Here is a 57,366-nt window from a genome sequence, read left to right as displayed (position 1 = left end):
TCGGCTTAAATGTGCCGTCAAGGTAGCCCTTCATTAATCCCGCCCGAACCACTGCGTTAATATAAGGATTGTACCAACCGGAGGCCACGTCGCCAAAGGCCGGTTTTTCGGTGTTGGAAACATCCATTTCTTTTAAGAGGGCGATGATTTTGGCACTTTCCGCCCTGGTGATGACGCCATCAGGTCTGATGCTGCCGTCAGGATAGCCGGCTAAATAGGCGGCAGAGGAGCCGTCAATTGCCGGTTTTTCTTCATCGGGCTTCTGCGGCTCTTTTGGCTCAGTGACTGTACCGGTTGAGCTGGACACCCCACCCCCATGCGGTTTACTTGGCTGGCCGGCCTCTTTCCAGATGGCTTTTACCGTCGTGTTGGCATTCACCTTGATGCTGTCGCCCACGTTCTTTTCAGTGCCGTTGACTTCCCAGGCTTTAAATTTCTTGCCATTAGGGGCGGTAAAGGCACATATGGGCAACTTATAGGCCTCGCCTTTATTGACGGTAACATTTGCCATGCTGCCGGTACCACCGTTTTTGTCGAAGGTGATTGTAACTGGTATGCCTATTGGTGGAGTTCCTACTGCTTTAAATTTTACTATGACTGTTTTATTCTCGTTCATAGTGATATCTAAAACATTGCTCATAACTCCTACTGCTGTGCCATTAACTGTAACTGTATCTATTTCATAGCCAGTATCTGGAGCAAATGTTAAAGTAACTCTTTCATCTTTATTTACTGTCTTTGATGTTGGACTTACGCTTCCGTGTCCGCCGTCTACACTTGCTGTTAATGTATAAGTTACTGGTGTTGGTGGTACGTTTTGAGTCCATTTTGCATATATTGTTGTATCTGCATTTATTGTTTCTGTTGCAAAGTCAAATGCTGTTGTCAGTCCTGCGTCTTTATACCAGCCTGCGAATGTGTAACCGGCTTTTGTCGGGTCTGCCGGTTTTGTTACATGTCCACCTGCTGTTATTGTTTGTGCACTTACCGCACTTCCGCTATTTGTATTAAATGTTACTGTGTATACATAGGTAATATTTAAAGTTACACTAATCTTTTCTCCGGTTAGACCCGTAGCATAATCATATGTCACTGTACTTGGTTTTGAGGCGTCAACTATAAAATTTGAATCAGCTCTTGCTATATTTGTTGCTTTCGTGATGTCAAAAGTATCCGGAAAATCTGCATAAGGGATTTTCATATCACTTGTTTTTACTTTAACATCATACGTTTGATTTTTACCGAAAAAATCATTTATTTCCGTGTTATTTACCAGGTTCAAACTTGTTAGGTGATTACTATAACAATGAAGTTCTTTAAGTGCCGAGTTTTTACTTACGTCCAGCTTTGTCAGTTTGTTATTTTGACACTCAAGATATTTAAGTGCCGGGCTGTTGCTTACGTCCAGACTTGTTAGTTGATTGTTATAACACTCAAGTTCTTTAAGTGCCGGCTTGTTGCTTACGTCCAGGTTTGTCAGTTGATTAGAACCACACTCAAGTTCTTTAAGTGCCGGCTTGTTGCTTACGTCCAGGTTTGTCAGTTGATTACTAAAACAAGAAAGATATTCAAGTGCCGGGTTGTTGCTTACGTCCAGACTTGTCAGTTGATTTTTCCAACAATAAAGCTTTTGAAGTGCCGGGTTGTTGCTTAGGTCCAGACTTGTTAGTTGATTGTTATTACAATCAAGATATTTAAGTGCCGGGTTTTTACTTACGTCCAGACTTGTTAATTGATTGTTATCACACTCAAGTTCATCAAGTGCCGGGTTCTTACTTACGTCCAGACTTGTTAGTTGATTTTTATCACAATCAAGATATTCAAGTGCCGGGTTTTTACTTATATCCAAACCTGTTAGTTGATTTTTATAACAAACAAGGTTCACAAGTGCTGAGTTTTTACTTACGTCCAGACTTGTCAGTTTGTTTTCTTGACACTCAAGATATTTAAGTGCCGGGTAGTTACTTGCGTCCAGACTTGTTAGTTGATTTTTCCGACAAAAAAGTGTTTCAAGTGCCGGGTTGTTAATTCCGTCCAGGTTTGTCAGTTGATTTTCCCAACAATAAAGACTTTTAAGTGCCGGGTTCTTACTTGTGTCCAAACTTGTTAGTTGATTTTCATAACAAAAAAGTGTTTCAAGTGCCGGGTTGTTACTTACGTCCAGGTTTGTCAGTTGATTATTTTCACAAGTAAGTACTTTAAGTGCCGGGTTGCTACTTACGTCCAGGTTTGTCAGTTGATTTCCATCACAAGAAAGGTTCACAAGTGCCGGGTTGTTACTTACGTCCAGCTTTGTCAGCTGATTCTTATCACAATCAAGATATTCAAGTGCCGGGCGGTTACTTACGTCCAGGCTTGTTAGTTGGTTATCATAACACTTAAGTGTTTTAAGTGCCGGGTTGTTACTTATATTCAGACTTTTTAGTTGGTTTTCATAACAAACAAGTGTGTGAAGTGCCGAGTTCTTACTTACGTCCAGACTTGTTAGTTGATTACGATCACAATCAAGTCTTCGAAGTGCTGTAAAATATTCGATTCCTGTTAAATCTTTAACGTTGCTTAAACTAACGTCTATCGCTGTTACGGCTGCAATTTCCGGATCACTTAATTTATCGTCACTATCAGCATCTGCTATTCTACTAACATAATATCTAAAATAGTCATCCGGAAAGTTGGTCTCATCAATAGCAACATTCCCCGCCCATGCAGGACTTGCGGGCAGGTTAATCAAGACAAAGATCAGGGCCACGAATAGGGTGATGCCGGTTCCCAGTCTCTTTTTCATAAGTTTTCCTCCTCAACCCGGGTCATTTTGAAAGCGGTCAGGCTTCCTGCCAATACCTATACTTATTTAGATTATAAGTCCTAAGAAAGAAGTTGACAACACCCAAACGGGTGATATTTGCCTTATTTTTCTTGAATTTATGGGAAAATTAATAAAAAAGGGACAAAAAAATCGCCGGCCGGGAAAAGGCCTGGCCGGCGATGAAATGTTAAGGGGCTGGGGCCCCGGTGAGGCGGCCCTTTAAGGGGCGCTTTTTTGCCGCCTGCCCCTGGCGGCGCCGCAAGTTTAAGAGCTTGGATCCGGAAGGTGGCCGGCCAAAAGGCGCAAGAAGGCGGCATAGTCTTCCAGGGCTTCTAAAACCACCGTATGCCCGGCTGCCGGGAAATTCACCAGGGGCGCCCGGAGGTCTCCTGCCAAGCACCGGGCCGCTGCCGGCGGGGCCAGCCGGTCATGGCTGCAAGTGGTCACCAGACTGGCGGTGGCGGCCAGGGGCTTGACCCGGGGCATGCCCTTGGCCATTTCCCGGGCGGACCGGGCGGCCACGGCGGCGTTGACGCCACAGACATCTCGGTAAAAGAGGTCATCAATGCAGTCCGGCCGGTAGACGGTGTAGGCGGCACAGCGGTTGACAACCGGCTTGGCCAGGGCCTCCGGCGCGGTCTGCGCCAGGCGCAGGCCCAGGCGCAGGAGCCGCCGCCTCCGGGCCAGCAGTTGCCCGAAGGTCAGGGCCGGGTAGGGCACATTGGAAAAGACCGCCCATGGCAGGGCCAGCGGATACCGGGTCAAGGCCCGGAGGAGAATTTGCCCGCCCATGGAAAAGCCGACGGCCACCGCCGGCGCTTCGGCGGCGATGGTCTTGGCCAAGTGACGGGCGTAAAGGTTCAGGTGGCCGCCGCCGGCACGGACATAGGCCTTATCGTCATAGCCGGGCAGGCTGGCCAGGGACACCCTGTAGCTATCGGCCAAGGCGTCGGCCAGGGGCCCATACCGGGCCCGGCTGTGGAGCCAGCCGTGGATCAAGAGGATTTTCGGTTTTTGCATCCTGTCTCCTTTCCGGCCGGTCCGACGGGACAGCCGGGTTCAGCATATAAAGACACGCCGTGCAAATGCGTCACACGGCGTGTCTTTTTAGCAGGTCAGCTGGCTTTTTCTTCCAATTTTTGAGCGGCTTTCAAGTATTCATCGGTAATGCCGAAGTTCATTTTCGTCAATTGCCCGTAATTGGAATCGGCAAAACGGTTGATCTGCAGGAAGAAGGTGGCCACATCGTCCAGGCTTTTTTGCAGGTCGCCATCGCTCATCAAGGCCAACTGCTCTTCTACGGTAAAGAGTTGGTGGGACTTGCGTTCGTCGGCAATGCGTTTTTCGTCTAAATCAGCCTTGGCGTAGTCTTTAAAGAAGGAAACCAGGTCTGCATCTTTGACCTCTTCAAAGGCGCCGGCTTCATGGCCAACGGTGGCCAGGAAGCGGGCAATGGCATCTTTATTGTTCTTGGCCCAGGCGCTGTCCACCACATAAACCATGTAGTTGGTCACGCCGAGGTCACTGCCCTTGGCCAGGGTTTTTGCGCCGCCGGCGATTTCTTCCGCTTCATAGGTGTTGGGTGCCCAGAGGGAGACGATGTCTGCTCTGCCGTCGCCCAAGGCGGCCAGGCAGTCGGCCTGGGAAGCGTACTGCAGGTTAACATCTGCTTCGGTCAGGTCCAGCTTTTTCAAATATGCGGCCACGAGCCGGTGGGCGCTGGAGGCCTGGGTGGTATAGATGGCTTTACCGCGGACGGCATCTGCCGAGCCCAGGACCCCGTTGCTTTCCTCTTTTAAGAGGGGGCTCTTGGCCTTGACCATCAGGGCGTTGGCGTCGCTTTCATCGGCTGCAATCCCCACAACGCTCAAGTGGCGGTTGAGCACCCCCAGAAGCGCCGGCACTGCGCCGACATCGCCAATCTGCCATTTTTCCAAGGCGGAATCTTCCACCAGCTGGAAGCCGGCCTTGTACAGCTTCATTTCATAAGAAATTCCGTACTTATCCGCAACATCATCTTTCATGGCAGCGTAGGCCGGCCAGGCGTCCAACTGGTTCAAGGTTGCCACCGTCAACCCGCCGGCGCTTTGACCGGCTCCGGATGAGCTGGCGTTGTCTGTGGCCCCACATGCCGATAAGCCTACCAACAAGGCAAGCGATAAGGTTGCTGCAAGGATCTTTCGCAACATAATAAAACTCCTTTCTGTAAAAAATGCGCACCCCGTCTTTTGAGGTGCGCAGCTACCGTTCCTTTTACGGCGCAACGGCCTCGCCTTTATCTCGTGTAACTATTTTTTATTTGGCATAGGTTTTAGCGGCTTCGAGGAAACTCTTGTCGATGTAGAAATGGGCAGCCTTGGCGGCGTCCACTTCATCGGCTTTCAGTTTTTCTTCAGCCAGCTGTTGGTCGGCAGCGGCCGTTAAGGCTTTCTCAACCGAGCCATTGTCAAAGAGCTCCAGCTGTTCGTCAATGTGGAAGATACGGTGGCGGGTCAATTCTTCTTTGACATCGGCTAAAGAAATGTCCATCCCGGCATAGCTCTTAAAGAAGGCGGCAATGCTTTTTTCCGTATCGGCGCCGCCGGCTTGATACTGGTCAACACGGCTGTCAACCATGGCCAGCATCCGGGCAACGGCTTCACTTTCATCAGCGGAAAGGTCCTTGGGCACCAGGTAGAACATGTAAGAGGGCAGGTTTAAATCGGCAGCGGTTTTCACCACTTTAAAGCCCTTGTCCAAGCCCCGGTACAAGGCCGGTGACCAGAGGACCAGGAAGTCGCCGTCGCCTGCTTCAAAGGCGGAAATGGCGGTCTGCTGTTCAACGGTGCGGACGGTAATGTCCGCTTCTTTCAAGCCCATTTCTTCAAGCCAGGCCCCTAAAAGCTGGTGGGCAGAAGAGACGGAGGTGACCAAAACGGTCGACCCGCGCACGGCATCTGCCGCATTTCCTTCATTGAAAACCGGTGAATCGGTCCGGGCTAAGATGGCATTGGCAGCGCTTTCTTCAGCGGCAATGCCCACAATCTTGGCCTGGTAACGGGTGGCCGCCATGACCGCCGGCAATTGGCCGACATCCGCCACGGTAATAGCCTTGGCCGGAATGCCCTCCACGGCTTCCATGCCCGAATCAAAGGTCAAAATATCTTTATCGCCAATGGAAAGCCCGTATTTCTCTGCCTTGCCTTCTTGAACGCTATCAATCAGCGGCCAGGCATCAATTTGTGCTAAGGTTGCCACTTTTAAGGGCAGGGTCTTAGCCGCTTCACTTGATAAAGCAGGCGCAGACGTATCTTGAGATACGCCACAAGCCGTTACCGTAAAGGTAACGGCTAAAATGAGCGCTAAAAGAGAAGATAATTTTTTCATACACGACTCCTTTAAATTCTGACAATCAGCCACCGTGCCGGCGTAAGAACCATTCCGCCAAAAGAAAGATCCCGCGTCTAAAAACGATAAAAGCGAGCACTAAGGCGAGGGCCGTTGCCAGTACCAACCAATTGCCGCCAGTTAAATCCGTCAAGTTATTCATATAATTTGATCCTAGCTCGTCCAGCAATATTACTACCATATCCATCTGCAACCAAATAAAATCTCATGACTTTTAAAGGTGGTAATCCAGGACGCGTTTCATATTCTGTACCATAATTTAAAACAGTTTGTCTTGTTATTTTAAATAACGCATGTGATCCCGGTTCAACCCATTTATTAAAAACTACTCTTCCTCGATCATTTAAAACCCTAGCTCCGAATCCATTATTTCCTGTATTAGCTATAAATACATTTTGATAATCACCTGGATTCGTTTTATTATATAAAGCCGTATAGGTTCTGCTTCTATAAAATTTCGTATTGGAAAATGTTTCGTCTAATTTCAGAACATCTCTCAATACGATTTCTTCATTCTCCAAGTATGAATTAATTTCAGTTATATCTCCTTCTTCAATAGCTTCTTCATTTGTCAATTCTAAATTCATGCTATTATCTTGGCTTTCTTCGATTTTTTGTACATCTACATATTCTGATGCTACAGCAGGGATTGAAATATACAGCCCTACCATAATAGCCATTGAAAAAAATAAGAATTTTTTCATTTTAAAAACCTCCTCATTATTTTATAAAACTAAACTCATGCTGTCGGAAATTTCTTTCCGCAGGCGTAAAAATTCTTGGCTCAAGAGGTCCCGCGGCCGCGGCAGGTCAATGGTAAAGGTGGCCGCCAGATGGCTGGGCAGTTTCCCGTCCAAAATGATAATCCGGTCCGCCAGGTAAATGGCTTCGTCAATGTTTGACGTTACGAAAAGGATGGTCCGTTTTTCCGCCTGCCAAACCCGCTCAATTTCCTGTTCCATTAGGATCCGGGTCTGGGCGTCCAATTGGCCGAAGGGCTCGTCTAAAAGGAGCAATTCCGGTTCGTTAACATAAGCCCGGGCAATGCCCACGCGCTGTTTCATCCCACCGGAAAGCTGGTGGGGGTAGCTCTTTTCAAAGCCGGTCAGGCCAACCAGGTCAATGTATTTTTGCGCCTTGGCCATCCGCTCTTCTTTTTTAATCCCGCGCAGCTTGGGTCCCATGGACACATTGCCCATAACCGTCTGCCAGGGGAAGAGCATGTAGCGCTGAAAGACATAACCCACCTGGGTCCCCGGGCCTCTAACTTCTTCACCACCCACGACGACCTTACCGGTCGTGGGGCCTTCAAAGCCGGCGATCAAACGGAAAAGCGTTGTTTTCCCTGCCTGCCCCGGCCCTAAAATGACCACAAACTCGTTTTTATAAACCTCAAAATCCATCGGTGACAGCACTTTTTTGCTGCCGTAGTCTTTTGAAATATCCGTACAGGTGATGACCTTTTCCGCATTTTCTACTCGTCGATGTTGCGTTTCCACGGGCACAACCACCTTTCAAGATAAGTTAAGAACAAGGAAGACAGGAAGCTGACCAGGCAGATGGTTAAAATCCCGCCGATGGTCATAGCTATATCATCTTGACGCATGCCAACATATGTTAAATATCCTATCCCTTCACGGGCGCCGACCAATTCTGCGGCGACCACGCAGGTCCAGCCGGAGGAGAGGGCCACTTGCAGGCCGGCAAAAATAGCCGGTAAAGAGGCCGGGAAGGTGACCTGGGTCTGTTCCTGCCAGTAATTGGCGCCTAAGTTGCGGACCGCATCGTACAATTCCGGATCCACCAAGCGAATTCCATTGTAAGAGTTTAAGATACAGGGGACCACGCAGCCGATGAAAATCAGGAAAATCTTAGACGGTTCGCCTAAGCCGAACCATAAGATGGACAAGGAAATCCAGGCGATCGGCGGCATGGGTTTAAAGAATTCAAAAATCGGGCGAATAATGGCATGGGCGAACTTGCTGAAGGCCATAATAACCCCGGTGGGGATCCCGATGGCAGCCGCCAGGAGGAAGGCGATGATGACCCGGCGGAAAGAAATCCACACGTGCATCGGCATTGTATAACCGGCGTAGGGTTCATGCATCAGTTCTATCCAACGGAAGAGTACTTCATGGGGTCTGGGCATAATGGCCAGGAGGCCACTGACAACGACCAAGTCCCAAATCAACAGAAAACCGATGATCGAGATGGCGTTTAAAACGCGCTTATTGCGCAAGGCTTTTAAGAGCGGATTGCTCTTGGCTGTATTCACTTGAGTTGACAAAGCAATCCCTCCTATCTATCTTCGCCGCGACGCATGCCCTTAACCAGCGCACGCTCCACAAAAGCGATAACAATCGTCACCACAACCCCGGTCAGTGCCACCATGACCATCCCTAAGATGATCATATCCGGCATGAGGAGACGGCGACCCATCTGAATCAGGAAGCCCAAACCTGCATCCGCACCAACCAATTCGGCTGCAACCAAGCAGGTCCAAGCAGAGGCCAGGGCCACCTGCAAGCCGCCGAACACCATGGGCAGGGCAGAGGGGACACAAATCTTGGTGAAAATTTCCCAGTTGCTGGCGCCGTAGGTCCGGGCCATCCGGATAAAGGTCGGGTTGGTCTGGGCCACCCCTGAGTAAGAGTTGATAACACAAGGCACCAGGGCGCCTACAAAAATAATAAAGACCTTACTGACCAAACCGGTCCCGAACCAGATGATAACCAGGGGAATCCAGGCCGGTGACGGTACCGGGCGAATCAATTCAAAAATCGGTCTGACCAGGCCGTCAAAGGTGTAAAACCAGCCCATGGCCAAGCCCAGGGGGATCCCAACCAGAAGGGCCAGGAAGTACCCGGTCAAGGCTTCTGTAAGGCTGACTTTAACGTGCGTCATCAGCAGGGCTCCGTCCGGCGCTTCATTGGTTAATTTTGATACAAAAAGCTCTATAACTTGGGTCGGCGACGCCAAGTAAAATTTGGACACAATACCGAACTGAACGATCCCTTCCCAAAAGCAGAAGAAGGCGATGATGGTAATCACCGAAATGGCTGTATAGAAGGTCTGTTTCCGTTGCGGTCGTGTGATGTTTTTTGTTGACATAGTTCCACTCCTAACCGACTTATTAATAATAAATCGTGGCCTGCAGCACACTGTTGCAGGCCACGGTCATCTTTATTTAGACGGGCTAACGTCTTTGGCTGCTTTCAGATATTCGTCGGTGATGTTGAAGTGTTTTTCTTTCAATTGAGCCAATTCATCTTCTGTGAATTTCCCTTGGCGAACAAAGAAGTCACCGATGTCAATCATCCATTTTTCTACATCGCCAGAAGAAATCAACTCAAGCTGTTGATCCACAGTGTACAATTCATGGCGTTCAATATCCAATTTGGTTTCTTCTTCACTAAATTTCATAGCGCCGAAATCTTGGAAGAATTTCTGTAAATCAGGAACCAGTTCTTCGCCTTTGCTATTGTATTCTTCAACCTTAGTAGAGGTCATGGCCAAGAAACGAGCGATGGTGTCTTTGTTGTCTTTTGCCCAATCTTTCGGTGCAAAGTAAAGCATCAGGGTATTGGCGTTAACGTCTTTACCGGTGGCTACGTCTTTCCAGCCCTTGCCGTAAGCTTGGTAAAGTTCCGGGCTCCAGAGGGCTAAGAAATCGCCTTCGCCGGATTCAAACGCTTTAATGGCCTGGGGTTGTTCCAGGTTTTTAATGGTAACATCTTTGTCTGTCAAATCCATGGATTTCAGCCATTGGTCAACAACAAAGTGAGCGGAAGAAACGGTTGCCACCAAAATGGTTTTACCCTTAACGCTGGCAGCATCGCCTTTAGCGTTTTCAAATTTCGGGTTGGTCACCTTTAAGGCCGGGTTGTCTTCACGGGCCACAATGGCGTTTGCCGGAGATTCATTGGAAGCAATCCCGACCACTTCAGCGTCATACCGTAAAGCGGCCATCAAAACCGGAACGGAACCGGCATCCCCGATTTGCCAAGCGCCTGAAATCATGGCTTCAACCATGGGCATCCCCGAATCAAACAACTGCATATTCTTTTGCGTGTCCAAACCGCTCAAACCGTATTTTTCAGCAGTACCGTCCTGGATGGCTGAATAAGCGGGCCAGGTGTCGATCTGGTTCAAAAACCCGAAGTTTAAATCGCCACCGCCGCCACCGCCTGCTGCAGCAGAACTGGTGTCACCGCCACCGCCGCCGCAACCTGCAAAAGTTGCTACTGAAAAAGCCGCTATAAGTGCCATTGCCAATAATTTGCGTTTCATAAGTTTTCCTCCTTAGGTCTCGCCGGTCTACCACCAGCGGATTGCTTCGGTAACATGTTCGCGCAGCGCCACAAAATCTTTATCCAGATAGTCGCGCGGTCGCGGTAGGTCAATGGGAATTTCTTCCTTGATCGTCGTCGGCTTGTTGGTCAATACTAAAACTCGTTCTGCAATGTAGACTGCTTCTTCAACATTGTGGGTAATAAAAATAACCGTATTCTTAAATTCCTGCCAAATTCGCACCAATTCATCTTCCAGGTAAAAACGCAATTTAACGTCCAACTGTCCATAGGGCTCATCCATTAAGAGCAAGTCCGGATTAACGGCAAAAGCCCGTGCGATGGCTACCCGCTGCTCCATGGAAGAAGAAATCTGATTCGGGTAGAGGTCTTGTGTCTGGGTCAACCCGACCAGCTCCATAACCTTTTGCAGCTGCTCTTCCATCTTGTCTTTTGGGAAATTTTTCGTTTCCATACCGAACGCAATATTTTCTTTCACCGTTCGCCAAGGCAGGCAAGACGGCTCTTGGAAAACAAAGCTGATGTTGTGCTTTTTCGGATCAGCCGGTTCCCCATCAATCAGAATACTCCCCTTTGTGGGCGTATACAGCGTTGATAGTAAGTTCAGAAACGTGGTCTTCCCGCAACCTGTCGGTCCAACGATAACGAGAAATTCTCCCTCCTTAACTGTAAAATTGATATCGTTGAGCACCAGCAAATCATCAAAAGATTTTGTTAAATTGCGCACGACCACTTTGTCGCGCCTTTGGTCGAGCATAGGCGTTCTCCTTTCGCGCCCCAAGGGCAGTTTACTCGTTTCTCCCAACGGTCACCCCAGGCCTGATGGCCTGATATGTCTCCGGCGTTTATCAACTGACGCTTGTAAAAGATCCAGTCTTATTCGCTTGTTAATTAATCGTGACATTAATAAATTTTATGACCGTTGTTTTCTCAATTCTAATTTGTCTCTGCCCTGATGTCAATTGTTTTTAACAAATCATTAAGCCTTTATAACAATTTTCTGAAATAATAAACGATTGCATACAATTGTCTGGCTTTTAAAGACCCTCTAAACCTAATACTTTAAAGACTACTAACTTTGCTGAAAAATTTTTTATTATATAATAGGCTTTATCCGCTACTATTTTGATTTTTTTAATCTTACCTATAACGTCACAATAACTTTTTCCGTAAATATCCTCTAGCGGAAACAATTATTCGTATGGATATATTTATTGGGAGAAAAACCTAGCATTTAAAGATATTTATTCTTATCAGTTCATTTTATTGCCATGAAGTGTTTCAATTTTTTAAAGAAAAATGCCGTATCTTGCAAAAAACACTTGCAACCTAGCCTGTTTTTTTTACCCAAGTCAATACTTTTTAAGACTTATTAACAGGCCTAAAGATCGGCTTTTTCCTGTGTCATTCTGTTATAAACAAAAAAAGAGCACCCCTGTGGGGTGCTCTTTTTTAAGGCAGCTGGTTGATTATACCCAGCCGCGTAATTTCATAACGTCAGCAACTCTCTTAACAGAGTTCATGTAAGCTGCTTCGCGAACGGTGACCTTGTGTTCTTCACGGATGGCCCAGATGTCATTGAAGGCAGAAACCATAGCTTCTTCTTGACGTGCTTCAGCTTCAGCTTCAGTCCAGTAGTAACCATAGAGGTTCTGAACCCATTCAAAGTAAGAAACGGTAACACCGCCGGCATTGGTCAGAACGTCAGGCGTTAAGACGATGCCTCTCTTATTGAGGACTTCATCAGCGGCCGGGGTGGTCGGACCATTGGCTGCTTCGCAAACCAATTTAGCATTGATTTTTTCAGCCACTTCTGCGGTGATGGCGTTTTCAAGAGCTGCCGGGACCAAAATGTCAACATCAAGAGCCCAGAATTCATCCATGGTTAAGGATTTGGAGCCCGGGAAGTTGAGCAGGTTGTGGTTTTTGTCTACGTAGTCAACCATTTCTTCGTAGTTCAAGCCGTTTTCATTGTAGATGACATAGGCGCCGTTTTTGGGTTCCCATTCAGAAACAGCCACAACTTTGGTTCCTTGACGGAACATGTTTTTGCAGGTGAAACGACCGACGTTACCGAAGCCTTGAACAGCAACGGATGCGTGGGCAATGTCAATGCCGATTTTCTTAGCTGCTTCACGGGCGATAACATAAATCCCGAAGCCGGTTGCTTCATTACGGCCTTGAGAACCGCCCCATGCGACGGATTTACCGGTGAAGACACCCAAGGTGGCTTGGTCGCCATTTAATTTGATGTATTCATCCATCATCCAGCTCATGATTTGACCGTTGGTTCCTACGTCAGGAGCCGGAACGTCGATTTTTTCGCCGAGGTATTTGTGCAGACCGCGCACAAAACCGCGGGAAATTTGTTCCAATTCATTATCGGAAAGGGTTAAGGGATCGCAAATGACGCCGCCCTTACCGCCGCCGTAAGGAATGCCCATGATGCCGCATTTGAAGGTCATCCAAATAGACAAGGCACGGACTTCATCATAGTTAACGCCCGGATGGAAGCGGATGCCGCCTTTGCCCGGCCCGATAGCACTGTTGTGCAGGGAGCGCCAGCCTTTAAACATTTTTAAAGAACCGTCGTCCATGTGTACGGGGATGTTAACTTCGATAACACGTTGCGGTTCAGAAAGAATCTGATAGACGTTGTCATCGAGGCCGAGTTGATCGCAAGCGTGTTTTACTTTTGCCTGCGCACTCTCAAAAGGATTTAAATTTTCAGTAGCCAATTTAGCAACCTCCTATAAAGATAGTGATGGAAACCACTTACTTTGTTCAGTATAGCACAAAGGAAAGATTTTGAAAAATGAAAATAGCCATTTTCCCCCTTTATTTGACAACTTTGTTGATAAAATTTTTTATGGTTCCCTGATTTTAATTTCAAAGGTAATAAAGGGCCTTTTTAACCCTTCTTTTGCCCATAAAAGAGGGGGTCGGTTTCAAAAATCGTTGAAAGCGATAAATGAAATAAACATTTTTCTTCTATAATATTTATTATAAAATGGCGGTAAGTCATCAAAAATAAACCGTATTTTTAAGAGAGCGTCGAGGGAGCTGAAAAGGCTGGCTTTAATGGGAATTTATTTTTTAATGTAGAATCTTTACAAGGGTTGTGGTATTATAATTTAAATAAAAGGATTTAATAGATGATATTATTTATTCTCGTAGGGATGACCTGTTAAGGGGGGATCCATATGTCCATCGGAACAAAATTAAAGTCACTGATAGACTATCGCGATACGAACGTAAACAAGTTGGCTAAGGAAACAAATATCAGCCCACAGACCATTTACGGCATTATTAAGCGTGACAATACCAAGGTGGATATTGGTATTCTACAGGCCTTGGCGGATAATTTAAATGTAACCCTGGATTTTTTTGCCACCGGCGATACCAATAAAAATTCCATTGAAGAGGAAGAAATTATTTCCCTTTATAAAAAACTCGATGCTTATGGCAAAGAAGCCGTCCGCCTGATTGCAAAGACCGAATTGGAACGGGTCAAGGCCCAGGCTCAGAGCGGGCAAGCGCCCTCAGCTGAGGCTGATAAGAAGCCGGTTGACCCATCTAAACTGTAAGGCCCAATAAAAAATGACTCCGTTTAACGAGAAAGGTTAAACGGAGTCATTTTTTATTAAATTTGGCTTTAGCCTTGCGGATAAATGACGATTTTCCGATGGGGATCTTCGCCGTAGCTTTCCGCCTTAACCTGCGGTTCATTTTCCAAGGCCAGGTGGACGATGCGCCGCTCTGCGGCGTTCATCGGGTCTAGGCTGACCCGGCGGCCGGTTTCGCGGGCTTTATCGGCCATTCGATGGGCCAGGGCCTGCAAGGTTTCTGCCCGCCGTTGCCGATAATTTTCACAGTCTAAAATGATGCGTTTGTGGCTGTTCAAACGGCGGTTCACTGCCAGTGACAGGAGAAATTGCAGGGCGTTCAAGGTATCGCCCCGGCGGCCGATTAAAATGCCGACTTCATCGCCGTACATGGAAAAGGTGATTTGCTCGTCATCTTCTTCAATCTGCACCCTGGGGGAGACGGACAAGGCGTCAAAAATAGGCGCCAAAAAAGCAATCCCGATGTCCTCAGCCGTTTCACCAGCTGATGGGCTGGCCTCACTTGCGGCAAGAGCCGCCTCATCAGGGCCAGCGGCTGCCGGTGGAGCCACCTGGGGACGGTCATCGGCTGGGGTTTCAGGGGAGGCAAGAGGGGCAGGCTCGGTTTCCGGAAGGATGACTTCAATGCGCGCATCTTTGGCGCCAAACCCTAAAAACCCTTTGCTGGCTTCTTCCAAAACTTGATAATCCAGGTCCGCTTCCGAAATATGAAGTTCTTGTGCGGCGACGGCAACAGCTGCGGCAACTGTTTTGCCGGTGAATTGTTGACGTTTCATAAGGGCCTCTTCCTTTCTCAACTAAGCTTAATGTTTCTTCTTTCCGGGCGGCCGGTAGACGGCTTTCGGATTGTTCGGGTCAAAACCTTTTGTGCCGCCGGATTTGGACGGCGCTTTATAGCCGGTCCCTTTTTTGGCTTTGTGCAGGGCCTTTAATTCTTTTTTTGACTTGCGCTTAGAGGGGTTCTGCCCCTTTAAGCGTTCTTCTTTGGCCCGTTGTTCCCGCTCAGCTTGGCGTTTGGCCCGCTCTTCAGCACGTTTTTCCAGTTCCTTTTTACGCTGTTTGTTCATGACGATTTGCTGGAAAATCATAAGGGCAGATGTGGTCACCCAGTAGACGCACAAACCGGAGGGAAACTGAAGGGCGAAAAAGCCCATCATGACCGGCATGACATAGAGCATGGCCTTCATGGACGGGTTATCGGCCATGGGGCTGCCCTTTGGCATGGCCAGGCGTTGTTGTAAAAACATGACAATGGCCAGGACGACCGGCAGTATAAAATAGGGGTCCTTATCGTTTAAGTGTTGGATCCAGAAAAAAGCATCATTTTCCGTAAACTTATAGGTCCGCAAGGCCCGAAACAAGGAATACAAAATGGGCATTTGAATGAGGATGGGCAGGCAGCCTGCCATGGGGTTGACGTCGTATTCCTGGTACAGACGCTGCATTTCTTCATTCATTTTTTCGCGGTTGCCACTGTATTTGGCTTGAATTTCTTTCAGTTCAGGTTGAATTTCACTCATGCCGAGCATGGATTTCATTTGTTTTAAGGATAGGGGGAAGAGCAAAATCCGCACCACGACCCCGATCAGGACGATGGCCAGGGCATAACTCGGAAATCCGACAACTTGGGTAAAATCATAGAATACGCCGATGGCGCTTTTCATAAATTGGACTAATGTGTTCAAAGACCGGCCTCAATAGAAATGAGGCATTCACCTCCCGAATTTTGTGGGCACCGGATCATAGCCGCCGCGGCAAAAGGGGTTGCAGCGACAGATCCGCCAGAGGGCTAAAAGTCCGCCGCGGACCAAACCGAAACGCGCAACGGCTTCATAGGCATATTGGGAACAAGTAGGAATAAAGCGACAAGTCGGCGTGGGTTTTAATGGAGACAGGTAGCGTCGGTATAATCCGATAAGCCATAAAACCGCTTTAGCGGGGAGCGTCATAGAGTCCTCCCTTACCTAACAAGGTTAAATAAGCCTTTTGCAGCGCTGCATAAGAAAGGGCCACCGCAGGGCGACGAACGATGATGATCACATCGTAACCGGAGCGAATGTCCGCCAGGTGCAGGCGGGTTATTTCACTCAGGCGACGCTTTAATTGATTGCGGGTGTGCGCCTTGCCAACTTTTTTGGATATTGAAAACCCGAACCGGGTCGCTCCTCCGTCAGCACGTGGCAGAAGGTAGCAGACCAGGTGGCGGTTGGCCAAACTTTTTTTATGGTTATACACGGCTTGAAAGGCTGCCGGATGCCGTAAGCGATTGGCTTTTTGCAGCACAATATCCCTTCTCTTGGATAAATGACAAAGCTATTGAATTAAATGTGAAAAAAAAGGCCACTTCGGGCCTTCAAAGTATGAAGTTACGCGCTGAGACGTTTTCTGCCTTTCGCTCTTCTTCTTTTTAAAACGTTGCGCCCGTTTTTAGTTAACATGCGTTTGCGAAAACCATGAACGCGTTGGTGTTTTCTTCTTTTCGGTTGATAGGTACGTTTCATGCATGACACCTCCTGACCAATTTTACATACGACGTATATTATACGTCAATTAAAATAGCCGGTCAAGAATAAATCGGCATTTTATGCCCCTTTAAAGGTGTTTTTTCCTTTCTCAACAAATTATCCCCAAAGTAAAGGGGCCTGTAAGGCTTTCATTCTAGCGCTTATCCCTACTTTTCCACATTATCCACAGGATAAAATTTAAAATTGGGGATAACTTAGATGTTTTAATGGGCCTTATTAAGCGATTCTATCTTTATCAACAACTTGTGGATAATGTGGAAAGACTTATCTTTTCTCATCTATACCGGGCTTTTAAGCCATTTTTTTGTGTTTTGAGAAAATATTTTATCATTATATATCGTTTTATTAATATTAACGGGGCCTTTCCCCCTTTAATTTAACTTCTTGATATAAATTTTTCCCTTGGTCGCGGTCCATCTGTTGATAAGTCAGATTTGTTTTGCTATCATTAACTCATTCACCCTTTATCTTTATCCACAAAGGCGACCTCTTGTGGATAAAAACATTTAAATATTTTTATATACACCGTCGATGGACGGTTTGCTGAGACCAGCTTATTTTTTTAAGATCTTTTGTAGCTATTCATTAAAAAGAACGGAGGATATATGACCAAGGAGCATTATCAAGGCATTTGGCAAGGGGTCATGGTCAGCTTAGAAAATGAAGTGAACCTGCCGACTTATGATACCTTTTTTAAAAATATGACCCTCGCCGGTTACTATGAAGGCACTTATATTTTAGCCGCCGGAGATGCCATGAAGGCGGAAATGATGCCGCCGGCCCATTTGCGGACTTTAGAGCGGCTGATTGCCCAAGAAAGTGGCGAAAATGACGTCAAGGTAAAGATTATCCCCTTTGAAGAGGACCTGGCCAAGCTTGATTTGCCAAAGGTGGCCGAAGCGGCCCGGCCGGCCCTCCAGGAAGAACCGCCCATGGTCCTGATGGGGGAATACCGGATCAATACCCAAAATACCTTTGAAAATTTCGTGGTGGGCAAGTCCAACCAATTTGCCCACGCCGCCAGTCTGGCCATTGCAGAAGGCATGGCCATGGACTTAAACGATAAAAAAGTTTACAATCCCCTCTTTATTTACGGAGGGTCCGGATTGGGCAAGACCCACTTAATGCACGCCATTGCCCACCATATTATTAAGGCCCAGCCAAAGGCGAATATTATCTATGTGTCCAGCGAAAAATTTACCAATGAACTGATCGATTCCATTCGCGACAACAGGCCCAACACCTTCCGGGATAAATACCGGCAGGCAGACTTGCTCTTAATCGACGACATTCAATTTTTAGCGAAAAAAGAAGGGACCCAGGAAGAATTTTTCCATACCTTCAATGAATTATATGAAAAAAATAAGCAGATTGTCATTTCCTCAGACCGGACGCCGAAAGAAATTCCTACATTAGAGGAGCGTTTGCGCACCCGGTTTGAATGGGGGCTTATTACAGACATTCAGCCGCCTGATTTGGAAACGCGGATTGCCATCTTGCGCAAAAAAGCCCAGATGGACCACAAAGAGGTCTCCAATGACATCACCGCCTTTATGGCCGAACACATGGAAACGAATATCCGGGAACTCGAGGGGGCCCTCTTATCCCTCACTTCCTACGCCACCATGAACAACCTCCCCCTAACCTTGGACCTGGCCAAAGATTTCTTGGAACAATATGTCGAAATCGGTGCTGAAAAAAACATCACCGGGGAAAGCATTCAGTCCCAGATTTGCGATACTTACGGGGTCCGGTTGGATGACTTGATCGGTAAAAAACGAAATCGCAACATTGTTTTTCCGCGACAGGTGGCCATGTACCTCTGTCGTGACTTAACCGATATGAGCCTGCCAAAAATCGGGGAAATTTTTGGTGGCAGAGACCACACGACCGTGATTCACGCCATTGAAAAAATAGACGGGGAAATCAAAAAAGATCCGGCAGTAAAGGCCACCGTCCATAATTTAAAAAAAGTCTTGCGCGGTGAATAGTTGTGGATAAACGAATGTTTTATTTATTTTTTACACAAAAAGTGGAAAATATCAATAAAACACATGGTTAAGCCCTTTCTTGTCCACATATTTATCCACACTTATGTGGATAAATAAAAAGCTACCTGACTTAAAAGTCTTTTTCGCTTGCCAGAGCCGCTTGCCCACTTGTGGTCTTTTCTGGGGATAAGTTGTGGAAAAAGCGACGCTTATCCCCATTTTAATTTTTTCAGTGGATACTGTGGACAAGAAGGGGCCCTTATCCATAGGTTTATCCTCAGGCAAATAAGGGGGTCTGCTGAGGCTTTTCCCCGCTTATCCACATATCCACCCTGCCTACTACTGCTACTACTAAGATTATCCTGAAGATGAAGAAGGGAGCGTCACATGCATTTTTCAGCTGTAAAAGAAAATCTGACAGATGCACTGCAAATCGTCCAACGGGCCCTAAGTGCCAAAAACACCATGGCTGTCCTGTCCGGTATTCACCTGGTCTGCGCCGACGGCCAATTGACCATGACCGCCTCCGATTTAGAAGTCCGGCTGGAGGTCACCTTACCGGTTGAGGTGATTGAACCGGGTGAAACCATCGTCCAGGGGCGGGGCTTTACAGACCTGGTCCGCCGCCTGCCGGCAGGCCGGATTGTTTTCAAAAATACCAGTCAAGACGGGTCAGACCACATGACCATCAGCTATGGGGATAACACCGCCGACTTGTACGGCTGGCCGGGACGGGAATATCCCGGTTTTGCGCCGGAAAAAGACCCGGCAGAGCTGACCATGGCCGCCAAAGATTTTTGCGAAGCAATCAGTCATACGGCCTTTACCGTCAATGCGGACGAGGTGCGGCCGGTCTTTACCGGGCTCTTGTTTCAAATCCGCGGCCATGAATTGACCATTGTCGGAACGGACAGCTTCCGCCTGGCCAAAAAAATCACGGTGCTGAACAATAAGAGCGGGGACAATTTTGACTTGATTATTCCGGTCCGGGCCTTAAATGAGTGGGCCCGGATTGTGGCCGCTGAAGAAGATCCCTTTGAAATGGAAATTTCCGACCGGCAGGTGCTCTTTAAAACGGCCAATGTCCGCCTCTTGGCCCAGCGGATCCGGGGGGATTTCCCGCCTTTTGACAAGGTGATTCCCAGCGGCTGGCAAACGTATGTGAAGTTGGAACGGAAGCCCTTGTTAGAAGCCTTGGACCGGGCCAGCCTCTTTAGCCGGGAAAAGGACGGGACCCTGGTGGTGACCTTTCACATTGAAAACAACCTCCTCCACATTGCCACCGCCAGCGAATTTGGGAAAGTGGATGAAAATTTGCCGGTCTACCAGGAAGGGGAAACGGTGGATATTTCCTTTAACGCCCGCTACCTTTCTGAGGCCTTAAAGGCCATGGAAGACAGCCACTTGGACCTGACCTTTAACGGGTCTATGGGCCCTTGTGTGGTAAAACCGCAGGCGGCTGACAAGTACCTCTATCTCTTGCTGCCTTTACGCCGCTAATGGCGGTTCAAAGGTTGTGGCTGGCTCAATTTCGCAATTACCAGCAGGCAGATGTGACCTTTGCGCCGATTTTGAACTTGCTCATCGGCGCCAATGGCCAGGGCAAAACAAATTTAATTGAAAGCCTCTACACCCTATCCACAGGACACGGCTTTCGGGCCGCCAAAGATAAAGAATTGATTTTACACGGGGCCCAGGCGGCGCGGCTGAAGGCCCTTATCCAGCCGGATAACAGCGCCCGTCGCCTGCCCCTCCAGCTGGCCTTTAACGGTCATGCCAAACGCTGGCAGCTCAATGGCGTGGCCTACCGCCAGCTGCAGGATATGCCCGACCGCTTGCTGGCGGTCTTATTTACGCCGGATGATTTGGCGATTATCAAGGGGTCTCCGGAGGAAAGGCGCCGGTTTTTAGACCGGGAACTGGGCTTGATCAGCCCGGCCTACGACCTGGAGCGCCGGACCTACCGGCGGCTCTTGGCCCAACGCAATGAGCTCTTAAAAGATGTCCGGGCCCGGCGGGCGCCGGCAGACCATTTATCCGTCTGGGACCGTAAACTGGCCCACAGCGGTGCTTATTTGGTGGCCGAGCGGTTGGCTTTTTTACGTCGCCTGGTGCCGCGGGCCCGGCAGGTGCATGAGTATATGGCCCAGCAAAGCGGCTTTAACCTGACCTACCAGTCTTCCCTAGGGGCCGGGATTAAAAATGAAGGGGCGGCAGACCTGGAAGAGGTTTTTTTACAGGCCTTGACCGACCGTCAAAAGGAGGACATCCAGGCCGGCAGCACCGGGCTGGGGCCCCACCGAGATGACTTGGTCTTTTACGCCCACCAGGAAGAACTGCGGGCCTTTGGCAGTCAGGGTCAACAACGAACGGCCATTTTGGCGCTTAAATTGGCGGAAGTGGCAGTCATCACAGACAGCTGCGGGTCACGGCCGATTTTGCTCTTGGATGACGTCTTGAGCGAACTGGATCCCAGCCGGCAACGTCTCCTGCTGGAATCGGTCATCAGCCGAGGGCTTCAGACCTTTATCAGCAGTACCCATTTGGATCTAAGATATGATTTATTTAAAAATGGAAAGGTTTTTTCTATTAAAGAGGGAAAAATCATTCCAAAACAATAAAACCCTCGTTTTTTGCCTGGATTTTTTGCAAATAACGGGGGTTTTTGTTATAATAGGACCATAGCGAGGCAATCAAATGCCTTGCTGTTTATATGTTTTAATCATCCAATTCGGCTGAACGACGGCGCGCATTTTGCAGCGCCTTTATTTTGTTATGAAGGAGGTGCCCCCTTGGTAAAACCTTTTGAAGGCGATTACACAGGTAATGAAATTCAGGTTTTAGAAGGACTGGACCCGGTGCGCAAGCGTCCCGGGATGTACATTGGGACGACGGGCAGCGCCGGTTTACATCACTTGGTGAACGAAATTGTCGATAACTCTATTGACGAGGCCTTGGCCGGCTATGGGAAGACCATTACGGTCACCATCCATACGGATAATTCCATTACAGTTCGCGATGAAGGGCGTGGCATTCCGGTGGACATTCACCCGAAAATGGGCCGCCCGACCTCGGAAGTGGTTATGACGGTCCTGCACGCCGGCGGTAAGTTCGGCAAGGGCAGCTACAAGGTTTCCGGCGGTTTGCACGGGGTCGGCATGAGTGTGGTCAATGCCCTGTCCGATGCCATGCGGGTCCGGATTTGCCGGGACGGTAAGGTCCACGAGCAGCGGTTTGCCCGCGGGAAAATAGCCAGTGAACTGGAAGTGGTGGGCCAGTGCGACCATACGGGGACAACGATTTGGTTCCACCCGGATATTGACATTTTTAAAGAAGGCATTGTCTACGACTTTGATATTTTATCCCGCCGGCTGCAGGAATTATCCTTTTTAAACGGTGGCTTAACCCTGACCTTAACCGATGAACGCCCGGATGAGGTGCGGACGGAACGGTATTATAATCCCGGTGGCCTGGCAGACTATGTGCCCTGGTTGAACCGGAACCGGGTGCCCATTCAAAAAGATGTTATTTTGTTTGAAGGCGAACGCGACGGTGTTATCGTGGATATTTCCATGCAGTACACCAAGAGCTACAGTGAAAATATTTATTCTTACACAAATAATATCCACACGATTGAAGGCGGTACCCATGAAATAGGCTTTAAAACGGCCCTGACCCGGTCCGTCAATGACTATGCCCGGCGGATGAACCTGCTCAAGGATAAGGACGACAACCTTTCCGGGGATGATATCCGGGAAGGCTTGACGGCGGTCATCAGCGTCCAGGTGCCGGATCCGCAGTTTGAAGGGCAGACCAAAACGAAACTCGGCAACAGTGAAGTCCGGGGCGTGGTGGATGTGGTTGTGGGCAATGGGGTTGCCACCTTTTTAGAGGAGCATCCCTCTGAAGCCAAGACCATCATCAGCAAGGCCATTGATGCCCAAAGGGCACGGGTGGCGGCGCGTAAGGCCCGGGACATGACCCGCCGTAAAAGCGCCTTGGAATCCACCGCCCTGCCGGGTAAACTGGTGGACTGCTCGGTGAAAGATCCGGCCTTTTCAGAGCTCTTCATCGTCGAAGGGAATTCCGCCGGCGGGTCGGCCCAAGATGGCCGTGACCGGCGCTTTCAAGCCATTTTGCCCCTGCGGGGTAAAATTTTAAACGTTGAAAAGGCCCGCCTGGACCGGATTTTAAACAGCGAAGAAATCAAAAATCTGATTACCGCCATCGGCACCGGGATTGGCGACCAGTTTGACTTAGCCAAGGCCCGCTACCATAAGATTATCATCATGACCGATGCGGACGTTGACGGCGCCCATATCCGGACCCTCTTGCTGACGCTTTTTTACCGGTATATGACCCCCTTAATCGATGCCGGCTATATCTACATTGCCCAGCCCCCCCTCTACAGCGTCAAGGAAGGTAAAAAACTGACCTACCTTTACAATGATGAATCGCTGGACCAATACCGGCTTGAAAAAGGCGCCGAGAACTTAGAAAAAAACCTGAAGCGCTACAAGGGGCTGGGGGAAATGGACGCAGACCAATTATGGGATACGACCATGAACAATGAAAACCGGGTCCTCTTAAAAGTGGCCCTGGAAGACGCCGCCAATGCCGACGACGTCTTCAGTATGCTGATGGGGGAAAAGGTGGCCCCGCGCCGCGAATTCATCACCAGCAATGCCAAATATGTGAAAAACATCGATACCTAAACCGGTGACAGGTGAAAGGAGGAAGCTTTTTGGAAAATTACACCCATGGGAGCATTAGGCCCGTTCATTTGGTTGAAGAAATGAAAACGTCCTTTTTGGAATATTCCATGAGCGTCATCACATCACGTGCCCTACCGGATGTGCGAGACGGGTTGAAACCGGTTCATCGCCGCATTCTTTTCGGCATGCATAAGGCCGGCTTTACACCGGATAAACCCACCGTCAAAAGCGCCAATATCGTCGGCTATGTGCTGGGGCACCTGCACCCACACGGGGACTCGGCCTGTTACGATGCCATGGTGCGGATGGAGCAGCCCTTTGCTATGCGCTACCCCCTGGTGGACGGGCAGGGGAACTTTGGGAATATTGACGGCTACCAGGCCGCGGCCATGCGGTATACGGAAGCGCGCATGAGCCGGCTGGCCCGGGAAATGCTGCGAGATATTGACAAGGAAACCGTTGATTACACGCCAAACTATGACAACACCATGCAGGAACCGACGGTCTTGCCGGCCCGCTTTCCTAACCTTTTGGTCAACGGGTCTTCCGGGATTGCCGTGGGCATGGCGACCAACATTCCCCCCCATAATTTACGCAACATCACCGATGCGGTCCTGGCCATGATTGAAGACCCGGAGGTCTCTGATGAAAGCCTCTATCAAAAAGTAAAGGGCCCGGATTTTCCAACCGGTGCCATCATCATGGGGACCGAGGGCATTCGCAGCGCCTATCAAACCGGGCGGGGCAGCATCACCGTCCGGGCCCGAACCGCCATTGAAAAAATGAGCGGCGGTAAGCACCGGATTGTGGTGACGGAAATCCCCTACCAGGTGAATAAGGCCCGCCTGATTACAAAAATTGCCGAACTGGCACGGGATAAGGTCCTGGACGGGATTACCGATCTGCGGGATGAGAGCGACCGCAACGGTTTACGGGTTGTGGTTGAATTACGCCGGGACGTGAACCCGCGGGTCATGCTCAACCTGCTCTTTAAACACACCCAGTTGCAGGACAACTTTGGGGTCATTATGCTGGCCCTGGTGGGCGGCGAGCCGAAAATCCTGAACTTGCGGCAGATGATTGCCTACTACCTGGACCACCAGGAAAACATCATCATCCGTCGCACCAAGTACGATTTGCGCAAGGCGGAAGAACGGGCCCACATCGTTGAGGGCTTGAAAATTGCCGTGGACAATATTGACGAAGTGATTCGGATTATCCGGTCCTCCTATGACGATGCGGAAAGTAAGGCCCGCCTGGGCGAAGCCTTCGGCCTGAGTGACCGCCAGGCACAGGCGGTCATTGAGATGCAGCTGCGCCGTCTGCAAGGACTGAACGTGACCAAGTTAGAAGAAGAGCTGGCCGAATTACGGGAACGGATTGCCTATTACAAGTCCGTTTTGGCAGACATCAACCTGGTCCGTCAGATCATCGCCGAAGAACTGACGGAAATCGCCGATAAATACGGGGATGACCGGCGGACGGAAATTTCCTTTGACGACCAGGATATGAACATTCTCGATTTGATTGCCGATGAGGACATGGTCATCACCCTCTCCCATGACGGCTATGTCAAACGGATGCCCATGGACGCCTATAAGAGCCAAAAACGGGGCGGCCGGGGCGTATCGTCCGCTAAAATGAAGGAAGAGGACTGGATTGAGGAAATCTTCATCACCACCACCCACCACCAGCTCCTCTTCTTCACCAATACCGGCCGGGTCCTCCGCCTCCGGGCCTTTGACATTCCGGAAAGCGGCCGTACCGGTAAGGGGATGGCGATCATCAACCTGCTGAACCTGCAGCCGGGAGAAACGGTGGCCACGGTCATTGCCCTGCGCGATTTTGATGACCGCTTTTTAACCGCTGTCACCAAAAAAGGCATGGTCAAGAAAACCGCCTTAGCCGATTATGAAACCAACCGGAAGGACGGGATTCTGGCCATTCGTCTAGATGAAGACGATGAAGTGGTGGCGGTCAAACTCACCGCCGGTGAAGATGAACTGATCATCGTCACCGAGGGCGGTTACGCCATCCGCTTTAATGAAGAAGATGTCCGGCCGACAGGTCGCTACACCGCCGGGGTCAAGGGCATTCGCCTGACAGGCAGTGACCGGGTCATTACCATGGACATCGTCCAAGACGATGCCAGCCTCTTGGTCATCACCGAAAAAGGCTTCGGCAAACGGACCGAGCTGACCGAGTACAGCCTGCAAAAACGCGGCGGTAAAGGGGTCTTTACCGTCAAACTCGGCAAGCGGGGCAAGCGTTTGGTCCAGGCCCTGGTCGTCCGTGACGGCGAAGAAGTGATGAGCATCAGCCGGGAGGGGACCCTGATTCGCTTTGCGGTCAACGATATTTCCCAGACCGGCCGGGCCACCCAGGGCGTCACCATGATGAATCTGGAAGGCGACGACGAAGTGGTCGGCATGGCCCGCATTATTGAAGAGGAAGCCTAATGGGTGCCGAATTTTGGAATATCTTTTATATCCTTGTCGGCGCGGTTTTTTTAGCCAGTGGCCTCCTCTGGCTGCAGACCAGTTACCGAAAGCGTCACCAGGTTCATTTTGACCAGGTGATGATTTCCGGTCAATTAAAAGCAGACCTTTGCGACTTGATCGACCGGGGCGACCGGGAAGGGGCCATCAGCCTCTTCCGCCGGAAAACACTCCACAACCGGCAGTTTTGCGAAATATATATTGATGAACTGGCCCGTCGGTATGAAAACGGGCAAGTCTAAGTGGTAACGGAGGCAGGGACCCTGTCTCCGTTTTTTAATGGTATCGACGCCGGCCTTATGGTAGAATCAAAACAAATATGAGAAAGGGTGAAAGACTTTGCCTATCCATGAAGCACAGACGATTGCCCAAATCGTCACCGCACCGGGTAAGGGGGCGGTGGGCATCATCCGGATTTCCGGCGATGAGGCCCTGGCCATTGGTGACGGTTTGGCAGGCGGCCGGGGGATGATTGCCCGGGCTGCCTCTCACACCATTCATTACGGCTGGGTCCACGACCGGGAGGGCAACCGCTTGGATGAAGCGCTCTTTATGGTCATGCATGGACCCCGGACCTATACCGGTGAAGACGTGGTGGAAGTCCAGTGCCACGGCGGCCCGGTGGCGGTGGGCGAAGTATTGCGGGAGGCCTGCGCCCGTGGCGCGCGTCCGGCTGAGGCCGGAGAATTTTCACGGCGGGCATTTTTAAATGGAAAAATCGACCTGAGCCGGGCTGAAGCCATTATGGACTTGGTGGAGGCAAAGAGTGACGGGGCCTTGAAGTTGGCCGCCCGGCAGAAATCGGGCCGGACCGAAGAACTGGTGGACGGGCTCCGCGCCGCCATTTTAGAATTGATTGCCTACATCCAGGCGGACCTGGATTTTCCGGAAGATGACATTGACCGGCTGGACAAGGCCGCCTACCGGGACCGGGCAGAGGGCCTGGCCCATGACCTGGAAGACTTGGTCCGGACGGCAACCCGGGGCCGCCTTTACCGGGACGGGATCACCGTGGCCCTGTGCGGTCGTGCCAATGTGGGCAAAAGCTCCCTGCTCAATGCCCTGACCGGCAGGAATACCGCCATTGTGACCAATATTCCCGGCACCACCCGGGATTCGGTAGAGGCCAACATCCAAGTGGATGGCCTGGCCCTGCGCCTGATTGATACGGCCGGTTTGCGCAAAACCGATGACCTGGTGGAGCAAATCGGGGTGGACCGGGCCAAGGATATCGTCCGTGGCGCCGATGTTATCGCTTATTGCCTGGCGGCGCCGGAGGGCCTCCAGCCGGTGGACCGGGCCTTTATAGAGGACCACCGGGACCAGGTGGGGCTTTTGGTCATCAACCAGGTGGACCTTTCCGACATGCCCAGCCCGGACCTGCCCTGGCCGGCTGTGCGCACCAGCGCCCTGGCCGGGACCGGGATTGACGACCTGGGAAGGGCGTTAAAAGAAGCTGCCCTGGCGGAAGCGCCGGCCGCTGAAAATGCCCTTTACTTGACCAATGCCCGTCAAGTTAGCTTGGCGGAAACGGCCTTACAGGACCTTCGACACTTTTTAGAGGCCCTGGCCATGGGGGTATCCGATGATCTTTTGGTTATTGATTTGCAGCATGCCTGGGAAGTTTTAGGGCTTATCACCGGGGACACCGCTGCCGATGACCTCCTGGATCAAATATTTTCACAGTTTTGCTTAGGAAAGTGAGGCAAATGACTGAAACGATGAAAGCAAAGTACGACCTGATCGTTGTCGGTGCCGGGCACGCCGGGCTTGAAGCGGCCTTTGCCGCCGCCCATATGGGGAAGCAGGTCCTCTTGTTGACCCTGAGCCTGGACCACATCGCCCTCCTGCCCTGTAACCCCTCCATCGGCGGACCGGCCAAGGGGCACCTGGTCCGGGAAATAGATGCCCTGGGCGGGGTCATGGGCGAAGCCGCTGATGCCACCGACATTCAGATGCGGCTCCTGAATACCCAGAAGGGGCCGGCCGTTCAGGCCCTTCGGGCGCAAGTCGACAAACCGCGCTACGGGGCCTACATGCGCCAGCGCTTACAGGAAGAGGCGAACATCACCCTCCTGGAACGGGTGGTGGAAGGGCTCATCATTGAGGCCGGCGCCGTTCAAGGGGTGGTCGATGAATACGAGACCGCCTGGCAGGCCCCTCGGGTGATTGTTTGCACCGGAACCTATTTACGGGGGCAGATCATCATCGGCGACCTGATTAAAAACGCCGGACCGGGCGGTCAGGTATCCCCGCAGGGGCTTTCCCGGTCTATTGCAGAAGATGCCGGCCTGGCCACCATGCGGTTTAAAACCGGCACCCCGCCCCGGGTGGACGGCCGGACCCTGGACCGGGAGCTAATGGCCGTCCAGCCTGAGGACGCGCCGGACCGCCGGTTTTCCCATTGGTCCGAGGCCGCCAACGGCCTGGAAAAGCGGCCCTGCTACCTGACCTATACCTCAGCGGACACCCATGCCATCATCCGGGACAACTGGCACCGGTCGCCCATGCAGACCGGCTTGGTCACCGGGGCCCCGCCTCGCTACTGCCCCTCCATTGAGGATAAGATTCATCGCTTCAGCGATAAAAGCCGCCACCAGCTCTTTATTGAGCCGGAAGGCTTGGACACGACCCTCTACTACATGCAGGGCTTTGCAACCTCCCTGCCCTTTGACGTTCAGGAGCAAATGGTGCATTCGGTGCCCGGCCTGGCCCATGCCACACTGGTCCGAGCCGGATACGCCATTGAATACGATCTAATCGAGCCGACCCAGCTCTACCCGACCCTGGAATGTCAGTCGGTCAAGGGCCTTTACTTTGCCGGCCAGATGAACGGGACCTCCGGTTATGAAGAGGCCGCCGCCCAAGGGCTTATGGCCGGAATCAATGCCGTCCTCAGCCTGGAGGGGAAGGCGCCCTTTGTGCTCCGTCGGCATGAGGCCTATATTGGCGTTTTAATTGACGACCTCATCACCAAGGGGACCCGGGAGCCCTACCGGATGCTGACCTCCCGCTGCGAATATCGACTCCTTTTGCGGCAGGACAATGCCCACCTCCGCCTGACCCCCTACGGCCGCCGCCTGGGCCTGATTGATGACGACAAGTGGGCACTCTTCCAGGCGGACTGTGACCAAATCGCTGCGGAAAAGGACCGCCTTAAGGGCGTCGATGTGTCGCCGGCAGATGCCGACTTGGCCGTCCTCTTAACCGACCGGGGCAGCACCCCCCTAAAGCAAAAAATAACGGCCCTGGCCCTCTTAAAACGGCCGGAAATCGGCTACCGGGACTTGCTGGCCTTAGGCTACGGTGACGGCTGCTTGCCGGCCCGGATTTGGCGGGAAGTGGAAACGGCCATTAAATATGAGGGCTATATTGCCAAGCAGGAAGACCAGGTGGCCCGGTTGGAAAAATTAGAGAACAAACAGCTGCCGGCAGACTTTGATTACAGCCGGGTGACCGGCCTGCGCAAGGAAGCCTGCGAAAAACTCAGCCAAATCCGTCCCCTCACCGTCGGCCAGGCCAGCCGGATTTCCGGCGTCAACCCGGCGGACATTACCGTTTTGCTGGTCGGCTTGAAAAAAGCCGCCTGCCTGCAAGGAGGAAATCATGACCGCTGAAGCCTTGTACCGGGCCTTTGCCGACCTTGACCTGCCCCTGACCGATGGGCAAATTGCCCAATTTTTGCAGTACGATGCCCGCTTGCGGGCGGCCAACCAGCACATGAACCTGACGGCCATCACGGCGCCCCAGGAGGTCCTGGAAAAGCACTTTATTGATTCGGCCCTGGTCCTGCATTATGTCAATGAACCGGGGCAAAGGCTCATAGACATCGGCAGCGGTGCCGGTTTTCCGGGCATGGTCCTGGCTATTTTACGGCCGGATTGGGAAATCCTGCTCTTGGACAGCCTGCAAAAGCGGGTGGATTTTTTAAGGACCCTGGCAGGCGCCCTGGGCCTGTCCGACCGGGTCCGGGCTCTTCACGGCCGGGCGGAAGCCCTGGGCCATGACCCGGCCTACCGGGAGCGGTTTGATTTGGCAACCGGCCGGGCGGTGACCCAAATGGGGGGATTTTTAGAGTATGCCCTGCCCTTTGTGCGGATTGGCGGCCTGGTGGCCGTCCTGAAGGGGCCCGGCGATGAAGGGACCCTGGCGGATATTGTCAGCGCCGCGGGCACCTTAGGCGGGACCTACCGGGATACCCTTGCCTACACCCTTCCCGGCGGAGACGACCGGCGGCTCTGGCGGTTTGATAAAACCGCGACAACCCCGGCCAACTACCCCCGCCGCCCCAAGGCCATGCGGAACCGGCCCCTGGTCCCCCAGAAAAGGGACCCTTCTTGACCGGATGACGCCTTCCCCCAGGAAGGCGTTTTTTTGCTGCCCACAAGTCCCCTTTAAGCCTGGAATAATAAATTTATATTTGCCATAGGTAACTTTTGAGAAGATAATAAGGGGGAAAGGAGTTTTTATGATGTATGATATTATTGTTATCGGCGCCGGTCCGGCTGGGGTCAGCGCCGCCCTCTATGCAAAAGCCAGAGGAAAAAATATTCTCGTTTTGGAAAAAGAAAAGATCGGCGGCCTGGTGGCCAATGTGTCCAAGGTCAGCCATTTTGCCGGCGTCGCTGACGGCGAAACCGGCCCGGAATTTGCCCAAAGACTGGCCGACCAATTGGCTTATTCGGGCATTCCTGTTCAATATGAAAAGGTGGTTTCCCTGGCGGCAACGGATGACGGCTTCCGCCTGGAAACCCCGGCCGGCCACCACACCGCCAAAAAAGTGATTTGCGCCACCGGCTCCAGCTTGAAAGAACTGCCCCTTGACCTGCCGGAGGGCTTTAGCTGCAAGCATTGGCCCCTGGGCAGGGAGGATGAATTTGCCGGCAAGACCGTCGTCATCAATGGCGGCTCAGACGGGGCCGCCAAGGAGGCCCTTTACCTGGCCAAGTCTGCCAAGACGGTCCACATGGTGCAAAATCAGCCGGCCTTAATGTGCATTGACGAGTTTAAGCGTCAGATTGAAGCGGCGGACAATATTGTTGTCCACACCGACTGCGCTGTAAAAGACCTGACCCTTACCGAGGGCCTCTGTACCGCTGTTGACTTGGGCAGCGACCGGATCAGCGATGAAGCAGGCATTGAGGTCTATGTGCAAATCGGGCAAAATGGCAATTCGGATTTTTTGGCGCCGTTTGCCACCCTTGACAACACTTTCCTGGCGGAAGACTTGGCTGCCGGCAGGCCGGGCCTTTTCTTTGCCGGTGACATTCGCGTAAAGGGCGTTAAGCAAATCGCCACCGCTGTTGCTGACGGCTGCCAGGCCGGGATCCTGGCCTGTAAGGGCTAAGCGGCCGACGTCTTTTCTCTAAAATAAAAAAATACTAGCCCCGAAAGGCTTTGTTGGCGCCTTTCGGGGCTTTGTTGTGCGTTTGTGGCGCTTTTTAGGAGGGCCCCTTAGCCGGGTCAGCGGTTAAAGGTCCTCTTCCTCTCCTTCCAAAAGGCTGCGGAGGGTGGTCAGGGCCCGCTTTTTTCGCTTGTGAACGGTGGCCGGCGAAAGGCCCAGTTCAGCGGCCAGACCACGCTCTGTCGTTTCGCCAAGGACCAGCCGCCACAAGTGCTCTTCCTGGTCCGGCGGCAGGGTAGCCAAGGCGGTCATCAGCCGGGACCGGCTTTGATCGGCGAAGAAAGCCCCTTCACTGCTGGTCACCGCAAAGGCGTCGAGGGCGTCCAGGGGGACGCCGGCGGCCTGTAAATCGCTCATGGTCCAAGTGCGGTCCGCCGCCAGCCGGTTCTGGTAGCGTTCCCGTTCGCTGGCCTGCCAATAGGCCTTGTAAATGGCCTCGCTGACCTCAACCGCTTGCTTTTGAACATAGATGGTTTTCATATTCGTCTCCTTTTTGCGTCTTTTGCAGAACCGTCAAAAAGGAGACAGGCGGGGCCCGTGGCATCGGCAAACGTCCTTTCTGCATAAAAAAAGCGCCTGCGTCAAGCACAGGCGCTTGTCTATGACAAGAATAGAACGTATGTTTGTATATTACAGTGGCGGGTTAGCTGGCGATCTGTCGGCCCCTGGGGGCAGGATGGTCGCAAGTTAGTGGGGAATTAGTGGGGCCTCTGTCGGCGGCGAAGGAGGGCCAGGGCCATGGTGGACAAGGAGCCGCCGGAAAGGGTCAGGCCTGTGGCCAGGTCCCCCTGGTTCAGGGAATCAAAGCCGCCGGCACCGGCCAAGATGGCCAGTAAAAAGGTCAGGACCAGCTCGGCCATGTCGTGGCGGGCGGCGTATTGCAGCCGCATGGCAGAGAGGGCATCCCGGCGGCAAAGGGCATCGTAGGCCGATTTGATGAGGGCCTTGGCCGTGCCGGGCGCAAGGGCCTCATAGGCCGCCAAGTCGTCCGGGTCCGGCAAGGGGCCGCAGTGCCAGTTGAGAGAGGCGGCCTCCCGGACGGCTTCATCTGCCGCCGGCATGGGCGGAGAAGCGGGTCCGGGCCTATCGGCAAAGGCATCCGGCTCAGGCATGGTCGCCGGCCTGGAGTCGGTAGAGAAAGGTAAGCACTTCTTCACGGGTTGCCGGCGCTTGATAGGCCGGCCCCTCGCTCCGGCCCTGCAAGAGACCGGTGGCCTTGGCCCAGCGGATGGCGTCCGCTGCCCAGGGCGAAGGCGCATCATCGGGCAGCGGCTGGGGGCTTTTCTGGAGCTGGGCCACCCTTTGCCGGATGGCCTCAACAAAGGCCGGCCAGCGGCCTTCGGCTAAAATGCGCCGCGGGCAATACTTCCCGCTCCAGTCCTGGTGCTTATAAATCTGCCAGTCCGGGTGGTCAATCAGGAGGGCCGCATTTAAGACCAGGGCATTGGCCTCTGCGGCAGCCAGGGGGGTGGTTTCGCAGATCTCAATGGCTAGGGTGGTCATATTGCCCGGGCCTTGGCCGTCACCGGCGTGCCAGGCCACTTCATTGATGGGCAGGGTCTGCACGATCCGGTCACCGTCCACAAAAAAATGGGCGCCAATGTAGTCGCTGTCCTGGGCCTCAACGCCGGCCAGCCAATGGGCATGGGCCCGGGCATCCGCCGTCGGCGCCGGATTGCCCGTATTGTGGTTGGTGATGCCCCGGATGGTCTGGAGGGGGATGCCGGTGCGGACATGGGGATTGGCATCGGCGGCGATAATGGCCCGTTCAAGGGGGACGCCGGCAATGCTGTCATCGGTAATGATGCCGTTTTGGTAATGGAGCATAATCATCATCCTTTCATAGGAGTTAAGTTAAGAGATAGGAAAAAAGCTACGAAAAAAGCGGGGCAAATGCCCCGCAAGGGTAGACCCATCAGTTGGCAGCGACGTACAAGTCTGCCATCTCTCGGGTGACCAACTGTGCCATATGCGCCTTGGTAAAAATGGCATCACCGCTTTTAAAGACGGTGCTGGCGGCCATTTTTTCCATCATGGTTTTTACCGTATCGGCGGTCAAGTCCGTCTTTGGATCGGACAAGGTCATGCTGGCTTTTTTACCGTCTGCCTTAATGAAGGTTAAGACAAGGGATTTTTGTTGAGCCAAGGGATTCACCTCCTTTCATCATTGAGACCACTTAGCCCTGGCTAAGGACTTCTTCGCTGATCAGGCTGAACTGCTCGCTGGTTCCGTTCAGCAAGGCGGCCAGCGCTTCACAGGCGGCATAGTATTGCGTATCTGTTGCCCCGGTGTTGATGTTGGAAAAAGTACGGGACCGCAGGACCTTTTTGCCCGCCTCCTCACCAAGGTTCATAGAAATGCGCAAGCGTTTGCCGGATAAAGTGAGAGCCATTGAAATCACCTCCTTTTATCAGTTGGGGGAAAGCCCCCTCACTACCTTAAGGAAAAAACTGGCCTTTTGCTTACCGGGCAAGGGCAAATATTTTTTCTGGGGAAATAGGCATAAGATGCTCGCCCGAATCAGGATTAGAAGACGGTTATTTTTCGATCAACTTTCTCTTAAAAATTCTTGCATTAAGGCAATCTTGTGCTATAATATAAGCAGTGGTTAAACTTCCTTTCGTTTTATTTCGTCATTGCATGACCCTTTCAAAAAAGAAGGCCGATGGATATCGGCCTTCTTTTTTTGTTTCACGTGAAACAGTTGGAAGAAAATGGGCGGTCGGCTGGGCCTGTTTCACGTGAAACAGGGGAAGTTTGCAGGGAATTGATGATTGCGCCGGGCGGCTGTGGTATAATGGCCTAGATAAGGAGGCGGTTTCATGATATTGGCATTGGTCAACCAAAAGGGCGGTGTGGCAAAAACCACGACGGCCATCAATTTGGCGGCGGCTTTGGCGCGGGCAAAGAAAAAGGTCCTCTTGATCGACCTGGACCCGCAAGGCAATGCGACCAGCGGCCTGGGCATCGATAAAGACGGGCTGGCAACCACCGTCTACCAAGGGCTGGTTGGAACCGCCGAAGCTGAGGACTGCCGGCAGGTGGGCGTCCGGGACTACTTGGACCTGATGCCGGCGAACATCAATTTGGCGGCGGCCGAGCAGGACCTGGGGTCCCTGGAAGAGGGGACCTTGCAGTTGAAAAGGCTGCTGGCGCCCTTTGCGCCGGCCTATGATGTGATTTTAATTGACTGCCCGCCGTCGCTGGGCTTGTTGACGGTGAACGCCTTGATGGCGGCCGATGGGATTTTGGTCCCCATCCAGTGCGAGTATTATGCCTTGGAAGGGCTGAGCCAGTTGATGGAAACGGTTCAGCGGATCCAGGCCGGCGGCAATCCGTCGCTGCGCCTCTTTGGGATTGTGATGACCATGTACGACGGACGGATGCGGCTGGCCAAGCAGGTGGTGGACGAGGTGCGGACGGCTTTTGGGCCCCTTGTCTTTAAGACCTTGATTCCGCGCAATGTCCGCTTGTCTGAGGCGCCATCTTACGGGCAGACCATATTTGAGTACGACCGGCTTTCCAAGGGGGCCTGGACCTATAAGACGTTGGCGAAGGAGGTTATTTCCCGTGTCGAAAACTAAGGGCGGCCTGGGCCGCGGCTTGGGCGCGCTGATTCCGGATTTAAACGAGAATATTGATAAGTTGAAAAAGGGCGATGAAGGGGCTGCTGGTGAGGCGGTTTATGACCTGCCCCTGGCGGATATCCTGCCAAACCCCTGGCAGCCGCGGCATGAATTTGACGAGGAAGCCTTGACCGACTTGGCAGACTCCATCCGCCGGGAAGGGGTCTTGTCCCCCATCTTGGTGGTCCGCCGGGAGGACGATACCCTGCTGGTGAGCGGGGAACGGCGGCTGCGGGCGGCAAAAATAGCCGGCCTGGAGACCATTCCGGCCATCGTCCGTCAATTGGATGACCGGGCCATGGCGACCATCGCCCTGGTGGAAAACATTCAGCGGGCAGACTTAAATGCCTTGGAAGAGGCTCAGGGCTATGCCCGGTTAATGGCGGATACCGGTCAAAGTGCCGCCCAGGTGGCGGAAGCGGTGGGCAAAAGCCGGGCCCATGTGGCCAATATGGTCCGGCTCTTGGACCTGCCGGAAGAGGTCCTGGCCTTACTGGCCGAGGGGCGGCTGACGGCCGGGCACGGTCGCGCTTTGTTGGGCATTCCGGATCCGGCGGACCTGGTTGCTTTGGCCCTGGAGGCGGCCCAGCTGGGTTATTCGGTCCGCCAGGTGGAAGAATTGGCCCGGTCCCTGAAGGACGGGAATAAACCGGACGCGGACCGGAAAAAGCCGGCCAAGGCCGCTAAAGGACAGGAAGTTTATCAAGAAATCAGCCGCCAGCTCAGTGAAAATTTACAGACCAAGGTGCGGATCCACAAGCGGGGCCCGGTCAGTGAGCTGAAGATTGAGTTTTACAGTGAAGATGATTTAACGCGGATTTTAGAGCTTTTGCACCAGCAATTGCACTAGGAGGCCTTATGGAACGAGCGGATGTGGTCATTGTCGGCGGTGGCGCTTCAGGGCTTATGGCGGCCATTGCCGCCGCGGAAGCGGGCGCTTCTGTGGTCCTCTTGGAGGCAGGCGCCCGGCTGGGGCGGAAGATTGCCGCCAGCGGCAACGGCCGGTGTAACTTTACCCATCGCGGTTTGGACCCGGTCCATTACCATAGTCACACGCCCTACGCCCTCTCTCCCGCCCTGGCCCAGTTTAGCGATGAAGATGCGGTGGAATTTTTCACCGACCTGGGCCTGCCGCCCTATATTGATGACCGTGACCGGGTCTACCCCTATGCGCGAAAGGCCGGCATGGTGGCCGATGCCCTCCGCTTGTGGGCGGCCCACCGGGGGGTTGCCCTGCGGACGGACCATCGGGTGACGGGGATCAGCGGCGGCTACGGGGCCTTCCGGGTTGACAGCCCGGCTGGCCCGGTGGAAGGCCGGACGGTTATTGTGGCCTGCGGTGGCCAGGCGGCACCCCAGCTGGGTGGCACCACCGACGGCTATGCCCTTTTAGAGGCCCTTGGCCATGTCTCCCGGCCCCGCCACCCGGCCATTTGCCCAATTTGTACGGAAAAAGCGGCCATCCGTGGCCTGCAGGGGGTGCGCTGGTGGGTGGATGCCCGGTTCAAGGCCTCCCAGGACCGGCCGGATGCTTCCGGGGAAGTCCTCTTTAACGCAGATGGCTTGAGCGGCCCGGTGGCCTTTGACCTGGCCCATGCGGTTGGTGAGCGGTTGGAGGGGCAGAACATACGTTTGCATCTCGACCTCTTTCCGGACCTGCCTGCAGAAAGATTGGAGGCTCACCTGGCTCTGCGGATGGACCGCCTTGGATGGCAGCCGGTGGCCGCCTTTACCGCCGGCCTTTTGCCCAAGCCCCTGGGACTTCTCCTGATGCGGCGGCTCTATGCCGGCAAAATGACCGATGGGGCTGCGGCCTTGCCGGCGGATATGCCGCAGGCCTTTACGGCCCTGGCTAAAAATTACCCGCTAGCCGTGACCGGCTTGCGCCCCTACCAGGACGCCCAGGTTACGGCAGGGGGCATTGACCTGGCGGATTTTGACCCGGAGACGCTGATGAGCTGGCTGGTGCCCGGGCTCTTTGCCTGTGGAGAAGTGCTGGATGTTACCGGCGACTGCGGCGGCTATAACCTGCAATGGGCCTGGGCCAGCGGTCGGCTGGCCGGTCGGTCGGCAGCCGCCTTTGCCGGATAAGGAGGAGGATACATTGACCGGTTGGGATATTTTTGTCGTCGGGGTCATTGCCTTGGCCCTGATGCGCGGTTATCGAAAGGGATTTTTTCGTCGATTGGGCGGTTGGGTCGGCGGTTTATTGATATTTTACGGGCTTTGGCGGCAGATTGACGGCATTGAAAAAACCGTGAACCGGCATATTAACGGCCGGGCCCAGGTGCAGAAGTTAATTGAGAACTACCTCCACCACCGGGAAGGCGGCGAGGAAGCCTTTGATACCTCAGGCCTGCGGGAGACTATTTCCGCCCTTCCCCTGCCCGGCAGTTTCAGTGACCGGCTGAACGATCAAATTCAAGCCCAGAGCGCTCAGGTAACTGAAAGCGTTTACACCCATGTGGCCCATGTGCTGTCGGTCCCCTGCTGGCGTATTTTATTGTTTGTTTTGGTTTGGGCGGCGGCCCTGCTGATCTTATATGTCATCGGCCACCTGCTTTACCGGCTGCTGAAAAAGGTCCCCTTCCTTTTGACCTTTGATGCCTTTTTGGGGGCCTTTGTCAGTGCCTGCCTGTCCCTGGTCCTCCTGGGCTTTATTACCCTGGCGACCATGACCTTCGGGGTGGGCACGGCGGCCGGGACGGCGGCGGAAGACAGTTTTTTCCTGCCGGTCCTTAAATTTTTGGTGGACTTCTTTATCGGCGGCCAGGCCCCCTTCCTATAGGAGATTGTTTGCATGCAAACTATTTTACGAAAGCTATATTTAATGGTGCTGGCGCTTTCTATAGCCGGCATGGCCGGAGGCGGGAAGCCCCTTTGGGCGGCGGATGATTCGGAGGTTGAAGACGCTACGGAAGTGGCCAAGGAAGCCGCCAGTGCCGGCGCCGACGCGGCTAAAGACCAGCTGGGCCTTATAGCCCACTTCTTTACCCCGGACCGGCTGAGCCTTTACCTCTTGAATGGGATCCGGATCCTGGTCTTGCTGGTCATCGTCGGGCTGATTTGGCGGGTAGGCGGCTTTTTAATCCGCCGGCTCCTGCGCAATAAGCAACGGGCCGCCTCTGCTGCCGGCGGCGTCCAGCTGAGTACGGCGGGGCATTTGATTGAAAGCGTTTTCAATTACTTTATGCTCTTCATTGCCCTGATGGGCGTTCTGGGTATCATCGGCGTGGATATTCGCGGCATGGTTGCCGGGGCCGGGATTGCCGGTGTGCTGATTGCCTTTGTCTCGCAGAGCATCATTAAGGACTGGGTCAGCGGCCTTTTTACCCTGATTGAACGCCATTATGATGTGGGCGATTGGGTTAAGCTGGCAGACTTTGAAGGCGAGGTTTTAAGCGTGGGCATGCGGTCCACCACGATCCGCACCGCTTACGGGGAAACGGTCTTCATCCCCAACGGGATGGTCGATGCGGTGGTCAATTATTCAAAATACCCGAGCGTGGTTTTATTTGACATCCCCCTGCCCTATGAATGCGATAACCTGACGGCCCGTCAGGCCCTTGCCGAGGCCTGTGACCGGTTCAACAATGAAGCTGAGCCGGGCGAAGACCTCTATAGCCCGGCAGACCTCTTAGGCGTCAATGCCTTTGAGGCCAGTGCCGTTATGTGGCGGATTTCCTTTACGTCTACCTACTTGGCCCACTGGGTCCATACCCGTCAATTGCGGGCTATTTTAAAAGAGATCTTGGATGACCGCGGCATCGGCATTCCCTATGACCAGCTGGTAATTCACCAGGAACCGGCAGGGCCGCCGGAGGAGTCGAGCCCGGATGCCGTTGATTGAAAGGGGAGGTGGCAACCTTGCCGATGGATTTACAGGTGGGCGATGTGGTGCAGGTGAAAAAAAAACACCCCTGCGGCAGCGACCAATGGCGGATCATGCGCCGCGGAATGGACTTCCGCATTCGCTGTCAGGGCTGTGACCATGAAATCTGGCTCCCACGGCCGAAGTTTGAAAAAATGATTAAAAAAGTGATATATCAGGCACCGCGTGAGCCGCGGACCTAACAAGGCCTTGCCTATAACGAAAAAATTCCCCGTCATGCATTCAGGCATGACGGGGAATTTTTGCATTATCGGTTAAGTCGGTTTGAAAAGACCGGTCACCTTGCTGACGTCCACGGAAAAGAGAACGCCGCTGTTGGGTCCTTCAAATTCGTGGACGGCACGGACAGCGCTGATGATCTTTTCCGCTTCATCAGCTGCCGCCACGATGAGAATGACCTCTTTTTCCGGTTCGATTTCCAGGTTAAAGAATTTGGCCGCCTTATCGCTGGCGGTGCCGTGGCCGTGTAAGGTCGTCGCCCCACGGGCGCCGCCCTTTCGTGCGGCGGCGATGATGTCATCCGCCCGGCCGTTGTCGACGATGATGGTGATCAGCTCATGTTCCATACTGCCTGCTCCTTTCCAACATTCACCGGTTAACTCATTTAAACCGAGCACGCGCACCAAGGGCATTGTAATGGCCAATCCGTGGCCGTGTTTGTTCAGTTCCAGGGCCTTGTGGAGCTCTTTGTGAAAGGGCTCGGACAAGGATTCATGCGCCACCAAGAGCATGATTTCTTTGCGCAGTTGATCAATGCCCAACATATTCAGCAACTTACTGGCATTGGTGCCCAGGCCATAGAGCACCGTTGCGCCGGAAATGCCCACTTCAGCCGCAGCAAGTAAGGCGCGTTTATCGTCTTTTGGGTCTAAAAAAACCACATTTAAGTTAAATTGACAAGCCATGATTACCGCTCCTTTGCTTCTGGCGAAATGACAGGCGAGGGCCTCTTTTTAGGCCGAGTGGCAATAATCCCCAACAATTGTACAGCAAGAATGGGGATTAAAGCAACCGTGGCGATGACCCCGAAGGCATCAATCAAACCGGCCGTGCCCTTCCAGGCCGTCGCCGCGCCCTGGGCAAAGGCCAAGATAAAGGTGGCCGTCATCGGCCCGGAAGCGGCAGTGCCTGCGTCAAAGCCCATGCCCACAAAAAGGGTCGGCGTCAGACGGCTCAGCAGCATGCAGAGCAGGTAGCCCGGTAATAAGATATACCAGAGCTGGGCACCGGGAGTGGCCAGACGCAAAAGGGTTAGGACAAGGGCCAGGGATACCCCAATGGCCAGGGTCGTTAAAATCAGCTTTTTCGTGATCGTACCGGCGGTGATGTCCTCAATTTGGGCACAGAGGACGTGGACGGAAGGCTCGGCCAGAATAACCAGGAGCCCGATGGCCGAGCCGACCAGGATAACCAGGGGGACCGATTGGCCGGCCAAGGTTTGGCCGATGACCTTGCCAGCGTTCATAAAACCGGCATTGACGCCGGTCAGGAAGAGGATAAAGCCGACAAAAGTATAGACAAAACCCATTAAAATACGGTAAAAGGCCCGTTTGGAAAGCTTCAGCAGGGTGTACTGGGCTAAAATCGTGATGATGACCAAGGGAACAATGGCACTGGTCACATCAACCAGGACCCCCTTGAAGACGCCCAGCAAGTAGGGCAGAAGGTCCGGCTGGGCACTTGCGGCTTCAGGGATATCGCCGGAGACATCGGTCAAGCCCTTGACAAGGGTCAGGATCATGACCGCGGTCATCGGCCCGGCGGTGGATAAACCGGCCAGCCCGAAGCTGTCCTCTTCCGCTTTTTTCCCACCATGGACCCGGCTGACACCGATGCCCAGGGCTAAAATAAAGGGCACCGTCATAGACCCGGTCGTGGCACCGCTGGTATCCGTTGCAATGCCCAGCATATCGTTGGAGGAGATAACCGCCAAGAGGCAAATCACGCCGAAGCAAATGAGCAGGAGGTTGTTCAGCGCCCATTGCATAATGATGCGCAAGAGGCCAAGGGCAATCATCAGGCCAACACCGATGGAGGCCAGGAGGACCACGGAGATCACGCTGATGATTCCACCGGTGGCGTGGGTGATTTGGCTGGCAATGACGAGCAGGTTGGGCTCAGCCACATTGATGAAAAAGCCCAGCACCAGGCCGACGCCCATCATCAGCGGCAGGCTCCGGCGCCGGGCCAGGGCGCCGCCGACATGGGTTCCCACCGGGGTAACCGCCAAATCAACGCCCAGGAGGAAGATGGCCAGGCCAAGGATGATGAAAAGAGCACCGATAAGGAAATGGATTAGCTCACGGCCGGGCAGGGGTGCCACCGTAAAATGCAAAATCAGCACCAAGATGCTCACCGGCACCACGGCCATCACCGTTTCGGATAATTTCGATAAAAGTACGCCCAAAGCGCATCCCCCCTTCGCAATAAGAAAAAAAGGGCCGCCGGCAACGGCGCGCCCTTATTCATACCGGTACAGATTATTTGCCGGCTTTATCCGTATCCAAGTTGGCGCCTTCAACATTTTCTGTTGCGCCACCTTTTAAGGTATCTAAATCTTCTTCTTCATGACCTTCAGTTAATCTGGTTGGGTCTTTTTCAATAGCATCTTTGTCCAAGGACATGGGAGTTCCTCCTTCAGGTTTTTGCAATGTTTACGAATAAGCGTTAAATGCTCTATGTTAAAAGTACCCGTCTTAGCGGTCTTTAAACCAAAAAGGCGTCAAAAAACGAAAAATAGTGCAAAAAAATTTGCGGGCGGGCCATCTGGGTCAAGATTAAATTAAATATTGAGCCGGGCAAGGCCTTCTCCGGCCAGCCCTTATAAGATGAAGGGATTTTTATAAGGGACCTTTTTAGACCCCGGCTTTAGGGGATGGCGGTAAATTTATCCTTTAAGGCATGTTTATAACCCTTCTATATTGGTTATGTTTATAATTGTCCGGACGACAAGGACAGACAGATTGAAAAAAATAAACATCAATGCGCAAAGCAGCTTGATGCGGAGGTGAGCATGTGCGAAGAGCAAGTAAAATTTTAAGCTTTATTTTGGGCCTTTTTGTTGTCTTATATGCGGCCGGGACCTTTTTTGGCATCTACCAATATATGTACCTCGACCGGTATTGGGCGCAGGGCCTTGGTCTCACGGACAACATGTTTTATGCAGGCTTTTACCTGACCTGTACACTGGCAGCGGTCACGGCCCTGGTGGGGCTCTATCTGATCTTGAAGGGCCTTTTTGCCCGCCGGCGAGACCGGCGGCTGACCTTTAACCATGACGACGGTCAGGTAGAAATCAGCGAGGAAGCCATTACCGGCGCGGTTCAATCCACCTTGGCCGATTATGACGGCATTGAAGAAAGCGAAGTCCGGATGGATCTAAAAAACGGCAACAAGCCGAGCATTCGCGCAAAAATTGACTGCGGTATCCGCCGGGGTGCCAACTTGGACCAGTATGGACAAGCCATTAAGGAGCGGGTCAGTCGGGAAATTACCACCCTGACCGGCTTACCTGTGGAAGATGTCCAAATCAGCTTTTATGACGCAGAGAACTCGACACAGACAAAGAACAGGTAGGTGAGATTATGTCCAACGGAATTGACTGGGATCGCTACGATGCGCCTGCCCCACCGCCGAAATCCGCCTATCCTGACGCTTATTCGCAGGCCTATCCGCAGCCGGGACGGCAGCCACAAAATGCTGGTCTCCGGGCGCCGGAACCCCCTTCCAAGAGCTGGTTGGTGCGGCAGTTGGAAAGCCCGGCGGCAAAAGCCTTATGGGCAAGGCGGCGGCACACCATTGTGAGCATTTTTGTCGCCATCCTTTTGGCCCTATCCATTGCCGTTTTTGGTTTTGGCTATACCCTCTTAGGGGTTATATTTGTGGCAATTGCCTATCTTTACGGCGGTTGGCGCGATGGCAATCCGCTGATCTATAAACTGCTCAATCGATTCCTTTAAATAAACCATTGAATAAAGACCTGAAACAGCGTACCGAATAAGGAGGCCATTATGTCTGAAGCAAAAATGAACCCGGCGAATTTGCCGGATGCCTACAATAAAGATGAACTGGAAGGACAAGCCTATACAGATACCCTTTCCTTTGACGACTCGGTAATTGAAAAAATTGCCGGCATTACCGCCCGTGAAATTCCCGGTATACTTGATATGAAGGGCAATTTCATGACCGGAATTACGGAAAACTTTACCTCCGGTCCGAATGTGACCAAGGGGATTTCCGCCGAAGTCAAGGAACGGGACGTTTCAATTGATGTCAAACTAATTTTAGAATTCGGCGCGTCCGCACCGGAAATCTTTGCTGAAATGAAGGACCGGGTCCGGTCTCAGTTGCAGCAAATGACCGGCCTGAACCTGCGGGAGCTGAACGTCCGCGTGGTGGACGTCATGACCCGGAAAGAGTACGACAAACAGAGCCGGGACAGCCGTGAAAATAACGCTTACCGCCAGGGCAATCCGCCCCGGGCATATTAAAGCAAAGAGAAAAGGCATCGCAGAAAAATCCCTTTAGTATAAGGAAGGAGCCCATTATGGCAGATAAAAAACAGAAAAAATCCATGGAAAAAATGGATGAATTGCGCGCACATACGGACCTAAAGAGTGGCTGCAATGGCGATGGCCAAGGCAACAACCCCTTGATTCCCCCCGGCGGTTCTTGTGAAATTAACGACCCGGTAGACCCGAAACTGGCACCGGCCGCCCAAGGGACCCCCATCGCCAACCAAAAAGGCGGCAATCCGGACCATCAGAGCCGGAAGGACAAGGCTTCCGATAAGGCGGAAGCGGCTGGCGAAAAAGCCAAAGAAAGCGCTGAAGCCGCTAAGGAAAAGGCCGGCCAAGCGGCTGACACCGTTAAAGAAAAAGCCGGCGATGCAGCAGAAAGCCTGAAAGAAAAAGCTGCCCAGGGCAAGGCCTTCATCGGCGACAAAATCGATGAAGCCACCGCAGATGTGGACGAACGCCCCCATGAAGACAGCTTTGTCTTCGCTGAAAATGTCATCGAAAAAATCGCCGGCATTGCCGCCCGTGAAATTAAAGGCATTTTGGCCCTAAAGAGCAACATCATCAGCGGCTTGGCCGGGAACATCATGGGCGATGAAAACAACAGCGCCGACCCCAAACAGGGCGTTGATGTGGAAATCGGCGGTGACCAGGTGGTGGTCAGCCTGAAAGCCATCTTGGAATACGGCGCACCGGCACCGGAAATCTTCAGTAAACTGCGCAGCCACATCGGCCGTCAGTTGTCGGTCATGACCGGCCTGGAGTTGGTGGAATTAAACGTTGAAGTCATTGACGTGATGACCCGGGAAGAATTTGAACGGGCTGCCCAAAGTCGGTTTAACACCTACGAACGGGAACCGGAACGCTACATCAACCGCTATGCGGAAGGCTATGACGACCGCCGCGGCGGCCGCCCCGATGGGCGTGGCTATGCCGGCCGTCAGGCACCGCAGGGCCCCCAAGGCTTTGGCGGACCAGCCCCGCAAGGTGGCTACCAAGGCAACTTTTAAACGATAAGAGGAGCGCCCTTCGGGGCGCTTTTTCTGCCTAGTCCCCGTTTGATTGTTTGAATGCAAACCATTTGCCTTACAAGGAGCAGCCATGGACTTGGGGTTGCGTCTTGTAAGGCAGGGGACAATTGGCTACAATAATAGAAAAGCATGGGACCGGCTGACGATGACACCTGCCTGCACTTCACTGAAAGGATGTGGAGCAATTGACTAAGAAAAAGCCAGATAAGAAAAAGAAGTCTGTTTATCATGCACAAGTGCCTTCCAATGGCAGCAAGGCCCGCTATCACGAGGACGGCCGGGTTAAAAGCGGGGCCTTGGAAAGCGGCCGCAGCATCCCCGTCCGATATGACCAGGGGAGCCTGGACTATGACAGCGAATATGGCCCTGCCGGAGACGTTTACGCCCGGTATATGGCAGAAGCCGACCGGCCCTTTCACCCGCTGCCGACCGGCTATGAGGTCGATTATGGCTTTAACCCCTATGATGGCTATGTGTCCGGCGAAAGCGTCGCCCCCTTGACCCACCGCCAGAGCGGCGGTCGGCACGCCGATCCCCGTTACCGCAACCCAGAGGAACCGGCAGCTGAAGTCAGCCTTGATACCGTCGAAAGCAGCCGGGAAATCCCCGCTCGCTACGATGACCCGGCCGGCACCTACGAGGCAGAATACACCGATGTGGCCGATAGCTACGGCGCCTTTCTCACCGAAGAGGCCCCTCGCAGCCTGCCCCAGCTGGATTACGCCGGCGATTATGGCGGCAACATGTACGATTGCTTTTACAATACCGGTGAAGATGAGGGCTACTGCCGCTGGCAATACGGGCAAAAAGGCCCGGTGCCGGCCCGGGACTACAGCTCTGAAGGACCGGCAGGGCCTGAGGCTGAACCGGCCGTTGAGGGGGATGCCTACAGCCCGAATATATACGACTGCTACTACAATACCGGGGCAGACGGCGGCTATTGCAGCCTCCACTATGACGGCCCCACCGCCGTTCCGGACCTCCCGACCCAGCCAGGTCCGTCCGGGTCGCCGGCCGCCTATGACCGGGATTACGGCGGCAATGCCTACGATTGCTATTACGGCACCGGCCAGGATGACGGCTTTTGCGCCGTAGACTATGGGCAAGCCGGCCTGGAGACAGGCGGGCCGGACAAGACCTTCCGCCTGCACGAAAAGGCCCTGGTTAAGATGTTTGACCACACGGTCAACCGGGTTGACGGCCTCTTGGCCCTCAAGGGGCGGATGGAAGAGGCAGGCGATCAACGCCATGGCGATGTGACCCTGGCGCTGGAGGCCGTTCTTGCCTACGGCACAGACGGCAAGAAGGTTTTTGCCCAAATCACCGATGAATTGACCAAGGCCCTGGCCATCATGGCCGGCCTGACCGTGCGCGCCTGCCACATAGAAGTGCTGGACATCATCACCCGCGCCGATTTTAACAAGACCTACGAGAATACCTCGTCTTCCGACAAATAACCCCTTACGGCAAAGCCCGCTGGCGGCCCGTCCATCAATAGCTGACGATGGACAGGCTGCCGGCGGGCTCTTTTATGGTTTGATTTTATTGTAAATCAGGTTGCTAGGTATGCAGTTGAAATGAGGCCATAGTTTTATACGGACTTCTTCATTTTCAAGCGATTTTCCAATCTTCAGTAGCCATTTGTAAATGCCATAGCCTTGAGTAAAGGCCATTTTGTTTGAGCAGTTGCTGGTGTGTTCCTTCTTCGATAATATGTCCGTTTTCCAAAACAAGGATGCTATCTGCGCCAACGATGGTTTTCAGCCTATGGGCAATGATTACAACGGTGCGTCCTTTTATTAACCGACCGATTGCTTGTTGAATTTCCGCTTCATTTTCCGGATCAAGGGAAGATGTTGCCTCATCCAATAAGACCAATGGAGCATTTTTTAACAGTGCTCGCGCAATTGAAAGACGTTGCTTTTCGCCACCGGAGAGGGTAGCCCCTCCTTCGCCAATCATTGTGTCAAAACCTTGTGGAAGCTGATTGATAAAATCATAACAATTTGCTGCTTTTGCTGCTGTTTCAATTTCTTCTCGTGTTGCATTTTCTTTACCATAGCCGATATTATTAGCGATAGTATCCTGGAATAAATAAACCTCCTGAAATACCATGGAAATCTTTTTCATCAGTTCTTCCGGGTCCAGTTTACGTTCATCTTCATTGCCAAAAAGAACTTGTCCGGAATCTGGGTCATAAAAACGGGCTATCAACCGAAGTATGGTGCTTTTGCCAGAACCGGAAGGGCCGACAAGAGCTGTCATTGTATCCGGTTTTAAGTGTATGTTGATATCGTGAAGAATGTCTCTATCGTCATACTTGAACGACACATGGTTAAATTTGATATCAGGTGTATCAGATGGTTTATAATCTCCGGTCATGGTCGGCTCGTTCAGTAATTGACAGATGCGGTTACCAGATAGGTGACAGAGCATTAATTCTGAATAATTCATCAGAGCAACGGTTAAAGGATCGAAAATACGTGTACCAACTAGCAAAAATAGGGCAAAGTCAGGTACCGTCAAGGTGCCACCCACAGCAAGAAATACACCGACGACAGTCATTAAGGAAAGACCGCTTTCTAAAATAGCGGCTGCGACTAAATTTACTGGACCAATACGGCTTTCAATTTGAATACAGGCATCTCGATAATTCATGCAAGCTTTCTCCAATTTTCCAAAATTTTCCCCTTGCATATGATAGGACTTAATCATCCGCATGCCATACAAGTATTCTTGTAGTTGGTTTGTTTGTTCTATTTTTGTTGCGTTCAGCTTACTTTCCAGCCGGCGTTCTAATCTATTCATACCAAATGTTATTGAGAGAGCAATTGGAAAGCCGGCAAATATGGCAAGTCCCATGCGCCAGTCGGCGATGATTAATAAGGTAGAGGCGATTACCGCCGTCATCACACCGCTAATCATTTGTGGCAGAATATGGGTGACGGCGCTTTCTGTACGGGAGAAATCGGTCATCATCGTATTGCCAATTTCTCCCGAATTTTTCCGCATGAGAACGCCCATAGGAAGTTTGCGAATGTGCTCGGCCAATTTAATGCGGCCTTCTGCAGATAAGCGGAAACCATCCCGATAGGTTGCCTTACAGGCCATATTTTCAAGTCTCCAAGTCAGGATAAAGAAGACTACCATCCCACCCCATGCCATCCATAATGAATTTGGGTTGAGTTGTCCTGTTATAAAGTACATGTAGATTTCTTGGACAATATAGACCAGGCATAGAAAGGGCAAGAGATTTGAAAGGCTTGCCAACGTATTCCAGATAACGGGTTTAATTATTCGCTGGGGATGGTTACAGGTAATGGCATTCAAAAGCTGTTTCATAAGGTGATCGCATCCTTTCTATTGTCGATGGTCCATGTGGAAGAATGTATGGATGCCTCCCACATGCTGGCATAAAGCCCTTCAGCTTGGCAGAGGGACTCATGTGTTCCGTATTCTGCAATACGACCGTTTTGAATGACAATAATTTGATTGGCGTTACAAATGGTTTTTAATCGATGGGCAATTATGATGACCGTTTTGTCTTTAATCAGTTCGGAAAGCGCTAATTGCATTTTGTATTCATTTTCTGCATCAGCATAGGCGCTGGCTTCATCAAGAATTAGAATAGGGGCATCTTTCAAGAGAGCTCTCGCAATAGCGATGCGTTGTTTTTCGCCACCGGAAAGGTAGACGCCTTTAGTGCCCAGCTTTGTGTCATAACCGTTTGGCAAGGACATAATAAAATCATGACACTGGGCTATTTTCGCGGCCTTTTCAACCTCTTCTTGTTTTGCTTGAGGTTTACCCAAGGCAATATTGTTGTAGATGCTGTCAGAGAAAAGAAAGTTGTCTTGAAATACAAAGGAGATATGTCGCATCAAATCTTGGGTAGGTATTTCTTTAATATTGATACCGCCTATTTTAATCGCTCCATCTGTAACATCCCAAAAACGGAGAATTAATTCGGCAAGAGTACTTTTACCGGCGCCGGAAGGGCCGACCAATGCTGTGACTTGTCCTTGCTTTGCCGTAAAAGACATTGTATCAATAACTTTACGGCCATCCTGTTCATAGGAAAAGGAAACATCTTTGAATTGGATATCGTAGTTTGTTGGTAGTTTGTTTTCTAAGGGTTCCTCGAGCAGGGGTTCATTTAAAAGGTCATTTACACGGTTAATTCCTTCAGAAATCACGTTCATATTTTCTGCAAAACTGCGCAACTTCAAAATGGGGGCGGCTGCGCCAGGACCTATAATCAAAAAAAATAAGAGGGTGGCCACAAATGCAACGTCATCTGGATCTTTTAGATAGAGGGATAGTCCGACTGGGATTATAAAGGTTGGTAAGGAAAGCACAAATAAACGAAATAAAACGAAGCCGGGGCGAATCATTTCAGTCATATGCGTTGCAAAATGGCAATAATCCATAATTTCATCATAAAACTTGTGGAAGGATTTTACCGTTTGCCCAAAGATTTTAATTGAAGGCATGCCGTTTACATATTGGATAGAAGAGGAGCTGATTTTTTCCAGTGCGTCAAAATTAGCTTTTACACCGCCACTTTTTACAATTCTAATCATAATTATCAGTTGACATGCAAATCCGATGATAATTGGTATTAGGCAGGCAAAAGCAAGCAAGGTATTTTGTGTTAACATAATAATTAAGAGGGCAAGAAACATTACAAGAGTGCTGATTACATCCGGCAACTGGTGGGCGAGAAATACTTCAATTTGCTCTATGTTAGATTCCAGTATTTGCTTGACTTTCCCAACAGAATGAGTAGAGATATACCCCATGGGAAGTCTACCAATATGTTCAGCAACTTTTAGTCTTACGCGACAGATAACCCGGTATGCAAAGGTGTGGGCCATCATACCACCGATATAGGTCAATACATATCCGACCAGCAAACCGATTAAGCCATAGAAGGCCCAGCGGAACATAAAATTTGCATGTAAAGCTGACCCGCTTGCTGCGTGCTGCAACAATTCTGCCATCACTTGGTAAGCGGCCCAAAAAGGTAGCAGCTGGCAGAGCGTTCCAGCAATTGAGCATAGGATGCTTAAGGTTAGCTTAGATGTCCTTTCATCAGCTAGTTCCAGTAGTCTGGAAAGGCCTTGCTTGGATTTTTTGTCTTTTCTCATCTTTAGGACCTCTCTTTTTGATTTTTGCAGACAGAATTCGTTCTGTATCCTGAAAACGCCGCAACGGGAATGCTCCTTTCGGAACATTCCCGTTGCTTAAAATGAAAATATGAATGGATTAAGTTAATAAAAAATTTTATTAGTTATTTCAGTAAGGTTATTTAAATTGTATTGCTCGCCTGTGCCGGTAAATTGATGGTTGTAAATCATTCCCCATGCTCCATATAGGATAAAGGTTGAGAAAGCTTCTGCATTTTCATCAGTAATATTAAGATGATTTTTCAGTTCACCTTCGTTTAAGCCTTGTAAAATAAATTTAGAATAGGGGGTAATCATGCATCCAATCATATGCACCAAATCATAGAGTTTGTAAGATGTATCTGAAATGGACATTTCCGGCATTGGTGTAAAGCGCTCCATATAGCCTTGGATATCATCGGCGACCATACTGTGGAAAACAGGTAATTTTTCTATAAAAGGGATATCTGGGTTTTCAATCATCGCACACTTGCGTTCCAATCGTTGAGAAATATATTGTTCCATAGATGCCAGGTAAATTTCTTGCTTGGATTTAAAGTAATAGTAGAACATCCCTGGCGCGCCTTGGACTTCATCTAAAATATCCCGAACAGAAACGCCTTCATAGCCTTTTTCCATAAATAAGCGTGATGCAATATCAATCAATTCTTGTCGTCGAATTTCTGGTTTTTTGCTGTTTTTTTTCAGAATGTATACCCCCTTACCTGTGGTCAAAAGCTGGGCAGAGCCTTTGTAAAAAACAGAACGACTGTCTGTCTAAATAATAAATAAAATAAAAGGCTGTGTCAAGAATAATAAAAGGGCATCGGTTACTGTACAATATTTAATCAGCATCAAGTTCTTCCTCGGATTTTTCTAAGAATTAAGCAGGGGCTTGTTATCGTCCTGTTGTGGGCATAAAAAATGGCCCCAAGGCGGGGCCAGACCAAGCGATGATTATTCTTCGTCCCAAGAAATGCAGGAAACGGGGCAGATGCCCATGGCTTCTTCTGCAGCTGCTTTTTGGTCTTCGGTAACTTCGTTTAAAGCTTCGGCTTTACCGTCACCGTTCATGCTGAAGATTTCCGGTGCAACGGCTTCGCAGGAACCGCAACCTAAGCAAGTGTCTTGATCTACCATAATCCACATATCTCTATCTCTCCTTTAAGTCCTGTCAATATTGTGACTTCTCTCACTAACCAAAGTGTACTATAGAACCCTAAGCAATTCAAGGCAGAAACTGGGAAAAGCCGGATAAAATACCTACCATAAGAAAAACAAATGGATCCCGACCCCTAGACCAGCCGGCGGATTTTTTCTAAGCCGACGGCGCCCATGAACTGGACCAGCTTTAAAAGACGGGGCAGGCGGCGCCAGTCGGCGGCAAAGCGCCAGGCCCATTCCAGCCGCAGCCGTTGAACGCTGGCTGGCGCCCGTCGGATGCGGCCGCTCATCACGTCAAAAGAACCGCCGACGCCGATAGCCACCGGTACGCCCAAGTTTTTTTGATGGGCCTGAATGAAGTATTCCTGGGCGGGCGCGCCTAGGCCGACCAGCAAAATATCCGGTTGGGCGGCTTTTATATCTGCCAGAACCCGGTCCTCGTGGCCCTTAAAGTAGCCGTGCCAGCTGCCGGCGATGGTTAAGCCGGGATAGTGGGCCTGCATCCGGGCGGCCGCGTCCCGTGCGACGCCGGGTTTGGCTCCCAGGAAATAGAGACGGAGCCCGTTGGCGGCAGCTTCACGGCAAAGGTCCTCGGCCAGGTCGATGCCGGTGACCCGGTCCGGGAGGGGGCTGGCCAGCCACTTGGCCGCCAGGAGGATGCCGTTGCCGTCGGCGGTGACCAGGCCGGCCCCGTTGATGAGGTTGCGCAAGGCCAGATCATCTTTGGCGGCGAGCACGATTTCCGGATTGGCGGTGACGACCTGTAGGGTCTCGCCCCTTTGGCAGGCGGTGATGATCCGGCTTAAGGCCTGGTTGCGGGTCAGGGCGTCAATGCGAACGCCGAATAAGGTGATGTCCATAAGCCCTCCTATGACTTGTTCAGTTCCACCCCGTAGCTGATGCGCTGGATGGTGCGGTGCACATCGCCAGGGTCCAATAAGACGTAGCTGATGCCGTTGATGTATTCAGGATCCAGGGTCAAGTGGTCAACTTCTACGGCCTCTTTGCCCATGCCGGCCATATCGACAACCAGCTTGAGGCTTTCCAGGGGGGATAAGTCCGTTTCAACGGCCGTGTGGACGGCCCAGCCCAGCCGGGCGACTTGCCAGGGCCAGAGAAAGCGGCATTCCTTGGTAAAGGCGCTGATGAATTCTTTCTGCCTTTCCATCCGGCCGATGTCCCCCAGGCCGTCACCGCGCCAGCGGACAAAGGCCAAGGCGTCGTGGCCGTTCAGCTTTTGCTTACCCGGTTCCAGGTCAATGCCCTCTTCCGGCTTGTACATTTTTTGCGGGACGTCAATGGTGACGCCGCCAATGGCATCGACCATTTTTTCAAAGCCGCTGAAGTTGATCAGGCAGGTGTGGTCAATGGGGGCATCGGTTAAATCGGTCACGGTTTTGGTCAAGAGGTCCATGCCGCCATAGGCAAAGGCGGCATTCAGCTTGTCCTCGCCGTAACCGGGAATATTGACCAGGGAATCCCTGGGAAAGGATAAGAGGCCGATTTTTTTGTCCACCGGACGCAGGACCATGTAGAGCATGGTGTCGCTGCGGGCCTGTTCGCCGGCGGCCCGTTCGTCATCGCCGACCAGGAGGAAGGCGGTGTTGCGGCTGGCCCGGTCTAGGGCCTCGGCCTGTTGTTCAGCCTCAGGTAGGCTGCTGATGGGCGGCGGCACCTGTCGGGCGGAAAATACCCAGTAGCCGGCAAAGGCCGCCAGGAGGATTAAGAAAATAAAGACCAGGCTTACCAGGCAGCCGCAGCCGGGCGGTGCCTTCCGTTTGCCCTTCTGGGGGCTTTGATGGACCGGCTTTGACCGGGGCCGATCCGGTACCGGTTCCTGGCGGACAGGCGGCTGAGGGCTTGGTGGCGGGGTCGGCTGGGGCCGGCCGGGCCGGTGGGCCGGCGGTGGCCCTTGAGGCCGGCGGCCGGGCTGGGCACTGCCGCGGGCCCGGTGCGGCCTTTGGGCAGGAATGCGCTGTGTATGTTGAGACGCCCGGGGACGGTCCAGGCGGATGGTTTTATCTGAGCTTCGCATGGGAGAGCCTCCTTCACCGTTTCAGTTTAGCAGAGCAACCTAGGCTCTGCAAGAAGAATGAGGCCTATAGGTCTTCATTTAAGCAGGCCAGGCGGTCAAGGCCATCTTGCCAGGATTGCAAGATGGCATCGGCGTCCCCGGCCAGGGCCCGATTGTGGTCGCTGCCGTGAAAATCGTCCAGAAAGGCCCAGCAGTGAAAGCCCGCTGCGGCCGCCGCCTGCAAGGCAAAATGAGAATCTTCAATGACCACCCCGTCTGCCGGCCTAAGGCCCACTTGGCTGGCGGCGTAGGTGTAGAGGGCCGGGCTGTCCTTGCCCAGGTCCAGCTCGTGGCCGCTAAAGACGGCGTCCAAGTCATCCATCAGGCCGACCCGCCTTAGGAGGGGGCGGATGAGGCCCTCCGGCGTCAAGCTGACGCAATAGCAGGCGATCCCTAGGGCCCGGGCCTCTTTTAAAAAGGCGCCGGCCCCCGCCTTGGCAGGCGCTTCATACCGGTAAAAGTCTTCTAACCGCGCCTCCCAGGCGGTCAGCAAGTCCTCTGTCCCGCAGGCCAGGGCATAGGTGTCTTTTATGTAGGCTGCCGCTTGGTGCAAGTTGTAGCTGGCAATGGCGGCATTTAAGTCGGCGCGGGGGCTGATGCCCCTGGCCCGCAGGTCGTCTTCTGCCAAATGGCGCCAAATGGACAAGGTGTCACAAAGGGTGCCGTCACAATCAATAAAAAAGGCTTTCACGATAATCTCCTTTCGGCTGCCGGCAGGGGCAGCCCCTTTATTTTACCATATAAAGAGACCGCCGCCATCTCGTCTGATGGCGGCGGCTGCGCTTTGTTGCAAAAGGAATGGTTGGTTGTTGTGCAACGAGGAAAGGGAGAGAGAACCTCGTCTGATAAAAAGTATAGCGGAAACCGGTTAAGAAGTCGTAACAAACTTGTGGGGAAAATGCTAAAGTCTTGTTAAGAAGAACCGGGGCGCTGGCTGGCCCGGTCCTCAGGGAGGCAAAAAAAATTTCCTCTGCCGGCTTGACAAGGGGAAAAAGGGATGGTAGTATAACTGTACTAGCTAAGGTAGTACAGTTACTGAAACCGGGTAGGCTTGTCAGCCCGTCCTTTGGAAGGAGTGAGATGCATGATTCTGATAGACCAGCGCAGTCGTGTGCCGATTTATGAACAGATCCAGGAAAATTTTGAAATGCTGGTATTGACAGGGGCCTTAAAGCGGGACGAGCAATTGCCCGGCGTCCGCACCCTGGCCAAAGAGCTGGCCATCAACCCGAACACCATCGCCAAGGCCTACCAACTGATGGAGGTGGCCGGCATTATTTATTCCTTGCCGGGGCGAGGTTCCTTTATCGCCCTGACCGCCGATGAATTGCGCCAGCGGCACCGGCCCCAGGCCCTGCAAAAGTTTCGGGAAGTCACTTTTCATCTAAAAGAGGTGGGAGTGGCGGAGACAGAGGCCCGGGCCGAAGTCAGCCGCATTTACGCGTCCCCATCTGAAGGGAGGGATAAGAATGATTCACGTTCAGAATCTGACGAAAAAATTTGACAGCGCCACCGCCTTAAATAAGCTGTCCACGACGGTCCAGCCGGGCAGTATTTTTGGCCTGATTGGGTCCAATGGGAGTGGGAAGAGTACCTTCTTACGCCTCCTGGCCGGGGTTTATCGGCCTGACGGCGGGCAAGTCTTGTACGAAGACAAGCCGATTTTTGAAAATCCGGCAGCCAAGGAAAATATTTTCTTCATCCCGGATGCCTTTTACATTCCCAGCGGGGCAAGCTTAATGGAAATGGCCTCGGCTTACAGCCAGTATTATCCGGGCTACGATGTCGACCGGGTTGCGGCCTTGGCAAAAGATTTTCAGCTGGACCCGAAAGCCCGGCTGGGCACCTTTTCCAAAGGGATGCAGCGGCAGGCGCACATCATCTTAGCCCTGGCCGCCAATACGCCCTACATTTTATGCGATGAAACCTTTGACGGTTTGGACCCGGTCAAGCGGCTCCTGGTCAAGCGGCTCCTGGCGGATATCATTGCAGATGGCAACCGGACCGTCATCATTACCTCCCATAACTTGCGGGAGCTGGAAGATTTTTGTGACCACATCGCCTTTCTCCACCAGGGGCGCTTGATTTTGGATCGGGATATAAGCCATTTGAGCGATAACCTCCACCACATCCAGTGCGCCTTTGACCGCCCGCACGGGGCGGAAGACTTTAAAGCCCTGGACCTGGTTCAGTTTGACCAACGGGGCCGGCTGGTCCAGTTCATTTGCCGGGGCAATTTGACCGAGGCCATGACCCGGATTCAGGCCCTGTCGCCGCTCTACTTGGAACAGGTGCCGCTCACCTTGGAAGAAGTCTTTATTGCGGAAATGGAGGTGCACGGATATGACATCAACAGCATCGGGCTTTAAATTTACCCGCAGCCTCTGGCGGTACCTGCAGGGCCACTGGTGGCTTGCCTTACTGACGGCCTTGACCATGCTCTTATGCGGGCCGGTTTTGACCTATTTTGGCTTAAAGAACCTGTGGAGCGGCGAGGCCCAAATGGCCATCCAGCAGAAAGAAATGCTGGACTTTATGACCTTTGGCGCTTTTTTGCCGGGGCTTGTGGTGGCCATGGTGCTGGGCGTGGCCTTTGCCCTGATCTTCTCCGCTTACCAGCACAATAAAAAAGAGGTGGACTACCGGCATTCCCTGCCGGTCCGGCGTGACAGCTGGATGCTTTTGTACAGCCTGGCCGGGTTCCTGATTTTCTCGGTCATCACCCTCTTGATGGGGCTGGGCAGTTATGCCGTCGGCCATGCCTTTGTGGCCTCTTTTTCCCTGCTGACGGCCCTGGGCTGGATCCTTCAAACCATTCTCTTTTTCGCAACCGCCTACGCAGTGACCCTCCTGGCCGGTCAATTGACCGGGAATATGGTTGGTCATGTGGGCATGGCGACGCTTTTACACTTCGGTTTTCCGGTGGTTGCCGGCACTCTTTTGGCCTGGCTGTCCACTGAACTGGCCACCTTTGTGAAAGTGGGCTGGCTGACGACCCTTGAAAAATGGTCCCTGCCCACCCTCTTCCTTTACTTTGCAAACGGCTCAGACGCCGGCGCCGTCTTGCGGGGCCAGGTCTTTTTCTCGGCCCCGGCGCTGGTGAGCCTAACCCTTGTTGCTCTGCTGGCCTTTGGCCTGTCCCTGGTCTTGTACCGGCGTCGCCCCTCGGAACGGACCGGCTACACCTTTATTTACCCGGTTACCGAATACCCGGTTAAGGGCCTGGTGGTCTTGGTCGGTACCCTCCTGGCCGGCCTGGCCTTTTACCAAATGACCGATAAGGCGCTGGCTGCCCTGGTCATCGGGGTGGTCCTCGGCGGCTTGATCCTGCACATCATTCTAACCCTCTTGTTCCATCGGGATGTGCACCGGATCCGCCGGGGCCTCCTGTCAACAGGCGCCTTTATCGCCATCGCCCTGGTCTTTTTCCTGGCCCTCCACAATGATGTCACCGGTTTCAATTCCTACCGGCCGGCCGATGAAGACGTCCAGGCGGTGACCATCTCTGCAGAGCGGAGCCCCGCCCCCTTTATTAGAAACAATCGGGGAGAAATCACCTTGAGCGATAACCTCCTGCCCCAAGGGTTAACCCTGGGCAAGAATTTGCAAAAAGGCTATTTTGCCTCTGCCGATACCCTTGAAGCGGATAAGAATAAGGCCATTCCCTCTGAATGGGCCACCGTCACCTGGCATTTGGCCAGTGGTAAGACGGTTGTCCGCCAGTATGAAATGCTGCCCAAGCAGCTGGCGGAAGCCTACCAGCCGGTCTATGCAAGCCTTGATTACCGCAAGGCCTTGTACAAGGACCTCTTTTCCAACAAATTTGTGCGTCAAGTGGACAGCCTGGTCATTGATCAGGACATGCCGGTCTTACAGGCTGACGATTCGCCCATGGCAGGTAGCAGTTATGCCGTCAAGGGCCTTGGTGGGTCCCCTGTCAGCGGGCAGGAAATCCTGGACGCCTTGAAGGCAGACCTTTTAGCAGGTGACCGCTACCTGCAGAAGGAGGCCCCGAACTACCAGATCACCCTGACGATGAAAGAAGACGCCAAGTTCAACCAGGCCTATGGTCAACAAACGGTGACCTATCCGGTCTATCCGGAGGATAAGGCCTTAATGGCTCTAATCCGGCGCTTGACCGCTGCCGGCGCGCTGGCCGATCCGGCTAAGAGGCTGTCAGACACCCAACTGCCCGGCGCCCTCACCATAGGCGATGACTTTACCGGCGAAACGGTGACCACGGTCAAGGACCCGCAGGCCATTAAAGCCTTGCTGGAAAACAGCGTGGGCGATGCCTTCTGCTATGCCGGCGTCCCGGTAGACCGCCAATATTCCATCTCCGGTACCCATGTGAACGGCCTGCGCTACATCTTATCAGGACATTTACCGGCCGACTTAAAAGCAAAGGCCCATAACTAAGAAGCAGCACCTGCATGGTGTTCTTCCTATATCTAACACAGGAAAAAGCGCCCCCTTGGGGGGCGCTTTTTCCGTATTGCAATGAGAAGCGATTTGTGAAAGCTGACGTTAGCGCCTCTTTACTTGACTTCTATCCAGTTTTCGACCATCTGGCCCTTATGCCTTATTTGGTAATCATGTGCATTGGCTGCTTCTAGGATTTCATAATAGGC

57 protein-coding genes are annotated in these 57,366 nt (G+C 52.3%); 25 read left to right on the top strand and 32 right to left on the bottom strand.

Translation table 11 applies throughout. From position 1 onward, the window contains the following. The 12 genes from BLQ16_RS07950 to BLQ16_RS07900 all read right to left on the bottom strand — a co-directional run. Positions 1-2,785: leucine-rich repeat domain-containing protein (locus tag BLQ16_RS07950; RefSeq protein ID WP_091792205.1), on the bottom strand; the 2,785-nt coding region annotated here is incomplete at its 3' end. Positions 2,786-3,070: 285 nt separating this feature from the next. Beyond that, complete coding sequence (locus tag BLQ16_RS07945) at positions 3,071-3,826, bottom strand: alpha/beta fold hydrolase (protein WP_091792204.1); 756 nt, start codon at positions 3,824-3,826, stop codon at positions 3,071-3,073. A 95-nt stretch (positions 3,827-3,921) separates the two neighbouring features. Further along, the gene (locus BLQ16_RS07940; RefSeq protein WP_091792203.1) at positions 3,922-4,995 is read right to left on the bottom strand and encodes an ABC transporter substrate-binding protein; all 1,074 of its coding nucleotides are present in this window, start codon (positions 4,993-4,995) and stop codon (positions 3,922-3,924) included. A gap of 106 nt (positions 4,996-5,101) precedes the next feature. Continuing rightward, positions 5,102-6,172 carry an ABC transporter substrate-binding protein gene (locus BLQ16_RS07935; RefSeq protein ID WP_091792202.1) on the bottom strand — a complete coding sequence of 357 codons (1,071 nt, stop codon included), beginning with the start codon at positions 6,170-6,172 and terminating at the stop codon, positions 5,102-5,104. A 25-nt stretch (positions 6,173-6,197) separates the two neighbouring features. Continuing rightward, positions 6,198-6,335: a hypothetical protein gene (locus BLQ16_RS09680; RefSeq protein ID WP_159428048.1), complete on the bottom strand. Its 138-nt coding sequence runs from the start codon at positions 6,333-6,335 to the stop codon at positions 6,198-6,200. Further along, complete coding sequence (locus BLQ16_RS07930; protein ID WP_091792201.1) at positions 6,328-6,897, bottom strand: hypothetical protein; 570 nt, start codon at positions 6,895-6,897, stop codon at positions 6,328-6,330. Before BLQ16_RS07930 ends, BLQ16_RS09680 begins: the two co-directional genes overlap by 8 nt. A 21-nt stretch (positions 6,898-6,918) precedes the next feature. Beyond that, positions 6,919-7,692 carry an ABC transporter ATP-binding protein gene (locus BLQ16_RS07925; RefSeq protein WP_242868980.1) on the bottom strand — a complete coding sequence of 258 codons (774 nt, stop codon included), beginning with the start codon at positions 7,690-7,692 and terminating at the stop codon, positions 6,919-6,921. Continuing rightward, positions 7,668-8,480 (bottom strand): ABC transporter permease, encoded by an 813-nt coding sequence (locus BLQ16_RS07920; protein ID WP_242868979.1) that lies wholly within the window; start codon positions 8,478-8,480, stop codon positions 7,668-7,670. The genes BLQ16_RS07925 and BLQ16_RS07920 overlap by 25 nt, the downstream gene beginning before the upstream one ends. 11 nt (positions 8,481-8,491) lie before the next feature. Next, positions 8,492-9,304: an ABC transporter permease gene (locus tag BLQ16_RS07915; protein WP_091792200.1), complete on the bottom strand. Its 813-nt coding sequence runs from the start codon at positions 9,302-9,304 to the stop codon at positions 8,492-8,494. 72 nt (positions 9,305-9,376) lie between these two features. After that, positions 9,377-10,483 carry an ABC transporter substrate-binding protein gene (locus tag BLQ16_RS07910; RefSeq protein ID WP_091792199.1) on the bottom strand — a complete coding sequence of 369 codons (1,107 nt, stop codon included), beginning with the start codon at positions 10,481-10,483 and terminating at the stop codon, positions 9,377-9,379. Between the two features lie 27 nt (positions 10,484-10,510). Beyond that, positions 10,511-11,260 (bottom strand): ABC transporter ATP-binding protein, encoded by a 750-nt coding sequence (locus BLQ16_RS07905; protein WP_091792198.1) that lies wholly within the window; start codon positions 11,258-11,260, stop codon positions 10,511-10,513. 712 nt (positions 11,261-11,972) lie between these two features. Continuing rightward, complete coding sequence (locus tag BLQ16_RS07900; RefSeq protein WP_091792197.1) at positions 11,973-13,241, bottom strand: Glu/Leu/Phe/Val family dehydrogenase; 1,269 nt, start codon at positions 13,239-13,241, stop codon at positions 11,973-11,975. Positions 13,242-13,706: 465 nt separating this feature from the next. Between BLQ16_RS07900 and BLQ16_RS07890 the strand changes: the two genes are divergently transcribed. Next, a complete protein-coding gene (locus tag BLQ16_RS07890) occupies positions 13,707-14,090 on the top strand; it encodes a helix-turn-helix domain-containing protein (RefSeq protein WP_091792195.1) in 384 nt (127 codons plus the stop codon). A gap of 68 nt (positions 14,091-14,158) precedes the next feature. Here the strand turns inward: BLQ16_RS07890 and jag are convergent, their stop codons facing one another. From jag to rpmH, 5 genes are all read right to left on the bottom strand, one after another. Further along, on the bottom strand, positions 14,159-14,905 hold the full coding sequence (gene jag / locus BLQ16_RS07885) for an RNA-binding cell elongation regulator Jag/EloR (RefSeq protein ID WP_091792194.1): 747 nt from the start codon (positions 14,903-14,905) through the stop codon (positions 14,159-14,161). A 27-nt stretch (positions 14,906-14,932) separates the two neighbouring features. Next, complete coding sequence (locus BLQ16_RS07880) at positions 14,933-15,814, bottom strand: membrane protein insertase YidC (RefSeq protein ID WP_091792193.1); 882 nt, start codon at positions 15,812-15,814, stop codon at positions 14,933-14,935. Positions 15,815-15,841: 27 nt separating this feature from the next. Then, entirely contained in the window at positions 15,842-16,078 is a 237-nt protein-coding gene (gene yidD / locus BLQ16_RS07875) for a membrane protein insertion efficiency factor YidD (RefSeq protein WP_091792192.1), read from the bottom strand. Continuing rightward, positions 16,062-16,412 (bottom strand): ribonuclease P protein component, encoded by a 351-nt coding sequence (gene rnpA, locus BLQ16_RS07870; protein ID WP_242868978.1) that lies wholly within the window; start codon positions 16,410-16,412, stop codon positions 16,062-16,064. The genes yidD and rnpA overlap by 17 nt, the downstream gene beginning before the upstream one ends. Positions 16,413-16,495: 83 nt before the next feature. Then, positions 16,496-16,630 carry a 50S ribosomal protein L34 gene (gene rpmH / locus BLQ16_RS07865; RefSeq protein WP_091792191.1) on the bottom strand — a complete coding sequence of 45 codons (135 nt, stop codon included), beginning with the start codon at positions 16,628-16,630 and terminating at the stop codon, positions 16,496-16,498. A 629-nt stretch (positions 16,631-17,259) separates the two neighbouring features. On the opposite strand from rpmH, the gene dnaA reads away from it, so the two are divergent. From dnaA to BLQ16_RS07810, 10 genes are all read left to right on the top strand, one after another. Next, positions 17,260-18,645: a chromosomal replication initiator protein DnaA gene (gene dnaA, locus BLQ16_RS07860; protein WP_091792190.1), complete on the top strand. Its 1,386-nt coding sequence runs from the start codon at positions 17,260-17,262 to the stop codon at positions 18,643-18,645. A 387-nt stretch (positions 18,646-19,032) separates the two neighbouring features. Further along, the gene (gene dnaN / locus BLQ16_RS07850) at positions 19,033-20,145 is read left to right on the top strand and encodes a DNA polymerase III subunit beta (RefSeq protein WP_091792188.1); all 1,113 of its coding nucleotides are present in this window, start codon (positions 19,033-19,035) and stop codon (positions 20,143-20,145) included. Positions 20,146-20,159: 14 nt separating this feature from the next. Then, on the top strand, positions 20,160-21,266 hold the full coding sequence (recF, locus tag BLQ16_RS07845) for a DNA replication/repair protein RecF (protein ID WP_159428047.1): 1,107 nt from the start codon (positions 20,160-20,162) through the stop codon (positions 21,264-21,266). Between the two features lie 171 nt (positions 21,267-21,437). Beyond that, the gene (gyrB, locus tag BLQ16_RS07840; protein WP_091792186.1) at positions 21,438-23,360 is read left to right on the top strand and encodes a DNA topoisomerase (ATP-hydrolyzing) subunit B; all 1,923 of its coding nucleotides are present in this window, start codon (positions 21,438-21,440) and stop codon (positions 23,358-23,360) included. Positions 23,361-23,389: 29 nt separating this feature from the next. Then, positions 23,390-25,819: a DNA gyrase subunit A gene (gene gyrA, locus BLQ16_RS07835; protein WP_091792185.1), complete on the top strand. Its 2,430-nt coding sequence runs from the start codon at positions 23,390-23,392 to the stop codon at positions 25,817-25,819. After that, entirely contained in the window at positions 25,819-26,100 is a 282-nt protein-coding gene (locus tag BLQ16_RS07830) for a hypothetical protein (RefSeq protein ID WP_091792184.1), read from the top strand. The genes gyrA and BLQ16_RS07830 overlap by 1 nt, the downstream gene beginning before the upstream one ends. A gap of 97 nt (positions 26,101-26,197) precedes the next feature. Next, the gene (gene mnmE / locus BLQ16_RS07825) at positions 26,198-27,562 is read left to right on the top strand and encodes a tRNA uridine-5-carboxymethylaminomethyl(34) synthesis GTPase MnmE (RefSeq protein ID WP_091792183.1); all 1,365 of its coding nucleotides are present in this window, start codon (positions 26,198-26,200) and stop codon (positions 27,560-27,562) included. Between the two features lie 5 nt (positions 27,563-27,567). Then, entirely contained in the window at positions 27,568-29,475 is a 1,908-nt protein-coding gene (gene mnmG / locus BLQ16_RS07820; protein ID WP_200781897.1) for a tRNA uridine-5-carboxymethylaminomethyl(34) synthesis enzyme MnmG, read from the top strand. Then, the gene (gene rsmG, locus BLQ16_RS07815; protein WP_091792182.1) at positions 29,465-30,199 is read left to right on the top strand and encodes a 16S rRNA (guanine(527)-N(7))-methyltransferase RsmG; all 735 of its coding nucleotides are present in this window, start codon (positions 29,465-29,467) and stop codon (positions 30,197-30,199) included. The genes mnmG and rsmG overlap by 11 nt, the downstream gene beginning before the upstream one ends. Before the next feature lie 127 nt (positions 30,200-30,326). Beyond that, positions 30,327-31,205 carry an NAD(P)/FAD-dependent oxidoreductase gene (locus BLQ16_RS07810; RefSeq protein WP_200781896.1) on the top strand — a complete coding sequence of 293 codons (879 nt, stop codon included), beginning with the start codon at positions 30,327-30,329 and terminating at the stop codon, positions 31,203-31,205. Between the two features lie 123 nt (positions 31,206-31,328). On the opposite strand, the gene BLQ16_RS07805 is transcribed toward BLQ16_RS07810, so the two are convergent. The 5 genes from BLQ16_RS07805 to BLQ16_RS07785 all read right to left on the bottom strand — a co-directional run bounded on the left by BLQ16_RS07805 (position 31,329) and on the right by BLQ16_RS07785 (position 33,655). Beyond that, positions 31,329-31,742, bottom strand: a complete 414-nt coding sequence (locus BLQ16_RS07805; protein WP_091792180.1) for an RNA polymerase sigma factor — start codon at positions 31,740-31,742, stop codon at positions 31,329-31,331. A 218-nt stretch (positions 31,743-31,960) separates the two neighbouring features. Continuing rightward, positions 31,961-32,374, bottom strand: coding sequence for a hypothetical protein (locus BLQ16_RS07800; protein WP_091792179.1), 414 nt, complete (start codon positions 32,372-32,374; stop codon positions 31,961-31,963). Continuing rightward, positions 32,367-33,089 carry a peptidoglycan recognition protein family protein gene (locus BLQ16_RS07795; RefSeq protein ID WP_159428046.1) on the bottom strand — a complete coding sequence of 241 codons (723 nt, stop codon included), beginning with the start codon at positions 33,087-33,089 and terminating at the stop codon, positions 32,367-32,369. Before BLQ16_RS07795 ends, BLQ16_RS07800 begins: the two co-directional genes overlap by 8 nt. Positions 33,090-33,177: 88 nt before the next feature. Then, on the bottom strand, positions 33,178-33,408 hold the full coding sequence (locus tag BLQ16_RS07790) for a DUF2922 domain-containing protein (protein ID WP_159428045.1): 231 nt from the start codon (positions 33,406-33,408) through the stop codon (positions 33,178-33,180). Between the two features lie 31 nt (positions 33,409-33,439). Then, the gene (locus BLQ16_RS07785; RefSeq protein ID WP_091792176.1) at positions 33,440-33,655 is read right to left on the bottom strand and encodes a DUF1659 domain-containing protein; all 216 of its coding nucleotides are present in this window, start codon (positions 33,653-33,655) and stop codon (positions 33,440-33,442) included. A gap of 430 nt (positions 33,656-34,085) precedes the next feature. On the opposite strand from BLQ16_RS07785, the gene BLQ16_RS07780 reads away from it, so the two are divergent. The 6 genes from BLQ16_RS07780 to BLQ16_RS07755 are packed head-to-tail and all read left to right on the top strand — an operon-like array spanning position 34,086 to position 38,963. Continuing rightward, positions 34,086-34,847, top strand: a complete 762-nt coding sequence (locus BLQ16_RS07780) for a ParA family protein (RefSeq protein ID WP_091792175.1) — start codon at positions 34,086-34,088, stop codon at positions 34,845-34,847. Further along, positions 34,834-35,739, top strand: a complete 906-nt coding sequence (locus tag BLQ16_RS07775; protein WP_159428044.1) for a ParB/RepB/Spo0J family partition protein — start codon at positions 34,834-34,836, stop codon at positions 35,737-35,739. The genes BLQ16_RS07780 and BLQ16_RS07775 overlap by 14 nt, the downstream gene beginning before the upstream one ends. A gap of 8 nt (positions 35,740-35,747) precedes the next feature. After that, positions 35,748-36,980 carry a BaiN/RdsA family NAD(P)/FAD-dependent oxidoreductase gene (locus BLQ16_RS07770; RefSeq protein ID WP_091792173.1) on the top strand — a complete coding sequence of 411 codons (1,233 nt, stop codon included), beginning with the start codon at positions 35,748-35,750 and terminating at the stop codon, positions 36,978-36,980. 13 nt (positions 36,981-36,993) lie between these two features. Continuing rightward, positions 36,994-37,677 (top strand): hypothetical protein, encoded by a 684-nt coding sequence (locus tag BLQ16_RS07765; protein WP_091792172.1) that lies wholly within the window; start codon positions 36,994-36,996, stop codon positions 37,675-37,677. A gap of 12 nt (positions 37,678-37,689) precedes the next feature. Then, positions 37,690-38,739: a mechanosensitive ion channel family protein gene (locus BLQ16_RS07760; protein ID WP_091792171.1), complete on the top strand. Its 1,050-nt coding sequence runs from the start codon at positions 37,690-37,692 to the stop codon at positions 38,737-38,739. A 23-nt stretch (positions 38,740-38,762) separates the two neighbouring features. After that, the gene (locus BLQ16_RS07755; RefSeq protein ID WP_091792207.1) at positions 38,763-38,963 is read left to right on the top strand and encodes a DUF951 domain-containing protein; all 201 of its coding nucleotides are present in this window, start codon (positions 38,763-38,765) and stop codon (positions 38,961-38,963) included. A gap of 72 nt (positions 38,964-39,035) precedes the next feature. Here BLQ16_RS07755 and BLQ16_RS07750 read toward each other — a convergent pair whose 3' ends face one another. The 3 genes from BLQ16_RS07750 to BLQ16_RS09675 all read right to left on the bottom strand — a co-directional run bounded on the left by BLQ16_RS07750 (position 39,036) and on the right by BLQ16_RS09675 (position 41,405). Next, positions 39,036-39,686 carry a P-II family nitrogen regulator gene (locus tag BLQ16_RS07750; RefSeq protein WP_091792170.1) on the bottom strand — a complete coding sequence of 217 codons (651 nt, stop codon included), beginning with the start codon at positions 39,684-39,686 and terminating at the stop codon, positions 39,036-39,038. Positions 39,687-39,688: 2 nt separating this feature from the next. Next, on the bottom strand, positions 39,689-41,188 hold the full coding sequence (locus BLQ16_RS07745) for a DUF1538 domain-containing protein (RefSeq protein WP_091792169.1): 1,500 nt from the start codon (positions 41,186-41,188) through the stop codon (positions 39,689-39,691). 73 nt (positions 41,189-41,261) lie between these two features. After that, positions 41,262-41,405, bottom strand: coding sequence for a hypothetical protein (locus BLQ16_RS09675; RefSeq protein WP_159428043.1), 144 nt, complete (start codon positions 41,403-41,405; stop codon positions 41,262-41,264). A gap of 391 nt (positions 41,406-41,796) precedes the next feature. On the opposite strand from BLQ16_RS09675, the gene amaP reads away from it, so the two are divergent. From amaP to BLQ16_RS07720, 5 genes are all read left to right on the top strand, one after another. Continuing rightward, positions 41,797-42,357: an alkaline shock response membrane anchor protein AmaP gene (gene amaP / locus BLQ16_RS07740; protein ID WP_091792168.1), complete on the top strand. Its 561-nt coding sequence runs from the start codon at positions 41,797-41,799 to the stop codon at positions 42,355-42,357. Positions 42,358-42,365: 8 nt separating this feature from the next. Beyond that, positions 42,366-42,740: a DUF2273 domain-containing protein gene (locus tag BLQ16_RS07735; protein WP_091792167.1), complete on the top strand. Its 375-nt coding sequence runs from the start codon at positions 42,366-42,368 to the stop codon at positions 42,738-42,740. Positions 42,741-42,791: 51 nt separating this feature from the next. Continuing rightward, on the top strand, positions 42,792-43,271 hold the full coding sequence (locus BLQ16_RS07730; protein ID WP_091792166.1) for an Asp23/Gls24 family envelope stress response protein: 480 nt from the start codon (positions 42,792-42,794) through the stop codon (positions 43,269-43,271). A gap of 56 nt (positions 43,272-43,327) precedes the next feature. Continuing rightward, the gene (locus BLQ16_RS07725) at positions 43,328-44,308 is read left to right on the top strand and encodes an Asp23/Gls24 family envelope stress response protein (RefSeq protein ID WP_091792165.1); all 981 of its coding nucleotides are present in this window, start codon (positions 43,328-43,330) and stop codon (positions 44,306-44,308) included. Positions 44,309-44,514: 206 nt separating this feature from the next. Then, complete coding sequence (locus tag BLQ16_RS07720) at positions 44,515-45,786, top strand: Asp23/Gls24 family envelope stress response protein (protein ID WP_091792164.1); 1,272 nt, start codon at positions 44,515-44,517, stop codon at positions 45,784-45,786. A gap of 154 nt (positions 45,787-45,940) precedes the next feature. Here BLQ16_RS07720 and BLQ16_RS07715 read toward each other — a convergent pair whose 3' ends face one another. The 7 genes from BLQ16_RS07715 to BLQ16_RS07685 form a co-directional block, all read right to left on the bottom strand. Then, positions 45,941-47,671 carry an ABC transporter ATP-binding protein gene (locus BLQ16_RS07715; RefSeq protein WP_091792163.1) on the bottom strand — a complete coding sequence of 577 codons (1,731 nt, stop codon included), beginning with the start codon at positions 47,669-47,671 and terminating at the stop codon, positions 45,941-45,943. Further along, positions 47,668-49,479, bottom strand: coding sequence for an ABC transporter ATP-binding protein (locus tag BLQ16_RS07710; RefSeq protein ID WP_091792162.1), 1,812 nt, complete (start codon positions 49,477-49,479; stop codon positions 47,668-47,670). Before BLQ16_RS07710 ends, BLQ16_RS07715 begins: the two co-directional genes overlap by 4 nt. Before the next feature lie 123 nt (positions 49,480-49,602). After that, positions 49,603-50,232, bottom strand: coding sequence for a TetR/AcrR family transcriptional regulator (locus tag BLQ16_RS07705; RefSeq protein ID WP_242868977.1), 630 nt, complete (start codon positions 50,230-50,232; stop codon positions 49,603-49,605). Positions 50,233-50,454: 222 nt separating this feature from the next. Continuing rightward, positions 50,455-50,646: a ferredoxin gene (locus BLQ16_RS07700; RefSeq protein WP_091792161.1), complete on the bottom strand. Its 192-nt coding sequence runs from the start codon at positions 50,644-50,646 to the stop codon at positions 50,455-50,457. A gap of 146 nt (positions 50,647-50,792) precedes the next feature. After that, positions 50,793-51,521, bottom strand: a complete 729-nt coding sequence (locus BLQ16_RS07695) for a WecB/TagA/CpsF family glycosyltransferase (protein ID WP_091792160.1) — start codon at positions 51,519-51,521, stop codon at positions 50,793-50,795. Positions 51,522-51,529: 8 nt separating this feature from the next. Further along, entirely contained in the window at positions 51,530-52,696 is a 1,167-nt protein-coding gene (locus tag BLQ16_RS07690) for an LCP family protein (protein WP_091792159.1), read from the bottom strand. Positions 52,697-52,760: 64 nt separating this feature from the next. Further along, on the bottom strand, positions 52,761-53,426 hold the full coding sequence (locus BLQ16_RS07685) for an HAD family hydrolase (protein ID WP_159428042.1): 666 nt from the start codon (positions 53,424-53,426) through the stop codon (positions 52,761-52,763). Positions 53,427-53,819: 393 nt separating this feature from the next. Here BLQ16_RS07685 and BLQ16_RS07680 point away from each other — a divergent pair, with 393 nt between their 5' ends. The 3 genes from BLQ16_RS07680 to BLQ16_RS07670 are packed head-to-tail and all read left to right on the top strand — an operon-like array spanning position 53,820 to position 57,154. Then, a complete protein-coding gene (locus tag BLQ16_RS07680) occupies positions 53,820-54,239 on the top strand; it encodes a GntR family transcriptional regulator (protein ID WP_091792157.1) in 420 nt (139 codons plus the stop codon). Beyond that, entirely contained in the window at positions 54,205-55,104 is a 900-nt protein-coding gene (locus BLQ16_RS07675; RefSeq protein ID WP_091792156.1) for an ABC transporter ATP-binding protein, read from the top strand. The genes BLQ16_RS07680 and BLQ16_RS07675 overlap by 35 nt, the downstream gene beginning before the upstream one ends. Further along, the gene (locus BLQ16_RS07670; RefSeq protein WP_091792155.1) at positions 55,079-57,154 is read left to right on the top strand and encodes a DUF6449 domain-containing protein; all 2,076 of its coding nucleotides are present in this window, start codon (positions 55,079-55,081) and stop codon (positions 57,152-57,154) included. Before BLQ16_RS07675 ends, BLQ16_RS07670 begins: the two co-directional genes overlap by 26 nt. The last annotated feature ends 212 nt before the right edge of the window (positions 57,155-57,366 follow it).

The organism is Peptococcus niger (assembly GCF_900101835.1).
Taxonomy (GTDB): Bacteria; Bacillota; Peptococcia; order Peptococcales; family Peptococcaceae; genus Peptococcus; species Peptococcus niger.
This window is presented reverse-complemented; position numbering and strand designations above follow the sequence as displayed.

Bases quoted from the DNA above. Each gene is read 5' to 3' on its own strand.
- BLQ16_RS07940 (WP_091792203.1), bottom strand. From the start codon at position 4,995: ATGTTGCGAAAGATCCTTGCAGCAACCTTATCGCTTGCCTTGTTGGTA.
- BLQ16_RS07735 (WP_091792167.1), top strand. From the start codon at position 42,366: ATGTCCAACGGAATTGACTGGGATCGCTACGATGCGCCTGCCCCACCG.
- BLQ16_RS07905 (WP_091792198.1), bottom strand. From the start codon at position 11,260: ATGCTCGACCAAAGGCGCGACAAAGTGGTCGTGCGCAATTTAACAAAA.
- BLQ16_RS07910 (WP_091792199.1), bottom strand. From the start codon at position 10,483: ATGAAACGCAAATTATTGGCAATGGCACTTATAGCGGCTTTTTCAGTA.
- BLQ16_RS07785 (WP_091792176.1), bottom strand. From the start codon at position 33,655: ATGGCTCTCACTTTATCCGGCAAACGCTTGCGCATTTCTATGAACCTT.
- BLQ16_RS07675 (WP_091792156.1), top strand. From the start codon at position 54,205: ATGATTCACGTTCAGAATCTGACGAAAAAATTTGACAGCGCCACCGCC.
- BLQ16_RS07830 (WP_091792184.1), top strand. From the start codon at position 25,819: ATGGGTGCCGAATTTTGGAATATCTTTTATATCCTTGTCGGCGCGGTT.
- BLQ16_RS07695 (WP_091792160.1), bottom strand. From the start codon at position 51,521: ATGGACATCACCTTATTCGGCGTTCGCATTGACGCCCTGACCCGCAAC.
- BLQ16_RS07730 (WP_091792166.1), top strand. From the start codon at position 42,792: ATGTCTGAAGCAAAAATGAACCCGGCGAATTTGCCGGATGCCTACAAT.
- rpmH (WP_091792191.1), bottom strand. From the start codon at position 16,630: ATGAAACGTACCTATCAACCGAAAAGAAGAAAACACCAACGCGTTCAT.
- rsmG (WP_091792182.1), top strand. From the start codon at position 29,465: ATGACCGCTGAAGCCTTGTACCGGGCCTTTGCCGACCTTGACCTGCCC.
- mnmG (WP_200781897.1), top strand. From the start codon at position 27,568: ATGACTGAAACGATGAAAGCAAAGTACGACCTGATCGTTGTCGGTGCC.
- BLQ16_RS07700 (WP_091792161.1), bottom strand. From the start codon at position 50,646: ATGTGGATTATGGTAGATCAAGACACTTGCTTAGGTTGCGGTTCCTGC.
- BLQ16_RS07725 (WP_091792165.1), top strand. From the start codon at position 43,328: ATGGCAGATAAAAAACAGAAAAAATCCATGGAAAAAATGGATGAATTG.
- BLQ16_RS07760 (WP_091792171.1), top strand. From the start codon at position 37,690: ATGCAAACTATTTTACGAAAGCTATATTTAATGGTGCTGGCGCTTTCT.
- BLQ16_RS07935 (WP_091792202.1), bottom strand. From the start codon at position 6,172: ATGAAAAAATTATCTTCTCTTTTAGCGCTCATTTTAGCCGTTACCTTT.
- BLQ16_RS09680 (WP_159428048.1), bottom strand. From the start codon at position 6,335: ATGAATAACTTGACGGATTTAACTGGCGGCAATTGGTTGGTACTGGCA.
- BLQ16_RS09675 (WP_159428043.1), bottom strand. From the start codon at position 41,405: ATGTCCTTGGACAAAGATGCTATTGAAAAAGACCCAACCAGATTAACT.
- BLQ16_RS07890 (WP_091792195.1), top strand. From the start codon at position 13,707: ATGTCCATCGGAACAAAATTAAAGTCACTGATAGACTATCGCGATACG.
- yidD (WP_091792192.1), bottom strand. From the start codon at position 16,078: ATGACGCTCCCCGCTAAAGCGGTTTTATGGCTTATCGGATTATACCGA.
- BLQ16_RS07690 (WP_091792159.1), bottom strand. From the start codon at position 52,696: ATGCGAAGCTCAGATAAAACCATCCGCCTGGACCGTCCCCGGGCGTCT.
- BLQ16_RS07680 (WP_091792157.1), top strand. From the start codon at position 53,820: ATGATTCTGATAGACCAGCGCAGTCGTGTGCCGATTTATGAACAGATC.
- BLQ16_RS07780 (WP_091792175.1), top strand. From the start codon at position 34,086: ATGATATTGGCATTGGTCAACCAAAAGGGCGGTGTGGCAAAAACCACG.
- BLQ16_RS07945 (WP_091792204.1), bottom strand. From the start codon at position 3,826: ATGCAAAAACCGAAAATCCTCTTGATCCACGGCTGGCTCCACAGCCGG.
- BLQ16_RS07770 (WP_091792173.1), top strand. From the start codon at position 35,748: ATGGAACGAGCGGATGTGGTCATTGTCGGCGGTGGCGCTTCAGGGCTT.
- BLQ16_RS07710 (WP_091792162.1), bottom strand. From the start codon at position 49,479: ATGAGAAAAGACAAAAAATCCAAGCAAGGCCTTTCCAGACTACTGGAA.
- BLQ16_RS07800 (WP_091792179.1), bottom strand. From the start codon at position 32,374: ATGCCTGAGCCGGATGCCTTTGCCGATAGGCCCGGACCCGCTTCTCCG.
- dnaN (WP_091792188.1), top strand. From the start codon at position 19,033: ATGCATTTTTCAGCTGTAAAAGAAAATCTGACAGATGCACTGCAAATC.
- BLQ16_RS07930 (WP_091792201.1), bottom strand. From the start codon at position 6,897: ATGAAAAAATTCTTATTTTTTTCAATGGCTATTATGGTAGGGCTGTAT.
- BLQ16_RS07670 (WP_091792155.1), top strand. From the start codon at position 55,079: ATGACATCAACAGCATCGGGCTTTAAATTTACCCGCAGCCTCTGGCGG.
- BLQ16_RS07750 (WP_091792170.1), bottom strand. From the start codon at position 39,686: ATGGCTTGTCAATTTAACTTAAATGTGGTTTTTTTAGACCCAAAAGAC.
- BLQ16_RS07915 (WP_091792200.1), bottom strand. From the start codon at position 9,304: ATGTCAACAAAAAACATCACACGACCGCAACGGAAACAGACCTTCTAT.
- BLQ16_RS07810 (WP_200781896.1), top strand. From the start codon at position 30,327: ATGATGTATGATATTATTGTTATCGGCGCCGGTCCGGCTGGGGTCAGC.
- jag (WP_091792194.1), bottom strand. From the start codon at position 14,905: ATGAAACGTCAACAATTCACCGGCAAAACAGTTGCCGCAGCTGTTGCC.
- BLQ16_RS07805 (WP_091792180.1), bottom strand. From the start codon at position 31,742: ATGAAAACCATCTATGTTCAAAAGCAAGCGGTTGAGGTCAGCGAGGCC.
- BLQ16_RS07755 (WP_091792207.1), top strand. From the start codon at position 38,763: ATGGATTTACAGGTGGGCGATGTGGTGCAGGTGAAAAAAAAACACCCC.
- BLQ16_RS07715 (WP_091792163.1), bottom strand. From the start codon at position 47,671: ATGAAACAGCTTTTGAATGCCATTACCTGTAACCATCCCCAGCGAATA.
- BLQ16_RS07795 (WP_159428046.1), bottom strand. From the start codon at position 33,089: ATGCTCCATTACCAAAACGGCATCATTACCGATGACAGCATTGCCGGC.
- dnaA (WP_091792190.1), top strand. From the start codon at position 17,260: ATGACCAAGGAGCATTATCAAGGCATTTGGCAAGGGGTCATGGTCAGC.